This window comes from Stenotrophomonas sp. P5_A9 (assembly GCF_056400525.1).
Genome location: NZ_JBFULC010000033.1, coordinates 1 through 45,648 on the forward strand (window position 1 = coordinate 1; position 45,648 = coordinate 45,648).

Consider the following 45,648-nt stretch of genomic DNA (forward strand, 5'->3'; position numbering starts at 1 on the left):
GGGCAGATGATGCACCACCTGACCAATCCTGCCGACCATGGCGGCGAAGCCAGCCAAGCACAGTGCTCCGTCCTTGGATCCCGTATCGCTCCTGGGCCTTTTTGTAGGTCAGTTCCCCGCGCTCGACCTGGTCGACCACCGACAATTTGAAGGCCAGCGAGTAATCCCGCTGGCTGCGCCTGAGTGTTGAATCCATTGAACATTCCTCTTCCTGTGGGAAAAGGTGTCAACCCAATTCAGGACGGGTCACGGGCAAGAAAAAAGCCACCTGGATGACCAGGTGGCTTTCGTCTTGGTGGGCTGTCAAGGATTCGAACCTTGGACCTATTGATTAAGAGTCAACTGCTCTACCAACTGAGCTAACAGCCCGAAAATCGGGAGGCGAATTATGCTGGATTTCCCACCGGGGATGCAAGCACTTTTTCTAAACGAATGAGAAACACCGCCCCGTGGCAGAGCCGGGCTCTGCCCGGCCGGCAGAGCTGCGATCCTGCTCGTTTTTAMGTGGCTGCCGAGCATGGCTCGGCACTACCGGTGCTTGCGGAATCGCAGGCAAGAAAAAAGCCGCCTGGCGGACCAGGCGGCTTCTGTCTTGGTGGGCTGTCAAGGATTCGAACCTTGGACCTATTGATTAAGAGTCAACTGCTCTACCAACTGAGCTAACAGCCCTGAAAACTCAGGCGCACATTGTAGCGTGTGTGCTGCCTTTTGCAACTCTGATTCACTTTCGGTGAACCAGTTTGAATCAGTGGGGTGGCTGAGGGGACTCGAACCCCCGACCACCGGAATCACAATCCGGAACTCTAACCAACTGAGCTACAGCCACCACTGAAAACTTTGCTTCCTGACGCATGCACCCGATGGTGCGCCCGACAGGAATCGAACCTGTAACCGCCGGCTTAGAAGGCCGGTGCTCTATCCAGTTGAGCTACGGGCGCCCTGGCTGGATTATCGCATTTCAATCCTGTTTTGAGCAGGCTTGGTCGGGGTAGAGGGATTCGAACCCCCGACATCCTGCTCCCAAAGCAGGCGCGCTACCAGACTGCGCTATACCCCGGTGGTAAATCCCTCGAGGTTCCCCCCGAAAGAGTCGGCTATTGTGGGAATCTGCGCAGCATCTGTCAACGCTTATTTCACGTTGTCGTACACGTCGCGTCCCGACCGCTGCGTATCGGCTATGCTCGCCGCAGCGGTCGGATGGCCGGAACCCTACCCCTTCAAGGAGATTGGCAATGCGCAGCGGCAATCCCGCACTTTCCGAATCGACGTTCCTGGATCTTGCCAGCGGCTCGGTAGTGACCTCGCCCGACCAGGCAATGACCATCAACGGCACCGTCAACAAGACCGGCCTGCTGCTCCTGTTGACCGTGCTTACCGCAGCCTTCGCCTGGAGTCAGTCGGTGGATGCCGCTGGCCTGCCGACCGGCGGGGCAATGCTGTACACCGTGGCCGGTGCGATCGGCGGCCTGGTGCTGGCACTGGTGACCATCTTCAAGAAGGAATGGTCGCCGGTCACCGCGCCGATGTACGCGCTGGTCGAAGGCCTGTTCCTGGGCGCGATCTCGGCGGTGTTCAACGCCAAGTTCCCGGGCATTGTGATGCAGGCGGTGATGCTGACCTTCGGCACGATGTTCGTCATGCTGGCGGTGTACCGCAGCGGCCTGATCAAGGTCACCGAGAACTTCAAGCTGGGCGTGGTCGCGGCCACGGGCGGCATCGCGCTGCTGTACCTGGCTTCGTTCGTGCTGAGCTTCTTCAACATCAATGTGCCGATGATCCACCAGGGCGGCTGGATGGGCATCGCCTTCAGCCTGTTCGTGGTGGTGGTGGCCGCGCTGAACCTGGTGCTGGATTTCGACTTCATCGAGAACGGCGCCGAAGCCCGCGCACCCAAGTACATGGAGTGGTACGGCGCGTTCGGCCTGATGGTCACGCTGGTGTGGCTGTACGTGGAATTCCTGCGCCTGCTGTCGAAGATCCAGCAGCGCTGAGCCGCTCGATCCGCACCTTCAAGAGGGCGCCCCCGGGCGCCCTTTTTCATGCGCGCTCGCCAGCCGCCGAGCCCGCCCCGCCCGTCTGCCCGGYGTAATGCGCGGCCAGGTAATCCACCAGCGCGCGCACCTTCGGGGCAAGCGCACGCGCATGCGGATACAGCGCGAAGTAGCGGCGCTGTCCGGCGTGCCAGCCGGGCAGCACGCGGATCAGGCGACCGGTGCGCAGATCCTCCTGCACGGTCAACGCGGTGAACAGGCTGATGCCCATGCCCGCCAGCACGGCGGCATACAGCGCCGGGGTGGCATCCACGTGCAGTCGCTGGCCGGCCTCGACGCTGGCGCTGGCCCCGCGCGGCCCCTGCAGTTCCCAACGCGCAGCGGTACCGGCCGGGCTGAAGGCCAGCAGCGCGTGTTTGTCCAGGTCAGCGGCCTGCCGCGGCAGGCCATGGGTGGCAAGGTAGGCCGGCGCGGCGACCAGGATGCGCGGGCAGCTGGCCAGTTCACGGGCAACCAATTGGCTGTCCGGCAGCGTTGCGGCGATGCGCAGCGCCAGGTCGAATCCACCGCCGACCACGTCGACCAACTGGTCGTCGGCGGAAAGGTCCAGCGCCACCTGCGGATAGCGTGCAAGGAACCCCGGCAGCCAGTACGGCAACTCCTGGCTGGCCACCACCTGCGGCACGGTGATCCGCAGCCGTCCGCTGGGCGTGGCCTGCCCTGCACGGGCACGGTCATCGGCCTGGTCCAGCCGCTCCAGCAGCGCCACGGCCTCGCGGTAGTAATCGCGGCCGGCCTCTGTCAGCGACAGCCGTCGGCTGTTGCGGTCGAGCAACCGGACCTGCAGGTGCTCTTCCAGTTGCCGCAGTTGCCGCGACATGGCCGAGTGGGTGGTGCCCTGCCGCTCGGCGGCAGCGGTGAAACTGCCGGCGTCGACGATCGCGCGCAGCGCACGCAGGGCGGCGAAGTGATCCATCGGCAGGCAGCTCCGGTTGGCAGGGCCCGCCGGATGCGGGCCCTGCCAGCTTATCAAGCGCCGTCGCTCGACTTGCGCACCGGCAGCGCCAGGATCGCCTCGGTGGCCATGACATCGCCGAACGCGTCGTCGATCTGTGCCAGCGACGCTTCGTGCAGCGCGCGGTGGCCGATGCGCTTGCCGCCGGCCAGGTCGAGGTCGCGGCTGGCGCTGGCGTCGGAGGACACGATCACCCGATAGCCGCGCGGGGCCGCGGCCGCGTCACGGGCGGCGCCCACCACGCAGGCATGGGTCTGCAGGCCGGTGACGATCAAGGTGTCGATACCGGCGTCCTGGAGCACCTTGTCCAGCGCGGCGGCCGAGGCGCCGGCGAACACGCTCACGTTGTCCTTCTGGATCACGGTTTCGCCGCTGCGCGGCTGCATGTCGCGGTGGAAGGCCACATTGACGCTGCCCTGAGCGAACAGCGGCGCGCCGGCCGGCAGCACATGCTGCACGTGGATGACGCGGATGCCGTTGGCATCGGCGAAGTCGACCACACGACGGGCCTGGGCCAGCGCGGCCACGCCATCGGGAATGACCATGCGGCCGCCGGCAAAGCCCGGGGCGGCACTGGCGTCGAAATACTCGTTCTGGAAGTCGATCACCAGCACCGCGGTTTTTGCGGCATCCAGCGCGGTAGCGCTGGGCGCACCGGCCAGCTGGCGGATGGTGGGATGGCTCGGTTCGGCGGCAACCGCCGGGGCGATGGCGGCCATGCCGATCAGACTGGCCAGGCCAAAGGTGGTGAGGTTCATGGGAGTGCTCCTGTGCGTGGAAGGTGGGCACAGGATGCGCGCCGACCTGTGCGCCCACCAGCCATCTTCCTGCACGCCATCTGTGCGGGAACTGCACAGATAACGTTCCAGGCACGCCAACGCAACGGGGCGCCCGAAGGCGCCCCGCTGTGGATTCACCAGTGTCGCCGGACCGCTTACAGGCGGCTGGCGATGGCCTGGGCGAAGCCCATGGTGTTGCCGGTGCCGCCCAGGTCGCCGGTCAGCGAGTCCTTGGCTTCCAGCGTGGCCACGATGGCCTTGCGCAGGCGCTCGGCGTTGTCGGTCTGGCCGACATGGTCCAGCATCTGCGCGGCTGCCAGCAGCAGCGCGCACGGATTGGCCTTGCCCTGCCCGGCGATGTCCGGCGCGGTGCCGTGCACGGCTTCGAAGATGGCCGCGTTCTCACCGATGTTGGCGCCCGGGGCCAGGCCCAGGCCACCGACCAGACCGGCGCACAGGTCGGAAATGATGTCGCCGAACAGGTTGGTGGTCACGATGATGTCGAACTGTTCCGGACGCATCACCAACTGCATGCAGCAGTTGTCGACGATCATTTCCTGGAACTCGATTTCCGGGTACTTGGCCGCCACTTCGCGCGCCACGGCCAGGAACAGGCCCGAGGTCGACTTGATGATGTTGGCCTTGTGCACGGCGGTGACCTTCTTGCGGCCGGTGCTGCGGGCCAGCTCGAAGGCGTAGCGCACGATGCGCTCGGAGCCCTTGCGGGTGATACGGGTGCCCGAGAACGCGGTCTCGCCATCGGCCGACACTTCCTGGCCTTCGGCCAGGTAGGCGCCTTCGGTGTTCTCACGCACGGTGATCAGGTCCACGCCGTCGCCAAAGCGCGACTTGGTGTTCGGGAAGGACACCGCCGGACGCACGTTGGCATACAGGTCGAAATGACGACGCAGGCTGACGTTGATCGAGGTGAAGCCGCCACCGACCGGGGTGGTCAGCGGGCTCTTCAGGGCGATCTTGTTGCGCGCGATCGATTCCAGCGTGGAGGCCGGCATCAGGTCGCCGTGCTTTTCCAGCGCGACCAGGCCTGCGTCGGCGTCTTCGTATTCAAAGCCGGTGTCCAGCTTGCCGAGCACGAACAGGGTAGCGTCCATGATCTCCGGGCCGATGCCGTCGCCGCGGATGACCGTGATTTTCTGCGTCATTGATGTGTAGTCCGAACCGAGGGGGAGCGCCGTCCGTCAGCTACGCGGAGCACGGGCGCAAGGGAAGTTTCATCGGCAATTATGCCTGACCCGCCCAACGGACCCAAATCCGCCATTGGTGGTAGTGACGTCCGCTGGCCGGCAACAAGGCGGTCCCACCCCACGGTAGCCACCGACCGTCGGTCGGTGGGCACACCTTGTCGAACATGAACGAAAACCCGCCGGCGCGTCGCCGGCGTCACCCGGGGCGGGCCGCACGGCGGCCCTGGACCTCAGTGTTCGTGAACGGCCGGGGCGTCCGCGCCGCCTTCGAGCTGGTCGAGGAAATCGACGGCGCGGCGCAGGTGCGGGATCACGATCGAGCCGCCGACCACCAGGCCGACCGAGAAGGTCTCGAAGAACTCTTCGCGGGTGACCCCGGCGTCCTTGCACTGGGCGACGTGGTAGCTGATGCAGTCATCGCAGCGCAGCACCATCGAGGCGACCAGGCCCAGCAGCTCCTTGGTCTTCACATCGAGCGCGCCAGCCTGGTAGGTCTGGGTGTCGAGCGCGAAGAACCGCCGCACGACCTGGTTGGGCTCGCCGAGGATGCGCTGGTTCATGCGCTGGCGGAATTCGGTGAATTCGGCGATGCGATCCTTGCTGCCGTCGTCGGCCGCGCTCATGCCGGGCCCTGCCCGGCCAGCAGCGGCTCCAGCTTGCCGGCGCGATGCAGGGCCATCATGTCGTCGTAGCCGCCCACATGGACGTCACCGACGAAGATCTGCGGCACGCTGGTGCGGCGGGTCTTGGCCATCATCTTCTCGCGCTCGACCGGATCCAGGTCGATCCGCACTTCGGTCCAGTCGCGACCCTTGCTCTTGAGGAAGTTCTTGGCAGCCACGCAGTAGGGGCAGACCGCGGTCGAATAGATGGTGATGGCAGGGGCCCCACCCGGGTTGGACGCAACATCTTGGCTCACGGGAAACTCCACGGACAAACGAGTGTCTGTACATGGTAGCTGGCTGCTGGATTTTCCACGTCATCACCGCAACACTGTGGATTAACCGCAGATTTGCATGGCGCCTGTCACGCTGCCGCCTGGTCCCCTGCCCCGCCCGTCCTGGAGCTTCGATTGCGCCCTCTGCTGCTCTCCGCCGCGCTGACTCTCGCCCTGGCCGCGCCGTTGGTGTCCGCGCAGGAGTCCAAGCTGCCCGACATCGGCTCCTCGGCCGGTGAACTGCTGACCCCGGCCCGCCAGGCCGAATACGGCGGGATGATGCTGCGCGAGCTGCGCAACTACGGCTACCTGCTGGACGACCCGCTGGTGGACGACTGGCTGCAGACCATGGGCGCCCGGCTCGGCTCCAACAGCGCCCAGCCGCGCCAGTCGTACACGTTTTTCATGCTCAAGGACCGCCAGATCAACGCCTTCGCCACCCTGGGCGGGTACGTGGGGGTCAACGCCGGCCTGGTGCTGACCGCCGAGCGTGAGGACGAGGTGGCGGCGGTGCTGTCCCACGAAATCGCCCATGTCACCCAACAGCACGTGCTGCGCGGGGTGGAACGGGCCCAGCGCGACCAGATCCCGATCCTGCTGGGCATGCTGGCGGCGGTGGTCGCCGCGCAGCAGGCCGGCGGCAATTCCTCGGGCGATGCGACCATGGCCGCGATCACCTCCGGCATGGGGCTGATGCAGCAGCGCCAGATCAACTACACCCGCAGCAACGAATCCGAGGCTGACCGCCTGGGCATCCGCACCCTGGCCCGCAGCGGCTACGACGTGGATGCGATGGCCGGCTTCTTCGAACGCATGTCCGCCTCGATGCGCGGCAATGCCGGCGGCTACTCGGTACCGGACTTCCTGCAGACCCACCCGGTCACCACCACCCGCATCAGCGAGGCCAAGGCCCGCGCCGAGCAGATGAAGAAGGACACCGTGCTGCTCACCACCGAGGTGCCCGGCGGAGTCCGCCAGGAGCGGGTGAACCCGGCCGATCCGGCGTTGTCCGATCCGATCGTGCGCGGCAACAATCCAATGCTGCCGGCCTCGATGCAGATCTCGGTCAACAGCCTCAGCCGCGGCGCCACCGGCCAGTTCGAATGGGCACGCGAGCGCTTGCGCGTGCTCAGCGCCGATACCCCCGGCGATGTGGTGCGTGAATACGAAAACCTGCAGCGCGCGCAAAAGCAGGGGCTGACCCAACCGCAGCGCTATGGCCTGGCCCTTGCGCGGCTGCGCAACAGCGGCGCCGGCGAGGCCCGGCGCGACCTGACCGAGCTGCTGCGCGACCACCCCGACAACCTGTGGGTAGCGCTGGCGCTGGGCGAGGCCGAATCGCGTTCGGGCCAGCCGAACCAGGCCAATACGCGCTTTGAGACGCTGCTGCGCCAACACCCGGGCAGCCGTCCGGTGGCGCTGACGTACGCGGAGATCCTCAACGAACAGGGGGGCCGCGAGGCCGGCCAGCGGGCCCAGGCGATGCTGCGCCCGTTGCTGTCGCAAAGCGGCAATGATCCGGTGTTCCAGCTGCGCTACGCCCGCGCCAGCGAACTGGCCGGCGATACGGTGCGCGCCAGCGAGGCCTACGCCGAAGCGGCGTTCCTGAACGGTCGCCCGGAACAGGCGCTGATGCAGCTCCAGGCGCTGAAGAAGCAGCCGGCACTGGACTACGTGGGCCGTGCCCGGGTCGATGCGCGCATCGAGAGCATCACCCCGACCGTGCTGGAAATGCGCCGCCAGGGCATCCGCGACCCCGAGCTGGAGCGGCGCTGAGCCCGCTGGCGCCCCGGCGGCAGATGACGGCGCCATGGCAGTTGCAGGCAGTGTGGGCCAGGGCCGTCACAAACATGTCATGAAACCGTAGTCTACTGGGCTCAATCCCGGTCTGATAAGCAATACGGTGCCACGTGCAGAAACGCATTCTGATCGTCGATGACGAACCCGCGATCCGCGAAATGGTCGCCTTCGCCCTGCGCAAGGGCGACTACGACCCGATCCATGCCGGCGATGCCCGCGAGGCGCAGACGGCGATCGCAGACCGCGTCCCGGACCTGATCCTGCTGGACTGGATGCTGCCCGGCACCAGTGGGCTGGACCTGGCCCGACGCTGGCGCAAGGAAGCCCTCACCCGCGAGGTGCCGATCATCATGCTCACCGCGCGCGGCGAAGAGAATGATCGCGTCGGCGGCCTGGAAGCCGGTGTCGACGACTACGTGGTCAAGCCGTTCTCGGCCCGCGAGCTGCTGGCCCGCATCCGAGCGGTGATGCGCCGCGCCCGCGACGATGACGAAGACGGCAGCGTCGCGGTGGGTTCCATCCGCATCGACGGCGCCGCCCACCGCGTCTTCGCCGGTGACCAGCCGGTGCCGATCGGTCCGACCGAATACCGCCTGCTGCACTTCTTCATGACCCACCCCGAGCGTGTCTACACCCGCGCGCAGCTGCTGGACCATGTGTGGGGCGGCAGCGTGTACGTGGAAGAGCGCACCATCGACGTGCACATCCGTCGCCTGCGCAAGACCCTGGAACCGTTCGGCGCGGAAAACATGGTGCAGACCGTGCGCGGCGCCGGTTACCGGTTCTCGACCTCGACCTGAGTCTCGTCGGGCCGGTGCCTGGCCATTGCGCCCGGTGCCGGCCACTCCTGCTATAACCTTGGATCGCGTCCGAGGACCGCACCTTCTGCGAGACCGCAATGCCCCGCCACATCCGCTCTGCCTGGTTGAAAACGCTGGCCACCCTCGCCGCCCTGCTGCTCGCGGCCGGCGTGCTGGGCCTGGTGGTCGGACATGTATGGATGTGCATCGCACTGGCCTCCATCGGCGCGCTGGCCTGGCACTACTGGCGGCTGCGCCGGGTGCTGCGCGGGCTGACCGCCCGGCATCGCTGGGACATGGGGGACGGCACCGGCGTGTGGAACGAGCTGGACCGGCTGCTGTACCGCAACCAATGGGAAATGCGCACGCGCAAGCGACGCCTGCTGGACATGCTGCGCAGCTACCGCGCCGCCGCCGCCGCGCTGCCCGATGCGGTGGTGGTGGTGGACCGCAACAGCCAGCGCGTGCAGTGGTTCAACGAAGCGGCCACCTCGCTGCTCGGCCTGCACCACCCCGGCGATCTGGGCGAGGCGCTGGTGCAGCGCCTGCAGCCGATGCCGCTGGCCCACTGGCTGGCTGGCGGACGCAATGCCGAGCCGATCCTGGATGTGCCCTCGCCGGTCGATCCGGCCATCCGCCTCAACCTGCGCCTGATCCCCTATTCGCCCGATTACTGGCTGCTGATCGCCCGGGACGTAAGCAAGCTGCTGCGCCTGGAACAAGTGCGCCGCGACTTCGTGGCCAACGTCTCCCACGAGCTGCGCACGCCGCTGACAGTGGTGCACGGCTACCTGGACATGATGGAGCCGGAAGACTTCCCCGGCACCGGCCCGATGCTGGAAGAAATGCGCAAGCAGTCCCAGCGCATGGCCCAGTTGGTTGAAGACCTGCTGACCCTGTCGCGGCTGGAATCGCAGGAACACACCGAGGAAGAAGCGGTGGCGATGGCGCCGATGCTGGCCACGCTGCGCCGCGAGGCCGAGGCGCACAGCCAGGGCCGCCACCAGATCAGCGTGGTCGACAACGCCGGTATCGACCTGCAGGGCTCCAACAAGGAACTGCACAGTGCGTTCTCCAACCTGGTCACCAACGCGGTGCGCTATACCCCGGCCGGTGGCCGCATCGAGGTGGAACTGGCGCGCGAAGGCCAGGGCGCGGTGCTGTCGGTGCGCGACACCGGCTACGGCATTCCCGCCACCCACCTGCCGCGCCTGACCGAACGTTTCTACCGCGTATCGAGCAGCCGATCGCGCGAAAGCGGCGGCACCGGCCTGGGCCTGTCGATCGTCAAGCACATCCTGGGCCTGCACCACGCGCGCCTGGAGATCCAGAGCGAGGTCGGCAAGGGCAGCGTGTTCTCGTGCCACTTCGACGCCGACCAGGTGCGTGCACGCACCGAAACGGCCTCCCTTCCTTCTGCAGAAGACTTCTCCGCATGAGCACCCTCGTCCCGATCGCCGTGCCGGTGGACAACGATCCGCTGCGCGACCCGGCGCTGTACATCAACCGCGAACTGTCGCAGCTGGACTTCAACTTCCGCGTGCTGGCCCAGGCCATGGATACGCAGGTGCCGCTGCTGGAGCGCCTGCGCTTCATGTGCATCTCCTGCACCAACCTGGACGAGTTCTTCGAGATCCGCGCCGCCGCCGTGCGCCACGCGCAGGAGTTCGGCCTGCCACCGGCACCGGACGGGATGACCCCGCAGGCGATCCTCAACTCGATCCACGACCGCGCCGCGCAACTGGTGGACCAGCAGTACCGCTGCTGGAACGAGACGCTGCGCCCGGCGCTGCACGAGGCCGGCATCGACGTGCTCGGGCGCCACTCCTGGAACCATCGTCAGAAGCGCTGGCTGCGCGCGTTCTTCCGCAACGAGATCATGCCGGTGCTGTCGCCGCTCGGCCTGGACCCGTCGCATCCGTTCCCGAAGATCCTCAACAAGTCGCTGAACATTGTGGTGGTGCTCAAGGGCACCGACGCGTTCGGGCGCGCCGGCCACCTGGCGATCGTGCGCGCGCCGCGTTCGCTGCCGCGCATCATTCAGCTGCCGGAAAAACTCGGCGGCCCGCAGACCTATGTGTTCCTGTCCTCGGTGCTCTCCACCTTCGTCGATGAGCTGTTTCCGGGCATGGAAGTCCAGGGGGCCTACCAGTTCCGCGTCACCCGCAACTCCGAGCTGGTGGTGGACGAGGAAGAAGTGGAGAACCTGGCACTGGCGCTGCGCGACGAGCTGGTCGACCGCGGCTACCGGCCGGCGGTGCGCCTGGAGATCGCCCAGGACTGCCCGCGCGACATCGTGCGCACGCTGCTGCAGAACTTCGGCCTGACCGAGAACGCGGTCTACCGCATCGACGGCCCGGTCAACCTCAACCGCGTGATCCAGCTGTACGACCTGCTGGCCCGCCCGGAACTGAAATACCCCACGCTCAACCCGCGCGTGCTGCGCGATGGCGACGGCATCTTCGACGTGGTGTCGCGCAAGGACGTGCTGCTGCACCATCCCTTCGATGCATTCACCCCGGTGCTGGACCTGATCAAGCAGGCCGCGGTGGATCCCAACGCGCTGGCGATCAAGCAGACGCTGTACCGCACCGGCAAGGATTCGCAGATCGTCGATGCGCTGATCCAGGCCGCGCGCAACGGCAAGGACGTGACCGTGGTGGTCGAGCTGCGCGCGCGCTTCGACGAGGAAGCCAACCTGGGCCTGGCCGATCGCCTGCAGGAAGCCGGCGTGCAGGTGGTGTACGGCGTGGTCGGCTACAAGACCCACGCCAAGATGCTGCTGATCGTGCGCCGCGAAGGCCGCAAGCTGCGCCGCTACGTGCACCTGGGCACCGGCAATTACCACAGCGGCACCGCGCGCGCGTACACCGACCTGAGCCTGATCACCGCCGATCCGGATATCGGCAACGACGTGCACCTGCTGTTCCAGCAGTTGTCCGGGCTGGCGCCGCGGACCAAGCTCAAGCGCCTGCTGCAATCGCCGTTCACCCTGCACCCGGGCCTGCTGCAGCGCATCGATCGCGAAACCCGGCTGGCCGCCAGTGGTCGCCCGGGCCGGATCATCGCCAAAATGAACGCCCTCAACGAACCGCAGATGATCCGCGCGCTGTACGCCGCCTCGCAGGCCGGTGTGCAGATCGACCTGATCGTGCGCGGCGCCTGCACGCTGCGCCCGGGCGTGCCGGGGGTGTCGGACAACATCCGCGTGCGCTCGATCGTTGGCCGCTTCCTCGAACACAGCCGGGTCTACTGGTTCGGCAACGATGGCGCCGCCGAGCTGTACTGCGCCAGCGCCGACTGGCTGGAACGCAACCTCCTGCGGCGGGTGGAGACCTGCTTCCCGATCCTGGACCCGGAGCTGGCGCGAAAGGTGTACCGCGATGTGCTGCAGAACTACCTGGACGACAACCTCAATGCCTGGGAACTGCAGGCCAACGGCGAGTACGCCAAGTGCACCCCGGGCCACGACGAGCCGCCGCACTCGGCCCAGATGACGTTGATGCAGGGTCTGTAGGTGTACGCGTCATCGCGTGCGCGCTGCGGCCCCACGGCTTGCTACGCAGGCCGCTGGGCCCTCTTGCCACCACCCACAGCCCGCGCCGGTTGGTGCGCCCCCTGACTCAGGGGGCCATGCCCGCAGATGCATGGCGGTAGTGATGGCCGTTGATCGCCAGCGTCATGAACCGCTGCGACCCCACGTCGCAGCCCATGTGAAGGCCGCGCGGTGACTTCGCGCCCCACCCATCGGCTAACATTCGACCATGCCGCATACCTCCACGACTCCGCCCGCCCTGCAGGATGGCGATCTGCTCGCCGCCATCGACCTGGGTTCCAACAGTTTCCACATGGTCATCGCGCGTTACACGCTTGGGCAGCTGCGGGTGGTCGACCGCCTGCGCGAGACCGTGCGCATGGCCGACGGCCTGGATGGCAAGGGCGGCCTGTCCGCCGAGGCCCGCCAGCGCGCGCTGGAATGCCTGGCGCGGTTCGGCCAGCGCATCCGCGCGATCCCGCCGGCACGGGTGCGTGCGCTGGCCACCAACACGGTGCGCCAGCTGCGTTCGCCACATGCCTTCCTCATGCCGGCCGAAACCGCGCTCGGGCATGCCATTGAAGTGGTCAGCGGCCGCGAAGAGGCGCGCCTGATCTATCTTGGCGTCGCGCATGCGCAGCCGCCCAAGCCCGACCAGCGCCGGTTGGTGATCGACATCGGCGGTGGCTCGACCGAGTTCATCATCGGCCAGGGCATGCAGACCTTGGAGCGCGAAAGCCTGCAGGCCGGCTGCATCGCCAGCACGCGGCGTTTCTTCCCGGGCGGCAAGCTCAGCCGCAAGCGCTGGAAGGACGCGCTGACCGAGATCGGCGCCGAGTTCCAGCAGTTCGCCACCAAATACCGTTCCCTGGGCTGGCAGGAAGCGCTGGGCTCCTCGGGCACGCACAAGGCGATCAGCGAAATCTGCGCGACCATGAAGCTGAGCAAGGGCGCGATTACCGCCGAGGCGCTGCCACAGCTGCGCGATGAGCTGCTCAAGGCCAAGCGCATCGAAGACATCGACCTGCCCGGCCTCTCGGCTGATCGCCGCCCGATCATCGCCGGCGGCATCCTGGTGCTCGAGGCCGCCTTCCAGGCGCTGGGCCTGCAGAAGCTGCTGGTCAGCAAGGCCGCCATGCGCGAAGGCATCCTGTACGACATCCTCGGCCGCGCCAGCGAGAACGACCTGCGCGATGAATCGGTGGCCGCGCTGACCCTGCGCTACGGTATCGACACCACGCAGGCCGACCGGGTCGAGCGCACCGCGATGAACCTGCTTGGCCAGGTCGAGGACAGCTGGGCGCTGGACCCCGACGATGCGCGCATGCTCGGCTGGGCCGCGCGCCTGCACGAGCTGGGCCTGATGATCGCGCACAGCGGTTATCACGTGCATGGCAGCTACGTGCTGGAGAACTCGGACATCGCCGGCTTCTCGCGCCAGGAACAGCAGCTGCTGGCCGCGCTGGTGCGCAGCCATCGCCGCAACATCTCCAAGTCGGCCTTCGATGCCCTGCCCGAACGCCTGCTGCAGCCGGCGCGCCGCATGACCGCACTGCTGCGGCTGGCGGTGCTGCTCAACCGCGCCCATGAAGACACCCCGATGCCGGCGCTGGAACTGACCGCCGAGGACAGCCGGTTGTCGCTGATCCTGCCCCAGGCCTTCATCGATGCCCGTCCACTGCTGCGCGCGGACCTGATCGGGGAAGCCGAAGGCATGGCCGGGCTGGGCGTGCAGTTCCGGCCGTTCGTGGCCTGACGCCTTCCCCCGCGCGTCCGTCCCGGTCGCGCGGCCACCGCGCCACAAGACAGCCTGACCGACCCGTTGTCGGGCGCGCGCGGTCGATCCGGCCCCGGCCGTCCGGCTGACCGGTTGATGTCTCACCGTGACCGTTTGCGTGTCCGCCCCGCGCCCGGCGCGGCCATATCCGCGCCAAAACCATGTTGCTTCGCAACATGTGGATACATTCAGATACACATCGACATGCATCGCATGTGTGGGCATATTCCCAAGCTATTGCTTTTGCTGAATTTTTGCTCTCACCGGAAAGCTATCGTGAAAAATTTTTCACTTTTGCTTTACAGGACCTTAACTACCGAGACTATGATCAAGAACCGGCCTGAACAGGGTCGGATTTTTGAGGCGGCGGGGACTTGGGCCCGCCACCTCTTTTTGAGTCAGTTCCGAACGAGAGAGAGACCACATGAATTCACGCACCAACGTATTGGGGCACGCGATCCGCTGTGCCCTGATCGCCGGCACCGCAGGCCTGATGGCCGCGCCGGCGATGGCACAGGACGCGCCGACCGCTACCAATCTGGACCGCATCGAGATCACCGGTTCGCGCATCCGCCAGGTTGACGTGGAAAATGCCCAGCCGGTGCTGGCCATCACCCGTACGGACATCGAACGCCAGGGCTTCAGCTCGGTGGCCGACATCCTGCAGAACGTCACCGCCATGGGCAGCCCGGCGATCAGCCGCGCCAACGTCCTGAGCGCCGGCGAGAACGCGGGCGGCACCTACATCGACATGCGCAACCTGGGCGCGCAGCGCACCCTGGTGCTGATCAACGGCAAGCGCCTGGGCATCAGCACCTCCGGCTACCAGGACGTGTCGAGCCTGCCGGTGTCGGCAGTGGAACGCGTGGAAGTACTGAAGGACGGCGCGTCGGCCATCTACGGTTCGGACGCGATGGCCGGTGTGGTCAACATCATCACCCGCCATGATGTCACCGGCGTGACCGCCAACGTCTACCACGGCCAGTACAGCCAGGGCGACGGCGCGCGCGACCGCTTCGACGTGGTCGCCGGCTGGGCCAACGACCGTGGCTCGATCACCCTCTCGGCCGAGCACACCGAAGAAAAGGCCGTGTGGGCCAAGGACCGTGGCTTCAGTGCCTACGGCAACACCGACCGTCACCCGACCGAAGCGTGGACGACCGTCAGCCAGTACGGCCAGATCACCGGCCTGCGTGGCCCGGGCTGCACCGGCACCGCCGCCTGCAGCTACTCGCTCAACCGGGGTGCCAACCCGCTCAGCCCGGCCAACTACCACCTGACCAACGCCAATGCTCCCGACGGCGATGTCAGCAACACCAACGAGCAGATGCACCTGAACTACCCGCTGAAGCGGGATTCGCTGTTCGTCGATGGTCGCCTGAACATCACCGACGACATCCGCTTCAGCACCCAGCTGGGCTACAACAAGCGTGACTCCAGCCGCCAGATCGCCGGCTACCCGCTGCAGTCGTCCACGGCCGGCATCGGCCCGATGTCGATCGACAGCTACTTCAACCCGTTCGGTCGCAAGAACGGCTACGCCACCCCGACCGCCGTGGCCTGGAACCACCGCACCTGGGAAGTGCCGCGCGTCAGCGACAGCTCGCTCAAGACCTACCGCGCCGTGGCCGCCTTCGATGGTTCGTTCAACATCGGCGAGCGCTACTTCGATTGGGAAGTGGGCTACCAGTACAACAAGAACGAACTGCGCCAGCACGCCACCGGCAACCTGCACAAGGAACGCGTGAAGAACGCGGTCGGCCCGTCGTACTTCAACGCCGCCACCGGCAAGGTCGAGTGCGGCAGCGCTGCCGCCCCGATCGCCAACTGCATGGTGTGGAACCCGCTGATCGCCGCAGGCGTGACCGACCCGTACGGTCTGACCGGCAACCAGGCGCTGATCGACTACCTGATGCCGGCGGAAGACTCCACCGGCAAGACCGTCGGCAAGAACTTCTTCGCCACCATCGCCGGCTCCATCGTGACGCTGCCGGCCGGCGACCTGGGCTTTGCGTTCGGCCTGGAAAACCGCAAGGAAACCGGTGAGTTCATCCCCGATGCGCTGGCCCAGACCGGCGCGACCACCAACCTGGCTTCCGGCCCGACCGGCGGCAGCTACAAGGTCAAGGAAGCGTACGTCGAGTTCAACGTGCCGGTCCTGGCCGACCTGCCGGGTGCCAAGGAACTGACCTTGAACGCGGCGACGCGCTTCTCGGACTACGACACCTTCGGCAACACGCTCAACAGCAAGTTCGGCTTCAAGTGGCGTCCGATCGACCAGATCCTGGTCCGCGGCACCTGGGCCGAAGGCTTCCGCGCCCCGACCATCGCCGACCTGTACGGCGGCGGCTCTGAAACCTTCACCACCGGCTATGCCGATCCCTGCGATACCGTCTACGGTCCGTCGCGTACCAGCGCCGCCGTGCGCGCCCGCTGCGCCCGCGACATCGCCAATGCCGACACCTACCGTCAGCTGAAGCAAGGCAACGTGCCGATCACCAGCAGCACCGACCAGACCCCGGTGCCGTTCACCAATGGCTCCAATCCGCTGCTGCAGCCGGAAACCTCCAAGAGCAAAACGCTCGGCGTGGTGTGGAGCCCGAGCTTCATCAGCAACTTCAACGTGTCGCTGGACTGGTGGAAGATCCGCATCGACAACACCATCGTTGCCGACAGCCCGAACCAGATCCTGATCGACTGCTACGAGCAGGGCATCGATTCGCGTTGCGCACAGTTCACCCGTGACCCGGCGCTGGGCATCGTCAACAAGCTGAACTACGGCAATCGCAACGCCGGTTTCCTGGAAACCGAAGGTTACGACATGGAGCTGACCTACCGTCTGGACACCGACGCGATGGGCAAGTTCAGCACCAACTGGTCGACCACCTACGTCAGCTCCAACATCTACCGTTCCACCAACGACACCAGCGTCGTGCCGACCCCGACCAACGGGATCTCCACCAACGCCACCAGCGGCTTCCGCGTGCGCTCCAACCTGACCCTGGGTTGGGACATGGGCAACTTCGGCATCAGCTGGACCGCGCGTTACTACTCTGGCGTCAAGGAGCAGTGCCTGAACGCAACCGCGCATCCGGATGAGTGCTCCGATCCGGGCGTGCGTGCGCCGTGGTACTCCGGTACGCGCAACTACAACGAGCGTGGTTCGGTGACCTTCCACGACGTGCAGTTGCGTTACAACCTGCCGTGGGATGCCACCGTATCGGTCGGTGCCAACAACGTGTTCGAGAAGTACGGCCCGAACATGTACACCAAGCCGAACTCGGTGTTCTCCTATTACGGCGGCTACGACATCGGCCGTTTCGTGTACATGAAGTACCAGCAGCGCTTCTGATCGCTGCCGGGTAATACCGCTGCACCCAACCACGGCCCTTCGGGGCCGTGGTTTTTTTTGCGTCATCGCCCATATGCGGGGCAAGCACGTGGCGCGCGTTCAGCCTTTCCAGACGCTGTTCGGTGGGTCGGGCGCTGGGYCCCCATGCCCTTTCCGGCGACGCCCCCGGCCGCGATGCGGCCTCCTCCTCTATTTCGCCTCCAGGGGCATGGGGACCCAGCGCCCGACCCACCGACCAGCCTGGCTTCTATCTGCTCACCGCAGCCGAGCCCCGTGGCGGGCGGTAGGCTCCTGGGCAAAATCAAGGAGGAGGCCGCCCCGCGGCCGGGGGACATTTGCGCCAGGGGCCTATCGCCCGCTACGGGGCCCACACGCTCGCGACAGACCCGAACGAAGACATAGCCCGATCCACACGTCGCCGGCACTGCCCATCCAGACCCGTAGCGTCGTGCTTGCTCTGCGACGGCGCCTGCAACAAGACACTCCCCCAGATGGGAGAAGAACCTTTTCCCCGTACTCGCGGGCGCGGCGGCCGGCACCGGCGTCATCGGCCGGTAATACCCACGTCATGTCCACTACATCGCCCGGGCCGAGCATGGACGCAACCCGGAGGCCCGCCATGCGCTATGCCATCGTCACTGAAACGTATCCCCCCGAGGTCAACGGCGTCGCGCTGACCGTGCAGGGACTGGAACAGGGACTGCGCGCGGCCGGCCACCAGGTCGACCTGGTGCGTCCACGCCAAGCCAGCGACGGCACCGATCCAGACGGCGGCACGGTACTGGTGCAGGGCGCCGGTCTGCCGCGCTACCCCGGACTGCGCTTTGGCCTGCCCGCGCCGAAGCGGCTGGCGCGGCAGTGGCAGCTGCAACGTCCCGATGCGATCTACATCGCTACCGAGGGCCCACTGGGCTGGTCGGCGCTGCGCACCGCGCGTCGGCTGGGCATTCCGGTCGCCACCGGTTTCCACACCCGCTTCGATGAGTACCTGCCCGATTACGGCGTGGCTTGGCTGCAGGCTGCGGCATTGCGCTGGATGCGCCGCTTCCACAACCAGGCCGACGCCACCCTGGTGCCGACCCAGGAGCTGCAGCAGTTCCTCGGCGAACAGGGCTTCGACCGCGTGCGGTTGCTGGCCCGTGCGGTGGACAGCAGCCAGTTCGAACCGCAGCGACGCGATCCGGCCCTGCGCGAGGAATGGGGGATCGATGGCAACGGCTTCGCGGCGATCTACGTCGGCCGCATCGCCCCGGAAAAGAACCTTGCGCTGGCAGTGAAGGCGTTCCGTCGGCTGCAGCAGATCCGGCCCAAGGCCCGCTTCGTCTGGGTGGGCGATGGCCCATCGCGCGAGAAACTGGCGCATGAAAATCCCGATTTCATCTTCTGCGGCGTACAGCGTGGCGACGCGCTCGCACGTCACTTCGCCAGCGGCGATCTGTTCCTGTTCCCCAGCCGCAGCGAGACCTTCGGCAACGTCACCCTGGAAGCGATGGCCAGCGGCGTGGCCACCGTCGCCTTCGACTATGGCGCGGCGCGCGAGCACCTGCGCACCGATCAGACCGGCATGGCCGTGAACGATGACGCTCAATTCCTGTCCGCAGCGCTGCAGTTGGCTGGCGATGACGTACTGCGCGCCCGCCTCGGCCGCAATGCCGCCAGCGCCATGCAGCGCCTGCACCCGCAGCAGGTGGTGGCCGAGTTCGATGCGCTGCTGGCCGAACTGGCGCAGGCCCGGAGGCCGCATGCCGACCACGCCGCTTGACGCCCTGCGCGGGCGCGAAACCCGCTGGTGCCGCCGCGCCAACCATTACTGCCGTCGCCGTCGCGTGCGCCAGGCATTCGCTGCGGTCAGCCGGTTGGGCGATGGCGTGTTCTGGTATGCGCTGATGGCCGCGTTGATCCTGCTGGACGGCGTCGAGGGCCTGCGCGCGTCGCTGCACATGGCCGCCACCGGCCTGATGGCGTTGCTGTTGTACAAAGGCCTCAAGCGCTGGACCCGACGCCCGCGTCCGTATGCGGCCGATCTCCGCATCCGCGCCTGGGTGGCGCCGCTGGACGAGTTCAGCTTCCCCTCCGGGCACACCCTGCACGCGGTGTCCTTCACCATCGTCGCCCTCGCCTACTACCCGTGGCTGGCACCGCTGCTGGTGCCGTTCACCGCCGCCATCGGCGTGTCGCGGGTGGTGCTGGGGCTGCACTACCCCAGCGATGTACTGGCGGCCACGGCGATTGCAACCGCGCTGGCCGGGGCCAGCCTGCGCTGGCTGCCATTGCCGATGTAAGGCGGTTGCGGGGTCTGCCGGCCGGCATCCGGCATCGCGGGAACGGAGGCCACGCATGGCGTGGCGCTGCCCTTTTCCGCGATGTGCATGCAACCCGCTGCGGGCAACCCGTTTTACAATGCGCCCATGACCACGCTGTTCATTTCAGATCTGCACCTGGACCCGAGCCGTCCAGCCATTACCGAGCTGTTCCTGGCGTTCCTGCGCGATGAAGCGATGCAGGCCGATGCCCTGTACATCCTCGGTGACCTGTTCGAAGCCTGGATCGGCGATGACACGCCCTCCGCTGCCGCCGATGCCGTCGCCGATGCGCTGCACGCCGTCGCCGATGCCGGCGTGCCGGTGTACTTCATCCGCGGCAATCGCGACTTCCTGGTCGGCGAAGACTATGCGCGTCGCGCCGGCTTCCGCATCCTGCCCGATCCCAGCGTGATCGACCTGTACGGCCGACCGGTGCTGCTGCAGCACGGCGACCTGTTGTGCACCGACGATGTGGCCTACCAGCAGTTCCGCGCCCAGACCCGCGACCCGGTCTTCCAGGCGCAGTTCCTGTCCCAGCCGCTGGCCGCGCGCATCGCCTTCGCGCAGAAGGCGCGCGATGCCAGCCAGGCACGCCAGTCGGAAATGAAGCAGGACGATCACGCCACCTTCGAGACCGTCACCGACGTGGCGCCGGCCGAAGTGGACGCCACCTTCGTGCGCCACGGCGTAGACACCCTGATCCACGGCCACACCCACCGCCCGGCCATTCACACCCTGCAGGTCGGTGGCCACGACTGCACCCGCATCGTGCTCGGCGACTGGTACGAGCAGGGCTCGGTGCTGCGCGTCACCCCGCAGGGCTGGACGCTGGATGCGCTGGCGCGCTGAGCCGCCACGCTCCACAACAACATCCCCCGCGATCGCCGGGACGATCGCGGGGGATGCGCTTGCTCAACGGAACGCGGCGACCGTCGCCTTGGTATTGACCAGCACGCGCTGGTTGTCGGCGCTGGACGCAATGCCCATCGGTACGCCGTTGTAGTTGATGTTCGGGTTGGACCAGAAGTTCAACCGCGGGCAACCGGCCGTGCACGCGTAGGCCATGATCGTGCGCCAGCGCGCGCCGCTGGCCGGCTCATAGCGGTAGCCGTGGCCATACGCATACGGCGAGGTGCTCGAGTCGGTGGCGATGTCGTGCCGCGCGCTCTGCAGGTGGCCGATTTCATGCGCGAAGGAGTAATACCCGGTGGCGCAGTCCCAATGCACGGCGGCGAACGCGGTGGCCGCGGTCGAGCCGATGCTGGAGGCGAGCCCGCACGAACTGGCGTTGTTGATCACCAGCACGGCCACATCGGCGCGGGTGTTGTTGCGGCTGGTGTGGATGCTGTCCATCACCCCGTCCGTGGTGCTGCGGAAGCGCGACAGGTCGGTGGAGAAGCTGCTCGACTCGGCGTAGCTGGTGGTCTCGTAACCGGCCAGTTCCAGGGTGATGCCGACGTTGCTGTTGATGTAGCCCTGGTTGGATTCGGCCACGGCCAGTTGTACCAACGACTGCATGTTGCCGCCGTAGGCCGCCACTGCGCCGTTGGTCGCCACCACCAGTACACGGATGGTGGCCGGGGTGCCGGAGGAGGCTGCTGCGATCCCCGCGCGGTCGCTCACCGGCATGGCGACCTGCGGCAGGCTGTTGTAGTCAGCGGGATGGTCGGCCGGCATCCGGGTTTCATCCACTTCCACCAGCACGTGCCGTCCATCGCTGAGCGGGCGCAGTCGATACAGCTGGCCATCCTTGCGGATCGAGCCGGTGACGGTATTGCCAGCGCGTACCAGGATCACCGAGTTGGCCGGGTCCGATGCACTGGCCTGACGGTCCAATTTGGCGCTGCGCGACTGGATCTGGCCGTACCAGATGCTGCCGCCGTCGGGCAGCGCCTGCACACGCTGCTGCACCGCCTGCACCTGTGTGCCGAGCAGTTCGAACTCCAGCTGGCGCTGGCCGGCCGTGACGGCAGCGGCATCCACGCGCACTTCCTGCACCGCGGCGGTGGAGGCGGCCGACAGCACCGCCTGCGCGGCAGGTTGGTTGGCGGCCCCGGCCCGGCTGAGCACCGTGACCGGTTCAAACAGCGGCGCGGCGCTGGCAGCGCCCGCCGCCATCATGCACAACGTGATCACACCTGCGGCCTTGCTCATCGATCTGGACATCGTGTCGCCTCTCTTTGAGTGGAATACGGGGTGGTGGTGCCCGCCCATATGGCGCCAACTGATCGCGTGAATTCAATAGACCAGAGCAATCAACATTCCGAACTGTGACCGCCGACCGGCCGGTTCAGCGACGTCGCGTCCGCGTCATTTTCGCGCTACCGTTGCCGTGCAACCCCAAGGACCCCAGCGCCATGGCAGGACAGCCCACCCCGGCAACGAGGGCGGCGACGGTGTCGCTGCAGATCGGCCTGTTCTTTGACGGCACGCGCAACAATGCCGACAACCTGTTGCATGCCTCGCGCCCGCAGCGCAGCACCACGCCCACGCCGCGCCCGCCGGCGCCGTTGGTTGCCGATGACGCCTCGCCCTACCAGAGCCGCCTGACCAGCAGCTACAGCAATGGCCTGACCAACATCGCCCGGCTGCACGCGCTGTATCCCGACGATCGCGCGCAACCCGCGCATGGCGACGCCCTGTCACTGGCGATCTACATCGAAGGCACCGGCACCCGCACCGGTGAGGATGACGACCTGATGGGCCTTGCCTTCGGCATCGGGCGTACCGGGGTGCTCGCCAAGATGCGCCGCGCGTTGGATACGTGCCTGCCCGACGCGCTGCGCGCCTTGGCGCGTGTCCATCCGCATCAGGTACTGGGCACGGTGCGCATCGACCTGTTCGGTTTTTCGCGCGGTGCGGCGTCCGCGCGCGCTGCGCTCAGCCAGCTCAACCGCCGCGACGGACGCCGCTGGCTGCAGGAACAGCTGCGCCGCACCGGCTGGCAACTCGGCAGTGAGGCGGCGGTGTCGGTACGCCCGGTGCGCTTTGTCGGCCTGTTCGACACGGTGGTGGCAATCCATCCGCAGCAGCGTGATGAACTCCCGGCCGTAGCGTTGCCGGCCGGTTGCGCCGACAAGGTGCTGCAACTGGTCGCGCGCGACGAGCATCGCCAGTATTTCCCGCTGACCACGGTCGCGCCGCTGCATGAAGAGATCGCCTTGCCCGGCGCGCACGCCAACATCGGCGGCGGCTACGACCAGCGCATCGAGGGCCCGAAACTGCTCACCCGCCCGCTGGGCCAGCGCCTGCGCGACCACGGGCTGGCCGACACCGCCGTGCCACCGCTGGCGTTGCTGCGCGACACCGATGTCTACCGGGAAGCGAAGGCGGCGTGCGCTGCCTGGCAAGCGCAGCTTGGTCTGGGTGATGACGCGGTATGGGTGGATGTCTGGCACCGCTGGCAGTCGCAGCGCGTGGCCGGCAGTGACAGCGTGCTGCCGCAGTGGGTGGTGTTCGCGTATGCGGCGGTGGTGCTGAAACGTGAGATCGATGGGCGCTACCAGTGGGTGCCACTGCGCCTGATGCAGCAGCGCGCCGACGCGGCGGGGGTGCGCTGGCGCAGTGCGGTGGATGCGATGCCCGAGCTGGCCCTGCCCGCGCCGCTGCTGCCGATCGCCGCGCGCCTGTTGTCGGGCCAGCCGCTGGAGGCCGCGCAGGAACTGTTGCTGCGGCAGCGGTTCCTGATGCAATCGGCACACTGGAACTTCGACGCGCTCGGCGACACCGCCCTGCTCTACGCCGCCGATGAAGCGACCCGCGAACTGCCCTATCGACCGGGCCCGGGCCTGTTCTACATCAACCGTCCCACCGAGGATGGCAAGCGCGTGGTGCTGCCCAACGCGTGAGGCGCCCGCATGGGCGGCGGTTCATGGCGCCGGATCGAAACGCAGCCACGCATGGCGTGGCTCTACCAAACGTCACCTGTAGAGCCACCCCATGGGTGGCTGCACGCGGTCCCGGAACGAAACGCAGCCACGCATGGCGTGGCTCTACCGGGCGGGGCCGCTGGTGCGGCCGGCCTGTTCGATCAGGTCGACGAGTTCTTCCTCGTCGAAGCCGGCCAGCAGCCGCGCTTCCAGGTTGAAGGGGCCGTACAGGAAGCCGCCGGCGTACTCGTTCAACAAGGCGATGAAGCGCGCGCGCGGCTCGACCCCGGCGCGGTTGCAGTACCAGTGGTACCAGCGCGAACCGGCAGCCACGTGGGCCACTTCCTCGCGGAGAATGATCTCCAGCACATCGGCGGTAGCGTGGTCGTTGGCCGAGCGCAGCTTGGTGATCATGCCGGGGGTGACATCCAGCCCACGCGCTTCGAGCACGCGCGGCACCAGCGCCATCCGCGCCAGACCGTCGTGCGCGGTTTTCTCGCACATTTCCCACAGGCCGTTGTGCGCGTCGAAATCGCCATAGTCGAACCCCAGCGCCCGCAGCCGGCCATGCAGCAGCATGAAGTGGCGCGATTCGTCATCGGCCACGCTCACCCAGTCGGCATGGAACGAGCCGGGCAACCCGCGGAAGCGGTATACCGCATCCCAGGCCAGGTCGATTGCGTTGAGTTCGATATGCGCGATGGCATGGATGAAGGCGGCGCGTCCTTCGGCACTGCCCAGGCCACGCTTGGGCAGATCACGCGGATGCACCAGCGCTGGCCGGGACGGACGCCCCGGCATCCGTATCGGCTCCGGTGGCGGGGCATCGGCACGGACCTTGAGCTGGCCCGTGCGGAACTGCGCGGCGTAGGCCTGGGTCAGGGCGACCTTGTGCAGCGGATCGACCGCGGCCAGGCAATGCTGCGCGGCACGCAGCAGGTCACCGGCCGCCTCCAGCGGCAACTGCTCGGCCATTCCCCTGCCCTCAGGCGCGGCGCTTGTGCTTGGCGTCATCCGAACGCAGCTGCTGGATGCGCTCGAAGTAGCCCGGCTCGATACCGGTCGGGTAGATGCCGTTGAAGCACGACGAATCGAAGGCCTTCAGCTCCGGATTGCCTTCGCGCACCGCCGCTTCCATGTCTTCGATGTCCTGGTAGATCAGCCAGTCGCAGCCCAGGTGCTTTTCGATTTCTTCGATGCTGCGGTTGTGCGCCACCAGTTCTTCGGCGGCCGGCATGTCGATGCCGTAGATGTTGGGGTAACGCACCGGCGGCGCGGCGCTGGCCAGGTAGACCTTGCGGGCGCCGGCATCGCGTGCCATCTGCACGATCTGCTGGCTGGTGGTGCCGCGCACGATCGAATCGTCCACCAGCAGCACCACGCGGTTGCGGAACTCCAGGTGGATCGGGTTGAGCTTGCGGCGCACCGACTTCACCCGCTCCCCCTGCCCCGGCATGATGAAAGTACGGCCGATATAGCGGTTCTTGATGAAGCCTTCGCGGTACTTCACCCCGAGCGTGTTGGAGATCTCCAGCGCGGCATCGCGCGAGGTGTCCGGGATCGGGATGATGGTGTCGATGTCGTGGTCCGGGCGCAGGCGCAGGATCTTCTCGCCCAGCTTGATGCCCATGCGCATGCGCGCCTTGTGCACCGACACGTTGTCGATCATCGAGTCCGGACGGGCGAAGTACACGTACTCGAAGATGCACGGGCTGTGTTCGACCGGCTCGGCGCAGACTTCGGAGAACAGCTCGCCGCGCGCGGTGATCACCAGCGCTTCGCCCGGGCGCACGTCGCGCACGCGCTGGAAGCCGAGCACGTCGAGCGCGGCCGATTCGGAGGCCACGATGTATTCGTCGCCTTCGGCGTGGGCACGCTTGCCCAGCACCAGCGGGCGGATGCCGTGCGGATCGCGGAAGGCGACCAGGCCCAGGCCCAGCACCACGCTGATCACCGCGTAGCCGCCCTTGACCCGGCGGTGCACGGCGGCCACGGCGCGGATCGCCGCTTCCGGGGTCAGCTGGCGTTGCGCGTCCAGTTCGAAGGCGAACACGTTCAACAGCACTTCGCTGTCCGAGTCGGTGTTGACGTTGCGGCGGTCCTGCTCGAACACCTGCTGACGCAGGCTTTCGGTGTTGATCAGGTTGCCGTTGTGGGCCAGCGCGATGCCGTACGGCGAATTGACGTAGAACGGCTGCGCCTCGTCCATGCCTTCGGAGCCGGCGGTCGGGTAGCGCACGTGGGCGATGCCGACACGGCCTTCCAGGGTGGACATGCGCTTGGCATCGAACACATCGCGGACCAGCCCGTTGGCCTTCTGCACGCGCAGGCGGGTGCCGTCGGCGGTGGCGATGCCGGCCGCGTCCTGGCCACGATGCTGGAGGACGGTCAGGCCGTCATACAACTGCCCGGCGACGTTCTGATTGCCGACGATTCCGACGATGCCACACATGGTGCGAATCTCCGCTGGGCTGCGCCCATTTACTGTGAAGGTGGCCGTGCCTGGCCGGGGGACCCTTTCCGTGCCGGATCGGGTTGGTCCGGGCGCACGAGCGCCGGATCGGTGTTCTGGGGGGAACCGGGCGTGGCGCTGCGCGCCCATACGTCAGCCGGATCGCCCGCCGGTTGCGGGGTTTCATCGACGGGTCGCGGCCATCCACGTCCCCCCAGCAGTCCGCCAAGCACGCCATTATCGCCTGTCAGCCCCGGCTTGCCCAACTCCCCACCGGGCAGTTGCGCCATGTTCACCTCCGGCAGCGCCATCGGCAGGCCCTGCAGCCCCGGCATGCCGTCCAGGCTGGGCATCTGCGGCATGTCGGGCATGCGCGGCATCTTGGCCTGCATCCAACCCACGCCGGGTTGCAGCATGGCGCGCAGGTTGGAGTTTCGCCAGGTGGCCTCGCGGGTCAGCGGGGTATAGGAGGCCATCAAGAGCAGGGCGCAACTGATCAACCCGCCGCGAGCCAGGCCCAGCCCCCCGCCCATCAGGCGGTCGGCGCTGTTCATGCTGGTCGAGCGCACCGCCTGACGGATCACCAGGCCGATGCCCCACACCGACACCATCACCAGCAGGAACACGGTGAGATAGCCGGCGAAATAGTGCCCGGTGCCCGGCGCGGCCGGTGCCGACCACCAGCCGGCGGCGGACCTGCCGAACATCAGCGCGGCCCAGCCACCGAGCAGCCAGGAAAAGGTACTAATGACGATGCTGACGAAGCCGCGCATCACGCCCAACAGGGTGGAGATGCCGATGACGGCCAGCAATACGAAATCGATCATGCCCGTCCTCCGTTGCAGGACAGTCCGGCCTCACGGCGCGGGCGCATGGCGGGCATCAGGGGTGCGGCCGGACCATGCCGGCCACGCCGACCTTGGACGCAACCTGGGCCTTGAGGTTCTCCGCCTCGGCTCGGTTGGCGACCGGGCCGACGCGCACGCGGTTGAGCGTGCCCTTGTCGGTGCGTACCTGTTCCACGAACGCGCTGAAACCGGCGGCGCGGACCTTGTCGCGCAGCGCGTTGGCCTCCGACGCCTGGCCGAAGGCGCCCAGCTGCACGGCGAAGCCGACGCCGCTGGCGGCCGGTGCCGCCGGTGCGGCAACGGCGGCCGTTTCGGGCTTGGGCTCCGGCTTGGTGGCCGGGGTGGGCTTGGGTTCGGGTTTGGGTGCCGGCTTGGCGGCGGCCACCGGTTCAGGCGGCAGTGATTCGGTCTTGACGGTGGCCGTGGCCGGCGCGGCAGCGGCGCTGGAGGCAGCGGGCGACGTCGGCGTCGGCGTCGGGGTCGGTGCCGCAGCCGGGGTGGCGGCGACGGCAGTGTCGGCGCGCGCGTCCAGGGTGACCACTTCGGCCTTGACGTCGTTGCGCACCTTCACCGCCTGCAGGCGGGCGGCTTCGGCCTGCGCACGATCGGCATACGGGCCCACGCGCACGCGCCACGCCTGGCGGCCGTTGATGGTGGCCGCTTCGCTGAAACCCGGCAGCTGCGACTTCTTCAGGTAGGCGATCACCGCATCGGCGTCGGCCTGGCTGCCATAGGCGCCGAAGCTGACCGCGAAGTTGCCGGCGGCGACTGCCGGCGAGGTGTCCGTCGCGGCCGGGGCGGCAGCGGCCGCGTTGTCCTGCAGCGGCTGGGTGCTGGACGCACCGAGCAGGCCGGTGGCGCCGCCGGTGGGCGCGACCAGCGGCAACTCGCGGGTTTCGAACTGGCCATCCGACGGCGCGGCAGGCGCACTGATCGGCACGCTGGCCACGCCACTGTCAGGCGCAGGGCCTTTGACCAGCATGGGCAGGAAGATCACAGCCAAGGCCACCAGAACGATGGCACCAATCAGTCGCTGTTTCAGAGGAGTATCCACGGAAGGCAGGCAGGGGCGGCGCGGCGGAATGCCACGGCGATTATACGGGTGTCCGCGTGAGCGGCGTCTGTTGCGGCTGAACGGCCGCAGCGGGGTGGCGGGCGCGGGTCAGCCGGCAGCGTCCAGCCATTGCAGCGCCTGTGCAGCGGTATGGAACGAACCGAACGCGAGCACGCGGTCACCGGCTGCAGCATCGGCGACGGCCGCACCCAGCGCATCGGCCACGGTGGCGTGGCGGCGGGCGCTTGCGGCAGCGGTGTTCTGCAGCCGCGCCTGCAGCGCCTGCGCACTCTGCGCGCGGGCGCCGTCGAGGCCGGCCAGGTGCCAGGCATCGACCTGCCCGGCCATTGCCTGGACCACGCCAACGGCGTCCTTGTCCTGCAACGCGGCAAACACGGCCACGGTACGGCCGGACACCGGCGCCGCCCTCAACGCGGCGGCCAGTTCGCGCGCGGCCTGCGGGTTGTGGCCGACATCGACCAGCACTTCCACGCCGCCGCGATCAACACCCTGCAGGCGGCCGCGGATGCGCGCGGCGGCCACGCCTTCGGCGATCGCCGTGCGCGACAGCGGCATATCCAGCGTACGCAGCGCGGCAATCGCCGAGGCGGCGTTGCGCAGCTGGATCGGGCCGCGCAGCGCCGGGGTCGGCAGCTCGATGCGGAAGCCGACATCACGCCAGCACCATGTCTGCGCATCGATCACATCGACGAAGAAGTCGCTGCCACCGCGGATCGCGTTGGCACCCAGCAGATATGCGCGGGCCAGCACGCTGGACGGCGGATCGGTTTCACCCAGGATCACCGGCTTCCAGCCGCGGATGATGCCGGCCTTCTCCACGCCGATGGCTTCGCGGTCCTCGCCCAGCCAGTCGCTGTGGTCGATATCCACCGTGGTGATCACCGCCACATCGGCATCGACGATGTTCACCGCGTCCAGACGTCCCCCCAGGCCGACTTCCAGCACGGCCAGATCGAGGCCGGCATCGCCGAACAGCTTGAGTGCCGCCAGCGTGCCGTACTCGAAATAGGTCAGCGTGGTGCTGCCACGCGCCGCTTCGATCGCCTGGAAGGCAGCGGTCAGCGCATCATCGGACACGTCCTGGCCATCGATGCGCACGCGCTCGTTGTAGCGCAGCAGATGCGGGGAGGTATACGCACCGACCTTCCAGCCGGCCGCACGCGCGATCGCCTCGATGAAGGCGACGGTAGAGCCCTTGCCGTTGGTGCCGCCGACCACGATGGTGTGCGTGCCCGGCTGCCCCAGTCCCATCGCCTGCGCCACGTTGCGGACGCGCTCCAGGCCCATGTCGATGGTGGCCGGATGCTGCTGCTCGATGTAGGTGAGCCAGTCGGTGAGGGTCTGCGGGGCGACGGTGGTCATGGGCGTTGGATCAGTGGGTCAGAGGATTACAGTGCGCGGTGCTTGGCTTCGCCGAAGAACGGCGTGTGGTGGGCGCAATCGTTCAGGCGCACCACTTCGAGCTGGTCCAGGTCGACGCCTTCGAGCAGGTTCAACGTGGTCGGCGCCTGGCGGAAGGTCCACAGCCGCGACAGCGGCAGGCCGAGGATGCGGCACAGGATCACGCGGTTGACCGCGTCATGGGCGACCACCAGCAAAGTGTCGTGCTCGCCGAGACCTTCGGCCGCGCGGGCCAGGCCGCGCCAGCTGCGCTCCAGCACCAGTCGCAGCGATTCGCCGCCGGGCATCAGCACGGTGTCCGGCTCGTTGCGCCAGGCCTGCAGGCGCGACGGATCCTTTTCATTGATTTCGCTGGCGAGCAGGCCTTCCCACTCGCCGTGGGCGATTTCCTGCAGGTCCGGTTCGGTCAGCAACATCGGCGCACGTTCGGCGCCGAGGGCCAACTGTGCGGTGCGCTGTGCACGCGACAGCGGCGACGCCACCGCACGGGTGATATCGACCGACTTCAGGCGCTCCCCGAGGGCCTGTGCCTGGGCTTCGCCGATCGGCGACAACGGGATATCGATCTGGCCCTGGTAGCGGCCTTCGGCATTCCACGGTGTTTCACCGTGGCGGGCAAGCAGGATGCGCATGCGTACTGGGAGTCCTTGGGGGGAGGAATGCGGTCGCAATCGTTCACAAGATGTGAATGATCGAGGGGACACGCATGATACCCCGTGCCCTGCCCGGCTGCCGCCGTCGCGACCATCGGTCTGCGAGGGGTCGGGGTGGCGCTTGCCCGCACCTGACATCGCGTGGTTGCCAGCCAACGGCCGGCAACCCGCAACGAAAAACCCCGCGGTGTTCGCCGCGGGGTCGGGAGGGGCTTATTTGGCCAGGTTCAGCTCTTTCAGCAGCTGCGGCGCCGGCGCCACTTCCTGCATGATCCACTGCATGTAACGGCTGTCGACGGCGATCATGCGGGTCATCACCGGATCGAACACCCAGTTGGAGCTGACCGATTCCCAGTTGCCATCGAAGGCCAGGCCGACCAGCTTGCCGTGGGCATCGAGCACCGGCGAGCCGGAGTTGCCACCGGTGATGTCCAGGTTGGACAGGAAGTTCACCGGCACCGAGCCGACGCGCTTGTCTTCCAGGCCACCGTAACGCTTGGCCTTGACCGCATCGAGCAGCGCCTTGGGCGAGTCGAACGGATCGGCACCGGTTTCCTTGGCGGCCACGCCTTCCAGCGTGGTGAACGGGGTGTAGGCCACGCCGTCCTTCGGGGTGTACCCCATCACGTTGCCGAAGGTGATGCGCAGCGACAGGTTGGCGTCGGGATAGACGAACTCGCCCTTGCTCTTCTTGTAGTCGGCCAATGCCTGCAGATACAGCGGGCGCGAGACCAGCGACTCGCCTTCGCGGGTCTTCTTCTGTTCTTCCTGCTTGAGCAGCGCCGGCATCACCGCCACCGCGTACTGGATGGCCGGATCGGTGCTGGCTTCGAAGGCGGCACGGTCGGCCTTGAACCACTTCAGGCGCTCGTCCAGGCTGCCCAGCTGCGTGCCGGCCAGCTTGCCGACCAGGCCATCGATGGCGGCCTTGTCGCTGCCCGCCAGCCACTGGTTGAGCACCTCGTTGTTGCGCTGCGCGGCCGGCAGCGCAGCGTACTGGCTGAGCCAGTACGTCTGCAGCTGCTGGTCCATGCGCGCGACATAGCGGCGGTCCATCTGCTTCAGCCCGCCTTCGATCGAGGGCAGGTCGCGCTCCTGGTAACCGGCTTCGCGCTCGGCGTCCGCCTTGGCACGTTCGATCGACAGGCGGTACAGGCTGAGCGCCGAGCCCAGCACGGCGGTGTTGTTGAACTGGCTCACGATCAGGTCGCGATCGCGCGTGGCGCGGCCTTCTTCCAGGTGCTTGATCAGCTGCGCGTGCGCGGCCAGCGCCGGCTTGCCGGCCGCGCCCTGCTGCTTCAGCCACGCCAGCACGGCCGCTTCTTCGGCCTGCTTCTGGCCGGCCGCATCGATGCGCTTGAAGCCATCCAGCTGGCCCTGATAATTCTTGGCGGTGTTGTTCAGGCCCGCCATGGTGGCGGCGTATTTCACCTTGATGTCCGCATCCTGCTGACCCGCCTTGCCGATCAGATCGATCACCGCGTTGTAGTGGCGCGCGATGGTCGGGTAGGTCCAGGTGGCGGTTTCGTTGAACTCACCGGCCAGCGCATAGCGGTTGGTGCGGCCCGGGTAACCGGCCACCATCACGAAGTCGTCGGCGCCCAGCGGCGTGTCGGCGAATGTCAGGAAGTGCTTGGGCTGGTAGGGCACGTTGTCGGCCGAGAACGCGGCCGGCTTGCCGTCCTTGCCCACATAGGCGCGATAGAACGAGAAATCGCCGGTGTGGCGCGGCCACATCCAGTTGTCGATGTCGCCACCGAACTTGCCGACGCTGCCCGGGGGCGCGTAGACCAGGCGCACGTCCTTGATCTCGATGTTGCGGAACAGGCGGTAGGTGTTGCCGCCGGAAAAACTGAACAGACGGCAGCGGAACCCGGCATCGGCTTCGCACGCTGCGGTCTGTGCCTTGTCGAAGGCATCCAGCGCGCGGGTCCGCGCCAGCGGATTCTTGCCGGCGGCGGCGATGGCGGCCTTGGCCTGCGCGGTCACATCGGTGATCTGGTCGAGCACGTACACGCGCGCGTTCGGGCCGGCGCTCAGCTCATCCTTCAGGGTGGGTGCGTTGAAGCCGTCCTTGATCAGGTTCTTCTCGGCGGTCGAGTTCAGCTGGATCGCACCGTAGGCGCAATGGTGGTTGGTCACCACCAGGCCCTGCGGCGACACGAAGCTGGCGGTGCAGCCGCCCAGCGCCACCACCGCACCCATCGGGTCGCCGGTCAGGTTGGAGATCTGCTCCGGCGACAGCTTCAGCCCCGCCTGCTTGAGCGGACCGGCGATTTCCGGCAGCTGCTGCGGCACCCACATGCCTTCAGCGGCTTGGGCAACCTGGACCAGCCCAAGGCTGGCGACGACGGAAAAAGCGAGCAGGTTCGAGCGCATTGAGCAGCCCCTTGCAAAGAGAACCGCCGATTCTAGCCCGCCCCCCTGCCCCGGTCCGAACCCCGGAAGTCATGGGCGGTGACCGGCCCCGATCATTGCCGCGCGGTGCGCGGCCAGCCGGGCATGGCCCGGCTCTACCCTCCCGCTTTCGCCTTCTGCCAGGCGCAGCCATGTGTCCGGAGGTGCCGGGCAGGCCGGTGCAGGACCGTGTATTGCCATGGATGGCAATACCGAGCCCCCAAGGATGGGTTCACGGCGTGTCCTGCACCGGCCTGCCCGGCACCTCCCACGCCAGAAGGAGGCGCTGCCCCTACCCCACACCACCCGCAACGCAACATGGGAAAACCGCCATCGGCTCTATAATCCGCGTTTTCCCCCCGACGAGTTCCACCGAGATGGCGCAGCAAACAATGAAGGCCCTGGTCAAGCGTGAAGCCGCCAAGGGCATCTGGCTGGAAAACGTGCCGGTCCCGACCCCGGGTCCCAACGAAGTCCTGATCAAGCTGGAAAAGACCGCCATCTGCGGTACCGACCTGCATATCTACCTGTGGGACGAATGGAGCCAGCGCACCATCAAGCCCGGCCTCACCATCGGCCACGAATTCGTCGGCCGCATCGCCGAAATCGGCCCCGGCGTCACCGGCTATGAAGTCGGCCAGCGCGTCTCGGCCGAAGGCCACATCGTCTGCGGCCACTGCCGCAACTGCCGTGGCGGCCGCCCGCACCTGTGCCCCAACACCGTCGGCATCGGCGTCAACGTCAACGGCGCCTTCGCCGAATACATGGTCATGCCGGCCAGCAACCTGTGGCCCATCCCCGACCAGATCCCGTCCGAACTGGCTGCCTTCTTCGACCCCTACGGCAACGCCGCGCACTGCGCGCTGGAGTTCAACGTCATCGGTGAAGACGTGCTGATCACCGGCGCCGGCCCCATCGGCATCATCGCCGCCGGCATCTGCAAACACATCGGCGCGCGCAACGTGGTGGTCACCGACGTCAACGACTTCCGCCTCAAGCTGGCCGCCGACATGGGCGCCACCCGCGTGGTCAACGTCTCCAACACCTCGCTCAAGGACGTGATGAAGGACCTGCACATGGAGGGCTTCGACGTGGGCCTGGAAATGAGCGGCAACCCGCGCGCCTTCAACGACATGCTCGACTGCATGTACCACGGCGGCAAGATCGCCATGCTCGGCATCATGCCGCGGGGCGCTGGCTGCGACTGGGACAAGATCATCTTCAAGGGCCTCACCGTGCAGGGCATCTACGGCCGCAAGATGTACGAGACCTGGTACAAGATGACCCAGCTGGTGCTGTCCGGTTTCCCGCTCGGCAAGGTGCTCACCCACCAGCTGCCGATCGACGACTTCCAGAAGGGTTTCGACCTGATGGAACAGGGCAAGGCCGGCAAGGTGGTGTTGAGCTGGAATTGATCCTCAGTGCCTTTGGCACGGACGATCAACGGCCCCTGTCACCTTTTGCCCGCGCCGTCGGCGCGTCCCCTTCAACGGCAGGGGGCTCTGCTCCAGCGGGGATCCGGTGCCAGGCCAGCATTGAAAAGGCGCCCATCCGGGCGCCTTTTTTTGTTTCGCGGGGTGGCCGGTGGCGCGAGGAGCCGGCCAGCGGCCGGCACTACTTGCCTACCGCTACCGTGAACACCACGCGGTTGTCGGCCAGCTTGCCGGAGTTGTCGCGGCCGTTGCCGTCGGTGCCGTAATAGCCCAGGCCCAGGGTGAACAGGCCGAAGCTGCGATTCACCCCGATGTTCCAATCGGTGTAGTCCTTGGAGATGCCTTCCTCGAAGGTGCTGCGACCCACGTTGGCGGCCAGGGTGAACTCCTGCGGCAGCGCCCACTCGCCGCCCACGGCGTAGTACCAGCCATCGGTGCCCGAATTGAATACATCGTTGGTGTAGGTCACCGTCAGGCTGTACTGCTTGGCGAACGTGGTCTTGGTGATGAACTCGTTGTAGGCCAGGTCGCTGGAGCCCGGGTAGGTGTAACGATTGAGCAGCAGGTCCAGGTTGACGTTGTCGGTGACGTCGAACGCATACCCGATCAGGTAATCGACCTCGGCATCCGGGCCACCGTCGCCAAAGTCCACGCCCGAGCCCCACACGCCGGCGTAAAGACCGACCGGCGAGGTGTAGGTGAAACCGGCCTGCAGAGTCGGGTCCTCGTCGGTCTGCGAGACACCGCGGAACACGTAGTCGGAGACGCCGGTGACGTTCCAGCTGAAGGGAGAGGCGGCCTCGTCCTGGGCACTGGCGGCGAACGGGGCAAGCAGGGCGGCGCAGAGCACAACGGCGGCGGTACAGCGCGTGGCGTGGTTCATGCGGGGTCTCTCCAGACGGTGGGGGTGGGCGGAATGGCGGCGGTTTACAGTTTTTTAACCTGATTGATATTGCGATGCAACAATCACGTCTGCAACTGTCGGTGCCGGCACTGGCCTGATCGGCCGGCGCGCGCAACCCCAGCGTCGCCGCCGGCAGGTAAAATCCCGGTTTTCCCGTGCCGAAGACTGCCTGCCATGAGCGATGCCACCACCGCCCCGCTGACCCAGCACTATGTTGAAGAACTGGAGTCGATCCGCGCCCAGGGCCTGTTCAAGTCCGAACGCATCATCACCAGCCCGCAGTCGGCCGAGATCACCCTGGACGACGGCCGCACGGTGCTCAACTTCTGCGCCAACAACTACCTGGGCCTGGCCGACCATCCGGACCTGATCCAGGCGGCCAAGGACGCGCTGGACAGCCACGGCTTCGGCATGGCTTCGGTGCGCTTCATCTGCGGCACCCAGGACCTGCACAAGCAGCTGGAAAAGCAGATCGCCACGTTCTTCGGCAAGCAGGACACCATCCTGTACGCGGCCTGCTTCGACGCCAACGGCGGCCTGTTCGAGCCGCTGCTCGGCGAGAACGACGCGATCATCTCCGACGCGCTGAACCATGCCTCGATCATCGACGGCGTGCGCCTGTGCAAGGCCAAGCGCTTCCGCTACGCCAACTGCGACATGGCCGACTTGGAAGCCCAGCTGCAGGCTGCCGATGCCGCCGGCTGCAGAACCAAGCTGATCACCACCGACGGCGTGTTCTCCATGGACGGCTTCATCGCCCCGCTGGATGAGATCACCGCGCTGGCCAGGAAGTACAACGCGCTGGTGCACATCGACGAATGCCATGCCACCGGCTTCCTCGGTGCCACCGGCCGCGGCTCGGCCGAGGTCAAGGGCGTGCTGGAGAAGATCGACATCATCACCGGCACCCTGGGCAAGGCCATGGGCGGCGCGCTGGGTGGGTTCACCTGCGCCAGCGCCGAAGTGGTCGAACTGCTGCGCCAGCGCTCGCGCCCGTACCTGTTCTCCAACTCGCTGCCACCGCACGTGGTCGCCGCCGGCATCAAGGCCTTCGAGATGCTGGCCGCCGCCGACGACCTGCGCAGCACGCTGGCCGACAACACCGCCTATTTCCGCCAGAAGATGACCGCCGCCGGTTTCGACGTGAAGCCGGGCGTGCACCCGATCAGCCCGGTGATGCTGTACGACGCCCCGCTGGCGCAGAAGTTCGCCGAGCGCCTGCTGGAAGAAGGCATCTACGCGATCGGCTTCTTCTTCCCGGTCGTGCCCAAGGGCCAGGCGCGCATCCGTACCCAGATCAGCGCCGCGCATACGCGTGCCCACCTGGACCGGGCGATCGATGCGTTCACCCGCATTGGCCTCGAGCTGGGCGTGATCAAGCACTGACACGCGCAAACCGGGTAGCGCCACCCCATGGGTGGCGGCTCTCCGCAGCGGCATCATGAACATCTGGCGAGGGCACGCCTGTGTGCCCTCGCCGACCCACGGCCGGCGTCAGCCGCTTACTTCTTCTTTTTCTTCTTGTCCTTGGCCGTTTCCTTGCTGGCCACCACCACCGGTGCGGCGACCGGCCTGTCCTGGCCGTTGCCCTTGGCCACGCGGATGCCGTTGGCCTTCATCCAGGCGTCGAACTCATCGGCGGACATCTTCTTGTCGCCGTCGCTCATCATGAAGCGGTAGCTGCCGCGGCCGTCCAGCTCGGGCGTTTTGACTTCCACCACCTTGTCGGTCACCGGGGCCTCGGCCTTGGCGGCCTGTTTGTGGCCCCCACACGCGGTGAGCAGCACGGCGGGCAGCAGCAGGCAGGCGCTGCGGAACAGGGGGCGATTGAGCAGGTTGGCATGCATGGGGGAATCTCCCGGGGGTGAATGAAACGTCGGGTACGCGGCCATCCATTGCCTGGTTCGGTCGGCCTGCCGCGCACGGGCAGGCCACGGCGTCACGGCGGCGCCACGGCGCCATCGGCCGCGGCATACAGCAAATCCAGGTCGCGCTGGCTCAGTTCACGCCAGGCACCCTTGCCCAGCGCGCCCATCGGCAGGTGCCCAATGGCCACGCGCACCAGGCGCAGCACGTTGATATCCAACGCGGCCAGCAGGCGCCGGATATGGCGGTTGCGGCCTTCTTCGAGCACCACTTCCAGCCACGCGGTCTTGTCGCCACTGCGCAGCAAGGTGGCGCGTCGCGCGCGCAGCAGTTCGCCTTCGTCCTCCACACCGGTGCACAGCGCCTGCAGCTGCGCGGCATCGGGGATGGCGTCGATCTGCACGTGGTAGGTCTTGTCCGGGCCGGTGGCCGGGTCGGTCAGTCGTGCGGCCCACTGCGGGTCGTTGCTGAACAACAACAGGCCTTCGCTGGCCTTGTCCAGCCGCCCGACCGGGGCGATCCACGGCAACCCGGCGTCATCGAAGCAGCGGTAGACGGTGTCGCGGCCCTGCTCGTCCTGGGCGGTGGTGACCAGGCCGCGCGGCTTGTTGAGCATCAGGTGGATGCGCCGCGGCGCGTCCAGCGGCTGACCGTCGACGCGCACGTGGTGGCGACCGTCGACGATGGGGAATTCGGGTTTGTTGATGACACGGCCATCGACGGTGACGCGGCCGGCGGCAATCCACCGCGCCGCTTCAGTGCGCGAACACAGCCCGGCCTTGGACAGCACGCGCGCCAGGCCATGGCGGGGTGCGCCGTCGCTGCGCGCGGGGCTGGTCGATGACGCACGCCGCTCGGGACGGCGTGGTCGAGCGGCTGGCGCGGCAGGGGGCCGGCGTGTGCTCATCGTGCTCCGCGCAGCGCGCGGCCTACTTCTTCTCGCCCGGCTTGGTGTCAGCCGGTGCTTCCGCGGCGGCCGGGGCGGCGGCCGGCACCGGCCGCGCCTTGACCACGCGCACGCCGCGCGCCTTCATCCAGGCGTCGAATTCCTCGGCGGTCATGCGCTTGCCGTTCTGGCTCATGTCAAAGCGCCAGGGGGTGTTGTCGAACTCGGTGGCCGGCTTGTACGCGGCCGGATCGTTGGCCTTGATCGCCGGTGCGCCGGGCATGGCCTTGGCGATGTTCTGGCAGCCATCGATGCGCAGGCGCTGCAGGACGCGGTCCAGCGACTGCTGCTGGTCGAAATTGGAGGTGAGCACGCCAGCGGGCATGCCGAGCTGGACGTTGCGGATGTAGAGCTCTTCGGCAACCGGCGCAACGGCGGTGGCCGGCAGCGGCAGCGGCGAGGCGCTGATGGCATGCGCCGAGCAATCCACGGCTGCGTAGGCGGTGGGGACCAGGGCCAGGCCGAGCACGGCGGCCAGTGCGATACGCAGCATGGGATGCATCCAGGAAAGGGGTTGACGCGGCGAGTTTAACAGCGCCACAACGGCTTTCAAGATCCCACATTCAATGAATACGGCAACTTGTTGGATTTATTGTTGATTTCTTGATCAAGAGCGCGGAGCGAAGGTCAAGTTCGCCCCCATGTCCGCTTGCCCCGAGCTGGGCCGGTAGGGGTGGGGTTGCGGGACACGCCGTGAATCCATCCCTGKAGGCTCCGTCGCCGCATCCATGCGGCTCAGGGTCCCGCAACCCCACCCCTACCAGCCTCCGACACATGGCTGGTGCGCACAGGAAAGACGGGGCGCGACGGCCCTGCCTGCTTTCGCTCGGCGCATTTCATTGGCCACCGGCCCACTGTCGAGGGAGGGGTGTGTGGGTTCGCGGGACCCTGAGCCGCATGGATGCGGCGACGGAGCTTACAGGGATGTACTTGCAGCGTGTCCCGCGAACCCACACACCCCCGCCCAGCCTGGGACCCGGCGGCAACGACAGCTTTTGGCTTTTGGAGAAGAACAGGCAAAAAAAAAGGGCCCGGCAATGCCGGGCCCTCTTCTGAGGCTGTACTACCAGAAGGATTAGTTCTGGACGTTCAGCTCGGTACGACGGTTCTTTGCACGACCTTCCGGGTTGTCCGAACCATCCGGGTTGGTGTTCGGTGCAATCGGACGGCTCTCGCCGTAGCCGATCGGACCCACCAGACGCGAAGCGGACACGCCGTTCTTGGTCAAGTAGTCATACACGGTGGTGGCGCGACGCTCCGACAGCTTCTGGTTGTAAGCGTCGGTACCCTTCGAGTCGGTGTGACCGGCAACTTCAACGCGCAGATCCGGGTAACGCTTCAGGATCTCGGTGGCTTCGCTCAGGATCGCCACGGCGTCCGGACGCAGGGTCGCCTTGTCGAAGTCGAAGTTCACACCCTTCAGGTCGATGGAGACCGGCACCGGGCAACCGTCCGGACCGATGGTCTGACCCGGCTGCGAATCCGGGCACTTGTCGTCGCAGTTGTTGACGCCGTCACCGTCGTCATCCATGTCTGCGCAGCTCGGCGCCACCGGAGCCGGGGCAACCACAGCAGCGGTCGGGGCCGGGCCCAGCGGGATCACGACGCCGACCGAAGCCAGCACGTCGCCGAACCAGCTTTCGTTCGGAGCCGAGATGCTCTGGTCGTCGAAATCAGCGCGGTAGGCCACTTCGGCGCGGACAGCAACGCGCTTTTCGAAGGTGGTCTGCAGGCCGACGCCGACCTTGGCGGCGAAGTTGCCGTCCTTACGCTCACGCGGACCATTCAGGTTCAGCGAGTTGTACTCTTCTTCCGACTTCTGGTAGCCCAGACCCATCAGCAGGTATGGGTTCCAGCCACGGCCTTCGGAGATGAAGTGGCGGCGCAGATCGACGGACACGCCGTACTGGCTCCAGTTCAGATCCTGGTTCGCGTCGAAGTTCGGGTTCTGGTAGTTCAGCTCGCCGTCCAGCGACCAGTTGGGGCTGATGAACTTACCGAGGCCCAGGGTCACGAACGGAGCGTCGTTGGTCAGACGGTCGCTATCCTGGAAGTTGAAGCCGGCCGAACCGGTCAGGTACCAGCGGTCATCAAAATCCTGCGCCGATGCAGCCTGGGCGAAAGCCAGACCGCCCAGCAGCGCGGCAGTAAGGATCTTCTTGTTCATTGAGTACAGCTCCTATTTCGGGGGTATGAAACCGGTAGAGGCATGGGCCAGCACCTGCGTCGTTTTCAGACTGCCGATTCAGCACGCCACCGCCGCGAACATTATGCTCAGGCGAGTGAAGGTGATGTTAACGGTCACGTAACATGTGAAGACGACGGCCAGACCTCTACCGGTCCAGCTGGTGGCACCCTATACAGGTTGATGAAATTCCGCAAGACCCAGCAATGACAAGGGTTTCGGCTTTTTTGCCTGCATTTCCGCTGTGCAATGCCGTATTCCAGCGTTAACGCGTCCTTACGGGTGATTCAGCGCAGTAACAGCTTTGTCAGCAGCCGTATGATGACGAACAAGCCAGCGCTGGAGCCGCCATGAACGCTGTGGGTTTGACCCGTTACCTGCCGATCGACGATCCCGACGCACTACTTGACCTGAACGTTGCGCAACCCGGCCCGCCCACAGGCGCGGATCTGCTGGTGCGCGTGCAGGCCGTTTCCGTCAATCCGGTGGACACCAAGCAACGTGCACCGCGCGCGCAGCAGGAAGATCCGCCGCGCATCCTTGGCTATGACGCGGCGGGCATCGTCGATGCGGTGGGGCCGGAGGTCACCGCGTTCGCGCCGGGCGATGAGGTCTATTACGCCGGCGATGTCACCCGACCGGGCTGCAATGCGCAATGGCAGTGCGTGGATGAGCGGCTGGTCGGGCGCAAACCGGCCACGCTTGATTTCGCCGACGCGGCGGCGCTGCCGCTGACCGTACTGACGGCGTGGGAACTGCTCTTCCAGCGCATGCCATTACAGTTCGATGACCGTCGACATGCCGGCCAGGTGATGCTGATCATCGGCGGCGCCGGTGGTGTCGGCTCGATCGCGATCCAGTTGGCCCGGCATGCCGGTTTCACCGTGGTGGCCACCGCCTCGCGCCCGGCATCGGCGGACTGGTGCCGGCAGATGGGCGCCGCGCACGTCATTGATCATCGCCAGCCGCTGCCGCCGCAACTGCAGGCGCTGGGCATGGAACAGGTGCAGGTCGCGCTCAACCTCGCCGACACCGATCATTACTGGGATGTAGTGGGTGAACTGCTGGCGCCGCAGGGACATGTGGGCCTGGTGGTGGAGCCGCGCGGCGCGCTGCGCATCGGCGATCCGTACAAGGCCAAGTGCATCGGCATCCACTGGGAATTCATGTTCGCGCGGGCCAAGTTCCGCACCGAGGACAGGATCGAACAGCACCGCATCCTCAACCGCGTTGCCAGCCTGGTCGATGCCGGCGAACTGCGCAGCACGCGCAGCGCGCATCTGGGTGCGATCAACGCGGCCAACCTGCGCCAGGCACATCGCCAATTGGAGAGCGGCAGCGTGATCGGCAAGCTGGTACTCGCCGGTTGGGAATGACGGTGTCGGCGCATATTGGCGCCCAACTGTATCTGTCTGCCCGCAACGGGGCGGCCTACAGTCAAGGCCCCCTTCGGTGAAACGGCCATGCCCACGTCCCTGCCCCTGCGTCTGCTGCAACTGCTGATCGGCCTGTTCCTGTACGGGATGGGCGCGGCGGTGATGATTCGTGCGGCGATCGGGGTGGCGCCGTGGGATGTGCTGTCACAGGGCATCGCGCTGCAGACCCCGCTGTCCTTCGGCGTGGCCACCAACGTGATCGGTGCGCTGGTGCTGCTGCTGTGGTGGCCGATCCGGCAGAAGCCTGGCCTGGGCACGGTGCTCAACGTGATGCTGATCGGGCCAAGCGCGCAGTTCGGGTTGTGGTTGCTGCCGGAGGTGCAGGGCCTTGCCTGGCAGGTGCCGATGTTCGGGTGCGGCCTGCTGCTCGTCGCGCTGGCGACCGGCCTGTACATCGGCGCGCGCTTCGGCCCCGGCCCGCGCGACGGGCTGATGACCGGCCTGCACGCCCGCACCGGCTGGCCGATCTGGATCGTGCGCAGCCTGATCGAAGGCACCGTGCTGGTCATCGGCTGGCAGTTGGGCGGCAACGTCGGCGTCGGCACCCTCGCCTTCGCATTGCTGATCGGCCCACTGTGCGGCGTGACGCTGCCGCTGTTCGGGATCCACAAGCCTGCCCCGGCGGCAGCCACCCCGTAACCGCATCTGGCCCGGTGGTGCCGGCCGTTGGCCGGGTCCTCGACCTCCAACGGTGGCCAACGGCCGGCACTACCTGTGCACGTGCCAACCAACGGTAGTCACCCACGCGATCCACCTGGAAAGGCGCCCCCTGCGTCAGAGGGAGGCGCCGAAGGCGCGGGGGTCTGGGTGGTGGTGAGACGGGGCTCGCGGTTTGCGCAGCAAAGCGGGGCGCGACAGCGCGAAGGGGGCCGCGAAAGGCCCTTGCTTGTGGGGGCCTTTCGCGGCACCCTTCACGCTTCCGTACGCAAGCGTATCGACATGTCGCCAGCCGCCGAATCCTCCGCCTATCCCCATCTGTTCACTCCGCTGGACCTTGGCTTCACCCAGCTGCGCAACCGCATCCTGATGGGGTCGATGCACACCGGCCTGGAAGACCGCGCGCGTGATTTCCCGCGCCTGGCCGCGTACTTCGCCGAGCGTGCCGCCGGCGGCGTGGGGCTGATCGTCACCGGTGGCTTCGCACCGAACGTGGTCGGCTGGCTCAAGCCGTTCGGCGGCAAGCTGTCCTGGCCGTGGGAAGTGCGTCCGCACCGCCAGGTGACCGCTGCGGTGCACGACAACGGCGGCAAGATCTGCCTGCAGCTGCTGCACGCCGGGCGCTACGCCTACCACCCCCTCTCGGTGGCCCCCAGCAAGCTGAAGGCGCCGATCAACCCGTTCACCCCGCGTGCGCTGTCCTCGCGCGGGGTGGAGCGTCACATCGCCGATTACGCGCGCAGCGCGCGGCTGGCGCGCGAGGCCGGCTACGACGGCGTTGAAGTGATGGGCTCGGAAGGCTATCTGATCAACGAATTCATCGCCCCGCGCACCAACACGCGCGCTGACCGCTGGGGCGGCGACGCCAGCCAGCGCATGCGCTTCGCCGTCGAGATCGTGCGCCGCATCCGCGAGGCCTGCGGCCCGGACTTCATCATCATCTACCGGCTGTCGCTGGTGGACCTGGTCGAGGACGGCAGCAACTGGGACGAGATCGTGCAGCAGGCCAAGGCGATCGAAGCCGCCGGCGCCACATTGATCAATTCCGGCATCGGCTGGCACGAAGCGCGCATCCCCACCATCGCCACGTCGGTGCCGCGCGCGGCCTTTGCCGGTGTGACCGCCAAGCTCAAGCCGCACGTGCAGGTGCCGGTGATCGCCACCAACCGCATCAACATGCCCGAGGTGGCCGAGCGCATCCTGGCGGGCGGCGGCGCGGACATGGTGTCGCTGGCGCGACCGCTGCTGGCCGACCCGGAATGGGCCAACAAGGCGCGCGCCGGCCGCCCGGACGCGATCAACACCTGCATCGCCTGCAACCAGGCCTGCCTGGACCATGTGTTCGAGAACAAGACCGCCAGCTGCCTGGTCAATCCGCGCGCCGTGCACGAGACCGAGCTGGTCTACCGCCCGGTGACCACGTCCAAGCGCGTGGCGGTGGTCGGCGCCGGCCCGGCCGGGCTGGCCTGCGCCACCGTGGCCGCCGAGCGCGGTCATGCGGTCACCCTGTTCGATGCCGGCACCGAGATCGGCGGTCAGTTCAACGTGGCCAAGCGCATTCCGGGCAAGGAAGAATTCCACGAGACCCTGCGTTACTTCCGCCACAAGCTCGACGAGACCGGCGTGGCCGTGAAGCTTGAAACGGTCGCCGACGTGGCCCTGCTCGCCGGCTTCGACGAGGTGGTGGTCGCCACCGGGATCACCCCGCGCCGGGTCGACTTCCCCGGCGCCGACCACCCCAAGGTGATCAACTACCTGGACGTGCTGCTCGGCCGGGTCGAGGCCGGGGCGCAGGTGGCGATCATCGGCGCTGGCGGCATTGGCTTCGATGTCGGCGAGTTCCTGGTCCATGACGGCCCGTCCAGCGCACTGGACCCGGCCCGCTGGATGGCCGAATGGGGCGTGGATGCGACCTTCGAAGGTCGCGGCGCACTGGCCAAGGCCGTCCCCGAAGCGCCCGCGCGCAAGGTCTGGCTGTTGCAGCGCAGCCCAGGCAAACCCGGCGCGCGGCTGGGCAAGACCACCGGCTGGATCCATCGCGCCACGCTCAAGGCCAAGGGCGTGAAAATGCTCGGCGGCGTGGAATACCTGGGCGTGGACGACGCCGGCCTGCACGTCCGCATCGAAGGCCAGGAACAGACGCTGCCGGTCGATCATGTGGTGGTCTGCGCCGGCCAGGAACCGCGCCGCGATCTGCATGCCGCATTGCTGGCCGCCGGCATCAACGCACACCTGATCGGCGGCGCGGATGTGGCTGCCGAACTGGACGCCAAGCGCGCCATCCACCAGGGCAGCCACCTCGCGGCCGGGCTCTGAACACGGTCAATCGCGACCTGAATAGGGGCCCGTGAGCGCAATTCGGGCCCCGCTTCGAACCTGAATGTCAAGCCGCTGAGTTCAGGATGCATTGGGAAATGGCCCCCTATCGTGCGCCAACTTTCCCGCTCACCACCCAGTTCGAGTGAGCGCGCGGACCCCACGTCTTGTTCGGGTCCGCTCCCGGGCGGCCCCGATGGCCGCCTCCCCATGACGCCAAGTCGTACCCTCGCCCCGTCCGCATGATCGGATGGACAGCCAGGTGCGGCCCACACGGAGCAAGGAGATTTATGAAACTGGCCTGGATTCTCTGGCTGTCACAGTTGTTGCCGCAGCCTGCCGCCGATTCGTTGTGCCTGAGCACGACCGTCTACCTCGAAGCGCGTGACCAGACCCTGCGCGGCCAGCAAGCCGTCGCGGAGGTGGCCCTGCGCCGCCTGGACAGCGGGCTGTGGGGCGACTCGATGTGCAAGGTGGTCACCGCGCGCAAGCAGTTCGCCCCGACCATCGTCGCCCCCGGCACCCAGCTGGGCAACGCCGACGCCTGGCAGGAAGCGATGACCGTGGCCTTCGATGCCGAGCGCAATTGGGCCCTGCCGGTCGGTGAGCGCAAGGAGATCGTGCCCGGGGCGAGCCACTTCGCCGCACTGTCGATCGCCAACCCGAGCTGGCGCAACGCCTACCAGGTGGCCACGATCGGCGACCACACCTTCTACCGCGTGCAGAAACTCAAGCCGCGCGCGTCGTAACGGTCTGTTACGGCCATACCGTTGAGGATGCGGGTCCTGCTCTGGAATAGTGAGCGGCTGACCCATCACCCCCAACGGAGTTCCCATGAAGCTGTACAGCAAGCCCGGTGCCTGCTCCACCGCCGACCACATCGCCCTGCAGTGGACCGGCCAGCCGTTCGAGGTGGAACTGCTCGACAAGGACACCCTGAAGGCGCCGGCGTTCCTGAAGATCAATCCGGTCGGCTCGGTGCCGGCGGTGGTCGATGGCGACTTCACGCTCACCCAGAACGCGGCGATCATGGGCTACATCGCCGACACCTACCCGCAGGCCGGCCTGGCCGGTGACGGCAGCGCCCAGCAGCGCGCAGAAGCCACCCGCTGGCTGTCCTTCGTCAATTCGGACCTGCACCCGGCGTTCAAGCCGCTGTTCGGGCCGGGCAACTTCATCGGCGATGAAGGCCAGTACGACGCGGTCCGCGCCATCGCGCTCAAGCGCCTGCGTGGCCTGTTCGAACGCGCCGACCAGCAGCTGGAAGGTCGCCAGTGGCTGGCCGGCTTCCGCAGCTTCGCCGATCCTTACTTCTACATCACCCTGCGCTGGGCGGCTGGCGCCAAGGTCGACCTGAGCGGCCTGGACAACGTGGCCGCGTTCAAGCAGCGCATGGAGGCCGATCCGGGCGTGCAGGCGACGCTGCAGGCCGAAGGACTGCGCTGAGCCCGGCGTGATGGTGCCTATTGACCCGTCCTGCCATAGGTTGACACCTGTGGCGGATGATTCAGCCGCCGTCAGGCGGCCAAGGACGCCCGATGGACTGCATCGGGCGTCTGCATTTTAAGGGACAGGTGCGGTCGCTCGGCGTTATAGATCGCCACCGACTCGGCCACCATCTGCCGTGCCTGCGCCAGGTCCCGAGGGCGATGCAGCAGGAATTCGCCTTTCAAGATCCCATTTACCCGTTCTGCCAGCGCATTCTGGTAGCAATCG

General features: G+C 67.0%; 37 protein-coding genes, 5 tRNA genes and 1 pseudogene. 18 read left to right on the plus strand and 25 right to left on the minus strand.

Going from position 1 to position 45,648, the window contains the following annotated elements; translation table 11 throughout:
* The 6 genes and pseudogenes from AC1DR7_RS12000 to AC1DR7_RS12025 form a co-directional block, all read right to left on the minus strand.
* A pseudogene (locus AC1DR7_RS12000) lies at nt 1–196 on the minus strand (IS3 family transposase); the annotation flags it as partial.
* A gap of 97 nt (nt 197–293) precedes the next feature.
* Nucleotides 294–369, minus strand: a tRNA-Lys gene (locus AC1DR7_RS12005).
* A 224-nt stretch (nt 370–593) separates the two neighbouring features.
* Nucleotides 594–669, minus strand: a tRNA-Lys gene (locus AC1DR7_RS12010).
* Nucleotides 670–749: 80 nt separating this feature from the next.
* Nucleotides 750–826, minus strand: a tRNA-His gene (locus tag AC1DR7_RS12015).
* 35 nt (nt 827–861) lie between these two features.
* A tRNA-Arg gene (locus AC1DR7_RS12020) sits at nt 862–938 on the minus strand.
* A 42-nt stretch (nt 939–980) separates the two neighbouring features.
* A tRNA-Pro gene (locus AC1DR7_RS12025) sits at nt 981–1,057 on the minus strand.
* Between the two features lie 175 nt (nt 1,058–1,232).
* Between AC1DR7_RS12025 and AC1DR7_RS12030 the strand changes: the two genes are divergently transcribed.
* Nucleotides 1,233–1,991 (plus strand): Bax inhibitor-1/YccA family protein, encoded by a 759-nt coding sequence (locus tag AC1DR7_RS12030; protein WP_478051108.1) that lies wholly within the window; start codon nt 1,233–1,235, stop codon nt 1,989–1,991.
* 46 nt (nt 1,992–2,037) lie between these two features.
* Here the strand turns inward: AC1DR7_RS12030 and AC1DR7_RS12035 are convergent, their stop codons facing one another.
* From AC1DR7_RS12035 to grxC, 5 genes are all read right to left on the minus strand, one after another.
* Nucleotides 2,038–2,967 (minus strand): LysR family transcriptional regulator, encoded by a 930-nt coding sequence (locus AC1DR7_RS12035; RefSeq protein ID WP_478076500.1) that lies wholly within the window; start codon nt 2,965–2,967, stop codon nt 2,038–2,040.
* Nucleotides 2,968–3,020: 53 nt separating this feature from the next.
* Complete coding sequence (locus AC1DR7_RS12040) at nt 3,021–3,764, minus strand: cysteine hydrolase family protein (RefSeq protein ID WP_457318574.1); 744 nt, start codon at nt 3,762–3,764, stop codon at nt 3,021–3,023.
* A 176-nt stretch (nt 3,765–3,940) separates the two neighbouring features.
* Nucleotides 3,941–4,948 carry an isocitrate dehydrogenase gene (locus tag AC1DR7_RS12045; protein WP_256776272.1) on the minus strand — a complete coding sequence of 336 codons (1,008 nt, stop codon included), beginning with the start codon at nt 4,946–4,948 and terminating at the stop codon, nt 3,941–3,943.
* 272 nt (nt 4,949–5,220) lie between these two features.
* Nucleotides 5,221–5,613, minus strand: coding sequence for a carboxymuconolactone decarboxylase family protein (locus AC1DR7_RS12050; protein WP_256776270.1), 393 nt, complete (start codon nt 5,611–5,613; stop codon nt 5,221–5,223).
* Nucleotides 5,610–5,909, minus strand: coding sequence for a glutaredoxin 3 (gene grxC / locus AC1DR7_RS12055; RefSeq protein WP_256776269.1), 300 nt, complete (start codon nt 5,907–5,909; stop codon nt 5,610–5,612). The genes AC1DR7_RS12050 and grxC overlap by 4 nt, the downstream gene beginning before the upstream one ends.
* 153 nt (nt 5,910–6,062) lie before the next feature.
* Between grxC and AC1DR7_RS12060 the strand changes: the two genes are divergently transcribed.
* The 9 genes from AC1DR7_RS12060 (at nt 6,063) to lpxH (ending at nt 20,343) form a co-directional block, all read left to right on the plus strand.
* On the plus strand, nt 6,063–7,703 hold the full coding sequence (locus tag AC1DR7_RS12060) for a M48 family metalloprotease (protein WP_457318575.1): 1,641 nt from the start codon (nt 6,063–6,065) through the stop codon (nt 7,701–7,703).
* A gap of 134 nt (nt 7,704–7,837) precedes the next feature.
* Nucleotides 7,838–8,527: a phosphate regulon transcriptional regulator PhoB gene (phoB, locus tag AC1DR7_RS12065; RefSeq protein WP_068849561.1), complete on the plus strand. Its 690-nt coding sequence runs from the start codon at nt 7,838–7,840 to the stop codon at nt 8,525–8,527.
* A gap of 98 nt (nt 8,528–8,625) precedes the next feature.
* Nucleotides 8,626–9,966 (plus strand): phosphate regulon sensor histidine kinase PhoR, encoded by a 1,341-nt coding sequence (gene phoR, locus AC1DR7_RS12070; protein WP_256776267.1) that lies wholly within the window; start codon nt 8,626–8,628, stop codon nt 9,964–9,966.
* Nucleotides 9,963–12,044 (plus strand): polyphosphate kinase 1, encoded by a 2,082-nt coding sequence (ppk1, locus tag AC1DR7_RS12075; protein ID WP_256776266.1) that lies wholly within the window; start codon nt 9,963–9,965, stop codon nt 12,042–12,044. Before phoR ends, ppk1 begins: the two co-directional genes overlap by 4 nt.
* Nucleotides 12,045–12,291: 247 nt before the next feature.
* Nucleotides 12,292–13,818 carry an exopolyphosphatase gene (ppx, locus tag AC1DR7_RS12080; protein ID WP_457318576.1) on the plus strand — a complete coding sequence of 509 codons (1,527 nt, stop codon included), beginning with the start codon at nt 12,292–12,294 and terminating at the stop codon, nt 13,816–13,818.
* 445 nt (nt 13,819–14,263) lie between these two features.
* A complete protein-coding gene (locus AC1DR7_RS12085; RefSeq protein WP_457318577.1) occupies nt 14,264–17,191 on the plus strand; it encodes a TonB-dependent receptor domain-containing protein in 2,928 nt (975 codons plus the stop codon).
* Between the two features lie 619 nt (nt 17,192–17,810).
* The gene (locus AC1DR7_RS12090) at nt 17,811–18,953 is read left to right on the plus strand and encodes a glycosyltransferase family 4 protein (protein WP_457318401.1); all 1,143 of its coding nucleotides are present in this window, start codon (nt 17,811–17,813) and stop codon (nt 18,951–18,953) included.
* The gene (locus AC1DR7_RS12095) at nt 18,934–19,473 is read left to right on the plus strand and encodes a phosphatase PAP2 family protein (protein WP_256776262.1); all 540 of its coding nucleotides are present in this window, start codon (nt 18,934–18,936) and stop codon (nt 19,471–19,473) included. Before AC1DR7_RS12090 ends, AC1DR7_RS12095 begins: the two co-directional genes overlap by 20 nt.
* Before the next feature lie 126 nt (nt 19,474–19,599).
* The gene (gene lpxH / locus AC1DR7_RS12100) at nt 19,600–20,343 is read left to right on the plus strand and encodes a UDP-2,3-diacylglucosamine diphosphatase (RefSeq protein ID WP_457318400.1); all 744 of its coding nucleotides are present in this window, start codon (nt 19,600–19,602) and stop codon (nt 20,341–20,343) included.
* 63 nt (nt 20,344–20,406) lie between these two features.
* On the opposite strand, the gene AC1DR7_RS12105 is transcribed toward lpxH, so the two are convergent.
* Nucleotides 20,407–21,660 carry a zinc-dependent metalloprotease gene (locus tag AC1DR7_RS12105; protein WP_457318399.1) on the minus strand — a complete coding sequence of 418 codons (1,254 nt, stop codon included), beginning with the start codon at nt 21,658–21,660 and terminating at the stop codon, nt 20,407–20,409.
* Nucleotides 21,661–21,851: 191 nt separating this feature from the next.
* Here AC1DR7_RS12105 and AC1DR7_RS12110 point away from each other — a divergent pair, with 191 nt between their 5' ends.
* On the plus strand, nt 21,852–23,342 hold the full coding sequence (locus AC1DR7_RS12110) for a phospholipase effector Tle1 domain-containing protein (RefSeq protein WP_457318398.1): 1,491 nt from the start codon (nt 21,852–21,854) through the stop codon (nt 23,340–23,342).
* Between the two features lie 144 nt (nt 23,343–23,486).
* On the opposite strand, the gene AC1DR7_RS12115 is transcribed toward AC1DR7_RS12110, so the two are convergent.
* The 7 genes from AC1DR7_RS12115 to AC1DR7_RS12145 form a co-directional block, all read right to left on the minus strand.
* Nucleotides 23,487–24,338, minus strand: a complete 852-nt coding sequence (locus tag AC1DR7_RS12115; RefSeq protein WP_478051607.1) for a ferritin-like domain-containing protein — start codon at nt 24,336–24,338, stop codon at nt 23,487–23,489.
* 10 nt (nt 24,339–24,348) lie between these two features.
* Nucleotides 24,349–25,815: an amidophosphoribosyltransferase gene (gene purF, locus AC1DR7_RS12120; protein WP_256776257.1), complete on the minus strand. Its 1,467-nt coding sequence runs from the start codon at nt 25,813–25,815 to the stop codon at nt 24,349–24,351.
* A gap of 29 nt (nt 25,816–25,844) precedes the next feature.
* Complete coding sequence (locus AC1DR7_RS12125) at nt 25,845–26,642, minus strand: CvpA family protein (RefSeq protein WP_256776256.1); 798 nt, start codon at nt 26,640–26,642, stop codon at nt 25,845–25,847.
* Between the two features lie 55 nt (nt 26,643–26,697).
* On the minus strand, nt 26,698–27,717 hold the full coding sequence (locus tag AC1DR7_RS12130) for an SPOR domain-containing protein (protein WP_457318396.1): 1,020 nt from the start codon (nt 27,715–27,717) through the stop codon (nt 26,698–26,700).
* A gap of 108 nt (nt 27,718–27,825) precedes the next feature.
* On the minus strand, nt 27,826–29,100 hold the full coding sequence (folC, locus tag AC1DR7_RS12135) for a bifunctional tetrahydrofolate synthase/dihydrofolate synthase (protein WP_457318395.1): 1,275 nt from the start codon (nt 29,098–29,100) through the stop codon (nt 27,826–27,828).
* Nucleotides 29,101–29,126: 26 nt separating this feature from the next.
* Nucleotides 29,127–29,771, minus strand: coding sequence for a histidine phosphatase family protein (locus AC1DR7_RS12140; RefSeq protein ID WP_457318394.1), 645 nt, complete (start codon nt 29,769–29,771; stop codon nt 29,127–29,129).
* A gap of 234 nt (nt 29,772–30,005) precedes the next feature.
* Nucleotides 30,006–32,171 carry a S46 family peptidase gene (locus AC1DR7_RS12145; protein ID WP_457318393.1) on the minus strand — a complete coding sequence of 722 codons (2,166 nt, stop codon included), beginning with the start codon at nt 32,169–32,171 and terminating at the stop codon, nt 30,006–30,008.
* Between the two features lie 410 nt (nt 32,172–32,581).
* On the opposite strand from AC1DR7_RS12145, the gene tdh reads away from it, so the two are divergent.
* Complete coding sequence (gene tdh / locus AC1DR7_RS12150) at nt 32,582–33,604, plus strand: L-threonine 3-dehydrogenase (RefSeq protein WP_256776284.1); 1,023 nt, start codon at nt 32,582–32,584, stop codon at nt 33,602–33,604.
* 199 nt (nt 33,605–33,803) lie between these two features.
* Here tdh and AC1DR7_RS12155 read toward each other — a convergent pair whose 3' ends face one another.
* The gene (locus AC1DR7_RS12155; RefSeq protein WP_256776251.1) at nt 33,804–34,505 is read right to left on the minus strand and encodes a TorF family putative porin; all 702 of its coding nucleotides are present in this window, start codon (nt 34,503–34,505) and stop codon (nt 33,804–33,806) included.
* Nucleotides 34,506–34,700: 195 nt separating this feature from the next.
* Between AC1DR7_RS12155 and kbl the strand changes: the two genes are divergently transcribed.
* A complete protein-coding gene (gene kbl, locus AC1DR7_RS12160) occupies nt 34,701–35,912 on the plus strand; it encodes a glycine C-acetyltransferase (protein WP_478052838.1) in 1,212 nt (403 codons plus the stop codon).
* 116 nt (nt 35,913–36,028) lie between these two features.
* On the opposite strand, the gene AC1DR7_RS12165 is transcribed toward kbl, so the two are convergent.
* From AC1DR7_RS12165 to AC1DR7_RS12180, 4 genes are all read right to left on the minus strand, one after another.
* A complete protein-coding gene (locus AC1DR7_RS12165; RefSeq protein WP_457321252.1) occupies nt 36,029–36,373 on the minus strand; it encodes a hypothetical protein in 345 nt (114 codons plus the stop codon).
* Between the two features lie 92 nt (nt 36,374–36,465).
* A complete protein-coding gene (locus AC1DR7_RS12170; RefSeq protein ID WP_457321250.1) occupies nt 36,466–37,299 on the minus strand; it encodes a pseudouridine synthase in 834 nt (277 codons plus the stop codon).
* 22 nt (nt 37,300–37,321) lie between these two features.
* A complete protein-coding gene (locus tag AC1DR7_RS12175; protein ID WP_256776247.1) occupies nt 37,322–37,831 on the minus strand; it encodes a hypothetical protein in 510 nt (169 codons plus the stop codon).
* Between the two features lie 582 nt (nt 37,832–38,413).
* Entirely contained in the window at nt 38,414–39,505 is a 1,092-nt protein-coding gene (locus AC1DR7_RS12180; RefSeq protein WP_256776246.1) for an OmpA family protein, read from the minus strand.
* Nucleotides 39,506–39,873: 368 nt separating this feature from the next.
* Here AC1DR7_RS12180 and AC1DR7_RS12185 point away from each other — a divergent pair, with 368 nt between their 5' ends.
* The 5 genes from AC1DR7_RS12185 to AC1DR7_RS12205 all read left to right on the plus strand — a co-directional run bounded on the left by AC1DR7_RS12185 (nt 39,874) and on the right by AC1DR7_RS12205 (nt 45,378).
* Nucleotides 39,874–40,899 carry a zinc-binding alcohol dehydrogenase family protein gene (locus AC1DR7_RS12185; protein ID WP_256776245.1) on the plus strand — a complete coding sequence of 342 codons (1,026 nt, stop codon included), beginning with the start codon at nt 39,874–39,876 and terminating at the stop codon, nt 40,897–40,899.
* Nucleotides 40,900–40,986: 87 nt separating this feature from the next.
* Nucleotides 40,987–41,598, plus strand: coding sequence for a membrane protein YczE (gene yczE / locus AC1DR7_RS12190; RefSeq protein WP_478052186.1), 612 nt, complete (start codon nt 40,987–40,989; stop codon nt 41,596–41,598).
* A 300-nt stretch (nt 41,599–41,898) separates the two neighbouring features.
* Nucleotides 41,899–43,932 (plus strand): oxidoreductase, encoded by a 2,034-nt coding sequence (locus AC1DR7_RS12195; protein ID WP_457321260.1) that lies wholly within the window; start codon nt 41,899–41,901, stop codon nt 43,930–43,932.
* A 290-nt stretch (nt 43,933–44,222) separates the two neighbouring features.
* Nucleotides 44,223–44,681, plus strand: coding sequence for a cell wall hydrolase (locus tag AC1DR7_RS12200; protein WP_256776242.1), 459 nt, complete (start codon nt 44,223–44,225; stop codon nt 44,679–44,681).
* A gap of 85 nt (nt 44,682–44,766) precedes the next feature.
* Nucleotides 44,767–45,378 carry a glutathione S-transferase family protein gene (locus tag AC1DR7_RS12205; RefSeq protein ID WP_256776241.1) on the plus strand — a complete coding sequence of 204 codons (612 nt, stop codon included), beginning with the start codon at nt 44,767–44,769 and terminating at the stop codon, nt 45,376–45,378.
* Between the two features lie 71 nt (nt 45,379–45,449).
* On the opposite strand, the gene AC1DR7_RS12210 is transcribed toward AC1DR7_RS12205, so the two are convergent.
* A partial coding sequence (locus AC1DR7_RS12210) for an integrase core domain-containing protein (protein WP_457321383.1) occupies nt 45,450–45,648 on the minus strand: 199 nt, incomplete at its 5' end.

What these genes read in the sequence shown, in the direction of transcription:
- AC1DR7_RS12180 (WP_256776246.1), bottom strand. Translation starts at nt 39,505, where the DNA reads ATGAACAAGAAGATCCTTACTGCCGCGCTGCTGGGCGGTCTGGCTTTC.
- AC1DR7_RS12165 (WP_457321252.1), bottom strand. Translation starts at nt 36,373, where the DNA reads ATGCATGCCAACCTGCTCAATCGCCCCCTGTTCCGCAGCGCCTGCCTG.
- AC1DR7_RS12125 (WP_256776256.1), bottom strand. Translation starts at nt 26,642, where the DNA reads ATGATCGATTTCGTATTGCTGGCCGTCATCGGCATCTCCACCCTGTTG.
- lpxH (WP_457318400.1), top strand. Translation starts at nt 19,600, where the DNA reads ATGACCACGCTGTTCATTTCAGATCTGCACCTGGACCCGAGCCGTCCA.
- ppx (WP_457318576.1), top strand. Translation starts at nt 12,292, where the DNA reads ATGCCGCATACCTCCACGACTCCGCCCGCCCTGCAGGATGGCGATCTG.
- AC1DR7_RS12085 (WP_457318577.1), top strand. Translation starts at nt 14,264, where the DNA reads ATGAATTCACGCACCAACGTATTGGGGCACGCGATCCGCTGTGCCCTG.
- purF (WP_256776257.1), bottom strand. Translation starts at nt 25,815, where the DNA reads ATGTGTGGCATCGTCGGAATCGTCGGCAATCAGAACGTCGCCGGGCAG.
- kbl (WP_478052838.1), top strand. Translation starts at nt 34,701, where the DNA reads ATGAGCGATGCCACCACCGCCCCGCTGACCCAGCACTATGTTGAAGAA.
- tdh (WP_256776284.1), top strand. Translation starts at nt 32,582, where the DNA reads ATGAAGGCCCTGGTCAAGCGTGAAGCCGCCAAGGGCATCTGGCTGGAA.
- folC (WP_457318395.1), bottom strand. Translation starts at nt 29,100, where the DNA reads ATGACCACCGTCGCCCCGCAGACCCTCACCGACTGGCTCACCTACATC.
- AC1DR7_RS12040 (WP_457318574.1), bottom strand. Translation starts at nt 3,764, where the DNA reads ATGAACCTCACCACCTTTGGCCTGGCCAGTCTGATCGGCATGGCCGCC.
- AC1DR7_RS12050 (WP_256776270.1), bottom strand. Translation starts at nt 5,613, where the DNA reads ATGAGCGCGGCCGACGACGGCAGCAAGGATCGCATCGCCGAATTCACC.
- AC1DR7_RS12030 (WP_478051108.1), top strand. Translation starts at nt 1,233, where the DNA reads ATGCGCAGCGGCAATCCCGCACTTTCCGAATCGACGTTCCTGGATCTT.
- AC1DR7_RS12110 (WP_457318398.1), top strand. Translation starts at nt 21,852, where the DNA reads ATGGCAGGACAGCCCACCCCGGCAACGAGGGCGGCGACGGTGTCGCTG.
- AC1DR7_RS12090 (WP_457318401.1), top strand. Translation starts at nt 17,811, where the DNA reads ATGCGCTATGCCATCGTCACTGAAACGTATCCCCCCGAGGTCAACGGC.
- AC1DR7_RS12175 (WP_256776247.1), bottom strand. Translation starts at nt 37,831, where the DNA reads ATGCTGCGTATCGCACTGGCCGCCGTGCTCGGCCTGGCCCTGGTCCCC.
- AC1DR7_RS12095 (WP_256776262.1), top strand. Translation starts at nt 18,934, where the DNA reads ATGCCGACCACGCCGCTTGACGCCCTGCGCGGGCGCGAAACCCGCTGG.
- AC1DR7_RS12155 (WP_256776251.1), bottom strand. Translation starts at nt 34,505, where the DNA reads ATGAACCACGCCACGCGCTGTACCGCCGCCGTTGTGCTCTGCGCCGCC.
- yczE (WP_478052186.1), top strand. Translation starts at nt 40,987, where the DNA reads ATGCCCACGTCCCTGCCCCTGCGTCTGCTGCAACTGCTGATCGGCCTG.
- AC1DR7_RS12145 (WP_457318393.1), bottom strand. Translation starts at nt 32,171, where the DNA reads ATGCGCTCGAACCTGCTCGCTTTTTCCGTCGTCGCCAGCCTTGGGCTG.
- AC1DR7_RS12105 (WP_457318399.1), bottom strand. Translation starts at nt 21,660, where the DNA reads ATGTCCAGATCGATGAGCAAGGCCGCAGGTGTGATCACGTTGTGCATG.
- ppk1 (WP_256776266.1), top strand. Translation starts at nt 9,963, where the DNA reads ATGAGCACCCTCGTCCCGATCGCCGTGCCGGTGGACAACGATCCGCTG.
- AC1DR7_RS12195 (WP_457321260.1), top strand. Translation starts at nt 41,899, where the DNA reads ATGTCGCCAGCCGCCGAATCCTCCGCCTATCCCCATCTGTTCACTCCG.
- AC1DR7_RS12205 (WP_256776241.1), top strand. Translation starts at nt 44,767, where the DNA reads ATGAAGCTGTACAGCAAGCCCGGTGCCTGCTCCACCGCCGACCACATC.
- AC1DR7_RS12140 (WP_457318394.1), bottom strand. Translation starts at nt 29,771, where the DNA reads ATGCGCATCCTGCTTGCCCGCCACGGTGAAACACCGTGGAATGCCGAA.
- phoR (WP_256776267.1), top strand. Translation starts at nt 8,626, where the DNA reads ATGCCCCGCCACATCCGCTCTGCCTGGTTGAAAACGCTGGCCACCCTC.
- AC1DR7_RS12185 (WP_256776245.1), top strand. Translation starts at nt 39,874, where the DNA reads ATGAACGCTGTGGGTTTGACCCGTTACCTGCCGATCGACGATCCCGAC.
- AC1DR7_RS12170 (WP_457321250.1), bottom strand. Translation starts at nt 37,299, where the DNA reads ATGAGCACACGCCGGCCCCCTGCCGCGCCAGCCGCTCGACCACGCCGT.
- AC1DR7_RS12045 (WP_256776272.1), bottom strand. Translation starts at nt 4,948, where the DNA reads ATGACGCAGAAAATCACGGTCATCCGCGGCGACGGCATCGGCCCGGAG.
- AC1DR7_RS12200 (WP_256776242.1), top strand. Translation starts at nt 44,223, where the DNA reads ATGAAACTGGCCTGGATTCTCTGGCTGTCACAGTTGTTGCCGCAGCCT.
- AC1DR7_RS12115 (WP_478051607.1), bottom strand. Translation starts at nt 24,338, where the DNA reads ATGGCCGAGCAGTTGCCGCTGGAGGCGGCCGGTGACCTGCTGCGTGCC.